Raw genomic sequence first — 57,671 nt, 5'->3', positions numbered from 1 at the left:
ACAGCAGATCACCTCGACGCCGCGCTGCCGGGCCCAGCGGATCGCCGCCAGCTCCGGCGAGAAGTCGGCGAACGGGTAGAAGCCCATCGGCCCGTCCGCGCCGTGGCTGCCGACCACGGCCAGCGGTGCCCGGGCGGCCGGGTCGGACAGGTACGGCAACCAGTGCTGGAAGTCCGCCGGCAGCTCGACGGCGACCACCTCGGCCCCGGCGGCGTCCAGCAGGGCGGGGACCACCGACGCCAGGGCGGGGCTGTGGTGCCGCACCCCGATCAGGTAGGGCCGCGCCGAGGCGGCGAGGGCGTCGACCACGGCGCGCGGGTCGGCGGCCGACAGGTCGGTCGCGGCCGGGCCGCCTGCCGGCGGGTCGAGCACGGCCGGTGCGCCGGCCGGGCCGGCGGGTTCGCGGGACGGTGGCGTCACCGCAGGCTCGCCCGCAGGTCCCAGAGCCGACGCCACATCGCCGAGCCGTCCTCGGCGCGGCGGCGGACCGGGCCGTCCCAGTAGCCGAGCAGCCGGGCGTGGTCGTTCTCGTCGTCCTTGCGGACCACCCCCAGCAGGTGCCCGGGGACCAGGTCGAGCGGGTCACCGCCGGGCAGGTACGCGGCGGCCAGCCCGAGCGACGCCGCCACCTGCACCGCCTCGGCGGTGGACATCACGGTGCCGGGCCGCTCCACGTCCCAGCCCTCGCCCGACCGGCCGGTGCGCAGGTCCCGGAACACCGTGATCAGGGCGTCGAGCACCGCGTCGTCCACCGTGTACGGTGCTCCGGCGCGCTCGACGGCGGCGGTGGCCTGCCGGCGGACCAGGTCGGTCTCGGTGCCCGCGTCGGCGATCGGGTGGACCGTCTCGAAGTTGAACCGGCGCTTGAGGGCCGAGGACATCTCCGACACGCCCCGGTCGCGCAGGTTGGCGGTGGCGATCACGGTGAACCCGGGCGTCGCACGGATCAGGCCGTCCCCGGTGCCGGACAGCTCCGGCACGTTCATCCGCCGGTCGGACAGGATGGACACCAGGGCGTCCTGCACCTCGGGCAGGCAGCGGGTGACCTCCTCGATCCGGGCCACCCGGCCGGTGCGCATCGCGGTCAGCACCGGCGAGTCGACCAGGGCCTGGGGGGTGGGGCCCTGGGCGAGCAGCAGCGCGTAGTTCCAGCCGTACCGGAAGGCGTCCTCGGTGGTGCCGGCGGTGCCCTGCACGGTCAGGGCGCTGGTGCCGCAGATGGCGGCGGCCAGCAGCTCCGAGAGCATCGACTTGGCGGTGCCGGGCTCGCCGACGAGCAGCAGGCCCCGCTCGCCGGCCAGGGTGACCACGCACCGCTCGACCAGGCTGCGCTCGCCGACGAACTTCGGCGCGATGGTCATGCTCGCCGGCAGCTCCACGCCGCCGGGGTGGCTACGCCGGTCGGCCGGCAGCGACAGCGCCTCGCCGTCGCTGCCCCGGATGAAGGTGACCACCGCGCGCGGGGTCAGCGCCCAGCCCGGCGGCCGGGCCCCGTCGTCGTACGCGGCCAGGAAGGCCAGCTCGTCGGCGTACCGCTGCTCGGCGGAGAGCACCTGGGCGGCGGCGTTGTCCGGCGCCGCGGTGGGGCGGACGTGTTCCGTCACGGTCACGGGGTTCCTCGATCTCTCACTGGTGTCGGACGTGCAGGAGGTCGGTGGTGGGGCCGGCGGCCCCACCACCGACGCGGGGATCAGCGCGGGGCGCGGGTGGCCGGGGCGTCGAGGCGGGGCGGGTCGCCGTCGCACGACCGCCGCCAGGCCCGCCGGTACAGGTCGGCGACCGGCTCGCCGGGCACGGTGACGCCGAGCGCGGCCGTGCCGTCGGGGGCCAGGTCGAACAGGGTGGCCTTCCAGCCCTCGATGGGGGCCTGCCCGCCGCCGCGGGCCAGCCACGGGCCGGGCAGGAACAGCGACCGACCGGCCCGGGGCCGGCTGGCGGCGACGACCAGGTCGGTGCCGGCCAGCTCGGCGCGGGCGGCCTTGAGCCGGGCCGGCTTCCAGCCGGTCCACGTCGCCGTGTTGCGGTCGGTCGGGTCCGGCATGGCCAGCAGCATCAGGTACACCGCCGCCGCGTCGGCGCCCAGGCCGTGCGCCGTGACCACCTCGCCGACGAGGTCGGGCACGGACCGGGTCGGGTCCTGCGGCCACCACGTCCCGTCGGCGGCCCGCTCGCCGCCGGCCGGGTCGCCGGGGTCGGCGAGCAGCGCCGCGAACCGCGGGTCGCGGACGAGCCGCAGGGCCACCTCCATCGGGTACGGCCGGGCCGCGTCGTAGCGCAGCGTCGGCAGGTACGGGTCCGTCCCGTCGGCGTCGAGCAGGTCCGGCCGCAGCGCGGGCGAGGGCTGGTCGTCGTGGGTGGCCAGCACGATCGCGCCGTAGCGTTCCCAGCCCTTCCCGGTCTCCGACGGGGTGCCCGCCACCTGGCGGAAGTTGGGCAGGGAGACGTACCGGTCGAGGTCGAGCAGCAGCTCCGGGTTGGCCAGCCGGTCCCGGATCGCGGCCAGGGCGGCCGGCAGCGCGGCCCGGCACGCGTCGCCGGCCGGCGTGTGGTGGGCGACCCAGGCGGTCAGGGCGACCGTCGAGGTCAGCACCGCGCCGGTGAAGCCGGTGGCCCGCTCGTCGACCGGCCGGGCCCGGTCGCCGCTGATTCGGAAGGCCAGGTCGGTGCTCAGCTCGACCGACCGGGCCGGGTCGAGCAGCGCCGGCAACGCCTGGGCGGGGCTCCAGGCCGCACGGACCGCGCGCACCGCCGCGGCGAGCAGGTGCTCGGGCACCACGACCCGGCGGCCGAGGGCGGCGTTCCAGACCGCTGCCGCCGCGTCGACGTCCGGCCCGTCGGTCCACAGCCGGGCCGGGTCGGCGGGCAGCAGGGCCGCGACCACGGCCCGGCGCAGCGGCGCGGCGGCCTCGTTGAGCACGCCGAAGGCCAGCTTGACCTCGGCGACCTGCCGGATGCCGAGCGCCCGGCGTGCCTCGACCGGCACGGGGGTCGCCGAGTCCGCGTGCGGCAGGCCGGCCAGCACCAGCTTCGCGGCGGTGGGGGTGACGCCGGTCAGCTCGGCGAAGCGCTCGGCCGCCTCCGGCCGCCACGGCAGCGGGCCGCGCGCGGCCCACTCGGTGCGGAAGCGGGCCAGCCAGCCGGCCGGCCGGGCGTCGCCGACCGGGGTCGAGGCGTCCACCGTGTACGGCTCGGGCACGGCGAACACGCCGGCCGGGTCGTGGTACAGCGCGTCGAGGTGGTAGCCGGTGCGGGTGCCGCTGGCGGCGTGGACGGCGAGGAACGCCCCGTCGGGCAGCGGCAGGATGCCCGGCCGGGGATGCCGGCGCTTGCCCTGCGCGTCGTTCAGGTCGTCGTCGAGCAGGTGCAGCCGCAGCCGACGCCACCGGGCGGGTTCGGTGGCGGTGGTCAGGTCGAGCCGGTCGAGTTCCGTGAGCAGGGCGGCCAGGTCCTCCCGCTGCTCGTCTGGGGTGACCGCCGCGACGGCCCGGTAGGCGACGGCCGCGACGCTGTCGAGCACCGGCCACCAGTGCAGGGCGCCGGGCAGCACCGGCCCGTCGATGTGCAGGCGCACCCCGGGGTCGACGCCGCCGGTGGCGGAGCGCTGGGCGTCCAGCGCCTGGAACTGGGTGAAGGCGTGGGCCAGGTCGGCCTCCCCGTAGGCCGTGCCGCGCAGCCCGTCGAGCGCCGCGCTGAGCCGCCGGTCCGTGGGGCCGGCGGCGGTGGCCACCGGGGCCTGCGCCGGCGCGGAGAGCGCCCGGGTGAGCCGCCCGGTCGCCGCGTCCAGGTCGGTGCGGACGCGGGCGGCCATCCGCAGCACCCCGGCGACCCCGGCGAGCAGGGCGTCGTGGCTGATCGCCGGCACCGCCGACCGGATCAGCGCGACCAGCGGGTCAGGGGCGGTGGTGGCCGGCCCGCCGGCCCGTGCCGGGGCGGTCGCGCCGGGGCGGCTGGCCGCCGCCTGCGTCGCCGCCGCGTCGGCCAGCTGGGCGCGTCGTTCGTCGACGGCGGCGGCGAGCAGACCGGCGACGGCGTCCCGGTCGATCCGGCGCAGGGCGGTGGAGCCGGCCGGGTCCCGGGGCAGCAGATTGCCGAGGAAGTCCGGGCCGGGCAGCGGCACCGCGCCGGGGGTGTAGTCCTGGCCGGACACCCCGGCCACGGCCGACGCGACGCCGTCCGGGTCGAGCAGGGCGAGGTTGCCGAGCACGGCGCGGGGCCGCTCGTCGCCGGGCAGCACCAGCGCGGCGACCGGTTCCTGTCCCGCCGGCACGGTGACGGCGCGGCCGGCCAGGTCCTCGCCGCGCACGGAGCCGTCGGGCCGGGTGACGACCCGCCAGCCGAGCAGGCCGTCCACCGGCGCGGCGGCCGGGGTGGCCTGCGGCGACAGGGCGGACCGCAGCCAGCTCGTCCGCTCCGTGAGGCGCTCCCCGGCGGGCAGGTCGGCCAGGAACCGGGGCAGGCTGCGCCGGCCGTGGGCGCCGCTGGCCGGGTCGTGCTCGCGCCAGCCGTGGTCGCCGTCGTCGTCCCTGCGGTAGACCCAGTGGGTGGTGCCGTCGGTGATGACCGGCAGCTCGTCGGGGACGGCGGTGTCCCCGGCGTGCAGCACGCCGCCGCCGGTGGTCCGCCCGCCGCCGGCCAGGGGCAGGGTGATCGTGTTGCGTCGCGGCTGGCTGCCGCGGGTGCGGCCCTGGAGGGGCTGCGGCTCGTCGGGGGCCGTGTGCCAGTAGCCGCGCAGGTTGTAGTCGAGCTCCTGGGAGCGCCAGAAGACCAGCAGGCGGCCGTCGACGTAGTGGTAGCCGGGCTCGCCCCACCGGTCACGGGCGGGGATGCGCAGGTCGTGGCGGAGCACGATGCCCTCGGCGCCGATGACGCGGACGGTGGTGGGGCCGCCAAGGATCACGTAGGGCCAGGCTTCCTGCCGGGTCGTCTCGACCCGGTGGTCGCCGCCGGTCACCTCCTGCCAGGCCGTCTCCCACTCCGGCCAGCCCAGCTCGTCGAAGATGCCGCCGCGCAGGCTGGCGGCGACCTGCTCGGCGAGGTCGACGCCAAGGGCCCACCCGAGGTCGCCACCAGGGCCGGCGTCGGGCCCGTCGGCGTCGTCGGTGACCAGTCGCAGCGCCTCGGCCGGGAGCCCGCCCAGCCAGCCCACCGACTCCCGCAGGTACGGCAGCCCGGCGGTGAACCGGTCGCGGACGCGGCCCCGCAGCCAGTCGGCCAGCAGCGGCCGCAGGCCCGGCGTGTCGGCCAGCCGGCGCAGCGTCTCCGACTCGTTGTCGAGCCGGGCCAGCCCTCGGCGCAGGGGCTCGGTGAACCGGTCGTCGCCGGCCAGCGCGCGCAGGTCCCGTTCTCCCCCGGTCCTGGCCCACTGCGCCAGGTCCAGGGTCTCGCGCTGCCGCGGCGCGGCAACCGGCAGGTCGAGGGCGAGCAGCAGGTCGAGCAGGTCCAGGTCCTCGCCGATGGCGAGGGTCTCGCCGCTGTCGGCCAGCTCGGCGCGCAACCGGTCGGCCATCCGTTCGACCAGCGGATACAGCGCCGGAAGCCGGGGGGGCCGGTAGCCGGAGGTGGCCCGGTCGAGGAAGCGGCGCAGCCACCCGGCGGCACCGTCGCGGGGGCGGGCCGCGTCCGGCACGTCGGGGTTCCACAGCCCGGCGAGGGCGCCGGTCTCGGTCAGCAGGGCCAGCCAGGAGACCAGGTCGTCCCGGTCGGTGGGCATCAGGTCGAGCAGGTTGGCGCGCACCGCCGGCTCCCGGCCGGCCAGCGCCGCCACCGCGGGCAGGTGCGCCCGCCACCAGCCGGCCGGCGCCCCGGCGACGGCGGGCAGCCGGAGCAGCTCGGTCAGGTAGGCGGCCACCCGGTCGGCGGCGCCGGCGTCGGCCTTGCCGGCGGCCCGGGCCAGCCGGTTGACCGCGGTGGCCGACTGGGTGGACGGCACCACGCCGGTGGTGGCGGCCCGCAGCGCCAGCCGGCAGAACCGGTCCAGGGCCTCGCCGGGCGGCAACTGGGCGGACAGCTCCCGCGCGTAGCCGGCCAGCGCGGCGCCGGACACCACCTTGGCGGACGCGAACTCCAGGTAGACCTCGTCGAGCCGGTTCAGGTCGATGGGCAGGCCGTGCTGCGCCTCCGCCCGGCGCGCCTTGTTGAACAGCTGCGTCGCGTAGGTGTCCTGCCCGACGGCCAGGAACACCCGCGCCGCCTGCTCGAAGAACGTCGGCAGCACGTGCGGCAGCGTACGGGCGAACCGCTCGGCGACGGCCAGGTGCCCGTCCAGGGCGACCTTGGGCCGGGACCGGGCCTGCCGGGCGAGCTTGCGCAGCTCGGGCACCACCGCCAGGACGTGCCGGCCGTCGGCCGGGTGGTGGACCAGCACCCACTCGGGGAACGCCAACGGACGGCGGGGTCCGAGCCCGACGACGGCCGGCTCGGCGGCCGGGGCGAGGCCGAGGAAGCCCACGGCGGCGTCCTCGCCCTCGCCGAGGGCGGCGTCGACCAGCCGTACGACCGGCCGGTCACCGAGGACCGGGTGCCCGTAGCTGCGGGCGGTCAGCGGCACCGCGACGTCGCCGGCCCCGGCGGCGCCGGTCGGCAGCACCGCCCCGGCGGCCAGCAGGCTCTCCGCCGACGGCGGGGCCGTGGTGGTGGTCGCGGTGGTGGTGGTCGCGGTCATGCCGTCCTCCCCGTGGTGGTCGCGGCGCCGGACAGGGCCGTGGCCATGCGCATCCCCTCCGACCAGGCGACCGGCCCGACCTCGGCCAGCCGCAGGGTCGGCCCGTCCACGACCGTCCAGGACAGGCCGCCCAGCGTCGCCTCGGAGTCCCAGTAGTCCTCGTCGAAGCCCAGGGCGGCCTCGACCGTGTGGCCGCCCTCCCAGACGCGGCACCTGACCTGCGAGCCGGAGACCCGGAAGCCGAACGTGGCGGCCCGGACGGCCAAGCGGTTGGGCACCTTCGTGCCCCGGAAGTCGGTGACGGTGGTGTCCCGGTCGGTCAGGGTCGCGGGCCGGGACCAGGTGCCCCGGTGCAGTTGCTCGACGCGCTGGGTGATGTCGAGTTCGTCGGCGAACTCGCGCAGGTCGGCCAGGGCGGGCAGGTGCGCCGGGTGGGGCAGCCGGGCAGTGGTCGGCGACAGCCGGACGGTCTCCCCGTCGAGGTCGACCATCCGCAGGTCGCCGCCGTCGGTGACGTCGCGCAGGAAGCCCGGCGCGGCCGGGTCGTCGCCGAGCACCACGAGGTCGCGCAGCGCGTCCCGCCAGGCCGGGTCCGGCCAGACCCGGGCCAGCAGCGCGGTCGGCACCGGCAGCGAGGACACCACCCAGGCGTCGACCCGGGCCAGGCACTCGGCGGCGTGCCGGTCCAGCCACTGGGCGAGCTGCCGCAGCCGGTCGACCTCCGGGTCGTCCCGCAACGCCTTGGGGAGGGTTTTCAGTGGACGCCCGGTGGCCCGTGGGCCGGCCGACCGGGCCGCCACCTTTCCGTCCACGAGGGAGATCTCGTACGAGTCTCCCACCGCTAGCCAGCCCATCAGGAACACCCTCCGCAATGGCGAAATCACCAGATTCCCCAAGGAATCCGTCATGATCGACGACGCACGGAGGCTAACAGTAGCGACCGACAAGATCGCTGGGGTCGGTCAGGGAGCGGTGCCGGACCAGGCCCGGGCGACGCCGGGAGCGGTTGTTGCGCCGGCCAGCCGGGCGAACGCGCCACCGGCGGCCAGCAGCACCCCAGGCGGCCCGCACTCCACCAGCCGGCCCCCGTCGAGGACCAGCACCAGGTCGGCGTCGGCGACCGTGGAGAGCCGGTGCGCGATCACCACCCGGGTCATGGGCAGCGCGCGCAGGCCGGCCTCGACCGCCGCCTCGGTCACCGTGTCCAGCGCGCTCGTCGCCTCGTCCAGGATCAGCAGGGCGGGTTCGGCCAGCAGGGCCCGGGCGAGCGCGACCCGCTGCCGTTGCCCGCCGGACAGGCCGGCCCCGCCGTCACCGAGGCGGGTCTGCAACCCCATCGGTAGGGCCGCCACGTCGTCGTGCAGCGCGGCCAGCCGGATCGCGCGGGCGATCGCCGCGTCGGAGGCGTCGGGCCGGGACAGGGTCAGCGCCTCGCGCAGGGTGCCCGCGCCGACGTACGTCTCCTGCAACACCACGCCGATCTGCCGGCGCACCGAGGCCAGCTCCAGCGTGGTCAGGTCGACGCCGTCGAACCGGATCTGGCCCTCCGTCGGCGCGTACAGCCCGGTCAGCAGGCCGACCAGGGTGCTCTTGCCGCTGCCCGAGCCGCCGACCACGGCGACCTTCTCCCCCGGCCGGAACACGGCGGTCACCCCCCGCAGCGCCCAGGGGGAGCGCCGGTCGTACCGGAAGCCCACCCCGGTGAGGGTGACCAGGCCGATCAGCGCGGGCGCGGGCCGCCCCGGGGCGGGCTGTTCGACGGGTGCCTGGGCGATGTCGGCCAGCCGGTCCACCGTGGGCGTCAGCAGCGTGAACGACGGCAGCCGCTGCGCCAGCGCCACCGCCGGGGTGATCGCGGCGACCGCGAGCGCGGCCAGCCCGGCCGCCCGCCCGGGTGAGTCGGCCAGCCGGGCCGCCACCAGGAGCATGAGCACCGGGCTGGCCACCGACCACGCGGCGAGCAGCGCCTCCCCGGCCGCCGAGAGCCGGGCCAGCCGGTACGCCGCGTCGACGCCCCGGTCGAACGACTCCTGCCACCGCCGCAGCACCCGCCGCTGCGCCCCGGCGACCCGGATCGCCGCCATGCCCTGCAGCGCGTCGGTCAGCCGGGCCGCCTCCTCGCCCGAGGCCAGCAGTTCCTCCCGTTGCAGGGCGCTGGCGCGGCTGCCGATCCACGCCGCCGTGCCGACCTGCACGGCGATGACGCCGGCGGCCACCAGGCCCAGCAGCGGGGCCAGCACGGCCACCACGGTCAGGTAGCCGACGACCAGCAGCGCGTCGAGCGCCGTGGCCACCAGCGACGACGCCAGCAGGTCCCGCACGGAGCCGACCGCGCGCACCCGGTCGATCAGGTCGCCGGCCGAGCGGCGCTGGAAGTACCGGTAGACCACCTCGAACAGCCGGGTCACCGTGTCGATGCCGAGCCGGGTGCCGATGCGGCGTTGCAGGGCGGTCACGGCCAGGCCCCGCGCCAGCGACAGCGTGCCGGTGACCGCCGCGAGCGTGGCGACGGCGGCGAGCCACGACGCCTGCGGGGGCGTCGCGGCGTCGATGATGGCCGCCGTCGCCCACGGCACGGCCAGCCCCGCCACGGTGATCAGCAGCGACGCCGCCGCCAGCACGGCGAGCAGCCCGGTGTGCCGGCGGAGCACCGGCGCGAGCAGCTGGCGCACCGGCCCTGGGGAGGGGGTGACCGGCGGCGCGGGGCCGGCGGGCTCGGCCAGCAGCACCACCCCGGTCGAGCCGGCGCAGAACTGGGCGGGCGTCAGCCGCCGCCGCCCGACGGCCGGGTCGACGACGTCGACGCCGCGCCGGCCGACGCCTTCCACCACCACGTAGTGGTCGCCGTTCCAGTGCGCCACCAGGGGCAGCGGCAGCTCCCGCAGACGGGTCGCGTCCTGCCGCAGGGCCGGCAGCGCGATCGCCCGGCAGCGCAGCCCGAACTCGTGCGCCGCGTCCCGCAGGTCGCGCAGGCTCAGCCCGTCGCGGCCGACGTCGAGGTGGGCCCGCAGCCTCGCCACGGGCACCGTCCGGCCCGACGCGGCCAACAGCATGGCCAGCGCGCTGGGGCCGCAGTCGGTGGCGGCGACCTGGAGCACCACGGGCACCCGCCGCCGGCCGGTCACCGCGGTCGCGCCGTCCGGTCCCGGGGCAGCCAGAACCACTCGACGTCCGTGGCCGCCCGCCGGTCGGCCAGCCACCCGTCGAACACGGCCCGCTCGACCAGCGGCCGGACGGCGTCGTCCAGTTCTGCGGGCTCCCGGGCCACCACGACGGCCGTCACCGGCGTGCCGGCGACGACGGTCGGCACCGGCCCGCAGGCGGCGCGCACCTCCGGGGCCGCCGCGGTGGCGACCGTCCGCAGCACCCCGGCGGCCCGGCCGGCGCGCACCGCCCCGGCCACCGCCGCGAGGGCCGCCTCCGGTTCGGCGGGCAGCGCCGCGTCGGCGGCCCAGGCGACGACGAGGGTGTCGAAGTCCGACCGGTGCCGGGCGAACCAGGCCGGCAGCCGGTCGGCCACCACCCGCTCGCGCAGCCGGGCGACCGCCACCGTGTGGGCGACCAGGTCGGCGAAGTCCGCGGCGGACAACCCCCGCTCCGCCAGCCACCGCGCGGTCGACGCCGGGTCGAGCAGGCCCTTCGCCCGGCGGTACGCGTCGGCCGCCGCCTGCAGCTCGTCGTCGGTGACCTCCACGGGGTGCAGTTCCAGCTCGGCGGCGAGCACGCCGGTGTCGACCAGCCGGGCGAGCACGTCGTGGTCGTACCAGAGGAAGTCGAGCGCGGCCAGGGCCTCCCCCACCAGCAGCGTCCGGGTGCCGACCCGGACGAGGTGGTGTTCGGAGTGCCGGATCGCCCCGCGCAGCGGCCACGGCAGCGCCGGGGCCGGGCTGTACGCGACGGAGACCGTGCCGGCGGGCTCGCGCAGCAGCACGTCGAAGGAGACCGAGCCGTCGCTGCTCTCCTCGTCCCGCACGAGCGCGGGATCGGCCTGCGGCCAGCGGTGTCGCAGGGACGCGAGCCGGTGCTGCCCGTCGCGCAGGCTGGCCCGCGAGCGGGTCAGCTCCCGCGCCAGGGTGAGGGCCTCGTCGAGCAGGGCCGGGTCCAGGGTGCTCATGCGGCGGCTCCGGTGGTGGACGCGACCCCGGTCAGCAGGTCGACCACGGCTGCCGTGATGGGCAGCCCGGTCTCCTCCTCGACCCACAGGTACTGGCCGCTGGGATTGATCTCGATGTACACGTACCGGCCGTCGGGGGTGACGATCAGGTCCAGGGCGCCGTAGCACAGGCCGAGCGCGCGGGTCAGCGCCACGCAGCGCGCCGCCACGTCGGCGGGCAGGTCGTACGGGCTCAGTGGGGTGTTGCGGCCGTCCTGTCGCCGCCAGTCGTGGCGGGCGTGGTTGGAGCGCTGCGAGTCGATGGCCGCGGTGAACACCCGGTCGCCGACGACGGTGACCCGCAGCTCCACCTGCTTGGGCACGCGGGCCTGGGCGATGAACGGGCAGTGCCGTACCCCGTCGACGTGCCCAATGTCGCGGTGGGTGACGGGCTCGGTGAAGCGCATCAGCTCGTTGCCGATGTCGGTCAGGCCGACCTGCTTGGCGATCAGCCGGCCGCCGGTGTGGCCGAACAGGTCGAGCACGGCGGCCGGGTCGTTGCCGACGACGGTGGCCGGCACGTCGAAGCCGAGGCGCACCGCGAGCTGGAGCTGGCGGACCTTCTGCTGGGCCCGCAGGACCACCGGGCGGGGCGCGGGCAGGGTCGGCACCTCGGCGAGGGTCTCCCAGACGTCGCCGACGAACTGCCGGCTCTCCTCGGCCACGTACCGCGCGTACGGGTCGCCGAGGTGGGCGGGGGCGACCGGGTTGCCGGGGCGGCGGAACCAGACGGCCGTCACCGCGTCGAGGTCGACGACCTGCCGGGCGGCGGGGTCCGCGCCGGGGTCGGACGGGTCGGGGTGGCGCACGAGGGTACGGGTCAGCCGCCCGTCGCGGACGGCGACCGACAGCGACGCGCGGGCCGGCACGTCGGCCGGGTCGAAGCGGACCCAGGGCTCGCCGCGGCGGCGCAGCTCCGCCTCGGCCGCGTCGGCGTGCACGTCGTCGGGGGCGGTCAGGATGAGGATCATGGAGGCTCCGGACGAGGTCGCCGCCGGAGGGCCGGCGGGTGGCAAGCAGTGTCTGCCGGCGGGGGCCGGGGGGACACCGGGGAAATCCCGGGCTTGGACCCCGGTTCTACGCTCACCGGCGTGTCTACCGAGATCGTGGCCGAGCGTCTCCTGTCGGCGGCCGACAGCGCCGACCCGGACCGGGCCGCCCGCCTGGCCTTCCGGGCGTTCGTCGCGCTGTCCCGCACCGCCGACAGCCACCAGATGCTGCCGTTCCTGGCCCGCGCGCGGAAGGCACACGACGCGGTCCGCTCGCCACGGACGGAGCTGATCTACTGCACGCTCGCGGGCACCGCGGCGACCCGGGCCGGCCTCGCCGACGGGCCGGACTACCTCGACAAGGCCCTGCGGATCTTCGACCAGAACGCCTTCGGCGACGATCCGGTGCTGGTCGAGTGCGCGCTGACGGCCGCGCTGACCCTGATGCGCCCGCAGGAGGCGCGGCGCTTCGCCCCGCTCGTCGCCGCCCTCGACCTGGCACCGCTGGACCGGGCCCGGCTGCTCGCGCTGATCGGCGCCGGTGACGCGTGGGCCGGCAACCTGGTCCGGGGGCAGGCCGAGCTGCGGGAGGCGGTGCGCCTCGCCGCGCTCTGCGACAGCCTGGACGTGCAGGCCGAGGCGACCTCGTGGCTGGCCAAGTGCGACGCGCTGCGGGGCGACCTGGACGAGGCGGCGGACCATCTCGACCAGGCCCGGGAGCTGGCCGCGCGGGTCGGTTCGGCCTGGGTCGCCCGGCATCTGCCCGAGTGCACGGTCGCGCTGGCGTTCGCGCGCGGCGACCACGACGCGTGGGTGGGGCTGCTCGAACTCGTGGTGGCCACGGACGCCGGCGTGACCGCCGGCCTGCAACACGAGCACCGCTGGGAGCTGGCGACCCACCACGCCCTGGCCGGCCGGCCCGGGCTGGCCGCCACCCTGCTCGCCGACGTCGCCGACCCGCCCGCCTCCTGGCCGGGAGGCCCGGTGCTGCCGGCGTGGCGGGCCTGGATCCTCGATCCGGACTCGCCGGCGACCGCGGCGGCGCTCACGGCCGCGCTCGGGAGGCTGACCCGCCCCATCGAGCGGCTGCTGGCGGCCCGCGTCGCCTGGCTGCTCGGCGCGCACCACGGCCGCTCCGGGCGGCGCGGCGAGGCGGCCCGGCTGCTGGAGCAGGCGTCCGCCGGCTACGCCCGCGCCGGTGCCGCCGGCCTGCTCGCCCTGGTCCTCAAGGACCTGCGGCTGCTCGGCGGCCGGCCGCCCACCACCGGGCCCGGCGGCGCGGATCCGGCCGCCACGGACCCGCCGCCGGCGCCGGCGTTCCCGGTCGCGGCGGGTCGGCCGGCACTGACCGACGCCGAGGCCCGGGTCGCCGCCGCGATCGCCGACGGGCTCAGCAACCGGGAGGCGGCGCAGCGCCTGTTCGTCTCGGTCAAGACGATCGAGTTCCACCTGGGCAACATCTTCCGCAAGCTCGGGGTGCGCAACCGCACCGAGCTGGCCGCCCGCCGGGCGCGGACCGGCTGAGCCCGGGCCGGCACGACGGGGCCCGGTCGGGTCTCCCGGGCCCCGTCGGCGGGTCAGCGGTAGCCGGCGGCCACCACGTTGGCCTGCACCGCGTTCTCCGTCGCGTCGGACGGGTAGCCGGCGACCATCGCCCCCTCGTAGAAGGTGCCGGCGCTCAGGTTCGCGCCGCCGTCGGGCTTGCAGCAGTCCCCGCCGCTGCCCAGGATGATGGCCCCCTGCTTCTTCATCGGGCTGTAGCCCGGCGGGAGCGCGCCGTCCCAGAGCGTGTAGAGGCCGCCCGACTGGGCGTTGCTGCCCTTGATCGCGAAGCGGCTCGTGCCGTTGTTCTTCAGCGTCGCGGTGACGAACTTGCTGGTGAACGCCCGCTGGTTGGGGTTCCAGGAGCTGCTCCCGCCGGGGAACAGCCCCCATTCGAGGTCCGCCTGCACCCACGGGCCGGTGCCGGAGCAGCCGCCGAACCAGCACTGGGTGCCGAAGTTGATGGCGTCCATCGCCCCGGCGGCGTCGGCCTTCCTCGTCGTCTCGCTGTTGCCGTAGTCGAAGCAGCAGCCGTTGTTGACGTGGGTGCCGCTGGTCACCATGTACATGCCCTCGGGCGCGGCGCCGGTCGGCACTCCGGTCAGGTGGCCGTCGCGCCAGTAGCTGTTTCCGGGGTTGATGTAGAGCGAGTACGCCTTCGCGCCGCCCACCGTGAGCGACTCCGAGGTCGCGACCGCAGGCTTGCTCTGCGGCGAGCCGGGCACCACGCTCGACCCCTGGTACCACAGGTCGTTGCCGCGCCCGGACTGGTCGTAGACGACGGTGATCACGCAGGTCGTGCCGGCGCAGAACGAGTCCTGCGTCGCCGCGTTGGCGGTGCCGCCCGCGCCCGACAGGCCGATGTTGCGGGTCGTGTTGTCCGACGAGCGCCGCACCTGGTAGAGGTTGCCGTTGTACGCCGCGTAGAGCGCCCGGGTCGTGCTGTGCGCCGCCACGCACGGGGTGCCGCCGGAGGCGTAGAGGTCGCAGGGCCGCCCTCCGGTCGGCGGCGGGCTGGTCGTCGGCGGGGTCGTCGGCGGGGCGGTCGGCGACGTCCACTGCTGGTTGGCGCCGCCGTTGCACGCCCAGAGGATGAGCTTCGTGCCGTTGGCCGTGCCGGCGCCGTTGGCGTCCAGGCAGAGCCCGGACTGCACCCCGGTGACGGTGCCGTTGGCGTTGACGTTCCACTGCTGGTTGGCCTGGCCGTTGCAGTCCCAGATGATGGCCGCCGTGCCGTTGGCGGTGCCCTGGCCGGAGGCGTCGAGACACTTGTTGCCGTACACCGTGAGTTGCCGGCCTGACGTCCAGGTCCAGGTCTGGTTGGCGCCGCCCTGGCAGTCCCACAGTTGGGTCTGGGTGCCGTTGGCCGTGCTGGAGTTGGGGACCTCGAGGCAGCGGCCGGACTGGACGCCGACGACCGGGGCGCTCTGCCCCGGCTCGATGGCGGCCACCGCCGACGCCGCCTCGGCGGCCGGGAACAGGGCGGCGGGCGCGGCGGCGCCGACGACGAGGAGGCCGAGCAGCGCGCCGGCGAGGACTCCGAGGCGGCGCGGGCGACGCCGCCTCGGTACGGGTTCGCGGGCCGGTCCTGGCCCGCTGGGGGACGGAGTTCGCACGGGGTCACTCCTTCTGTCGGTGGTGGGGGGAAGGCGGGACGGCTACCGGCCCCAGATCCGCCACGTCTGGTTCAGCGGGCTGCTCTGGCCGACCGGTTTGCAGGTCCACTGCAGGATCCGCGCCTGGGCTGCGGTGGAGACCCCGTTGACGTCGACGCACTTGCCGCTGTGCCGGGCGACGAGCTGGTAGTCGTGGGAGTCGTTGCCGGCGTAGGTCACCCTGCGGAGGGTGAACTGCTGGCTGGGACTGTTCTGGCAGGTCCACTGCTGCACGGCCGCGCCGTCGGCGGTGGACGCCCCGCTGACGTCGAGGCACTTGCCGCTGCCCTGGTTGACCACGGTGTAGGTGTTGGCCACGCCGTCGACCGGGCGGAAGTTCCACAGCTGCTGGTCCCCGCCCTCGCAGTAGTACTGCTGCTGGGGGTTGCCGTCGGCGGCGCCCAGCCCCGTGTTGTCCAGGCACTGCTGGGAGTGCTGGGCCACCGCCACCGACTGGAAGCCGGCGTCCGAGGGCGGCAGCAGGGTGACGGTGTAGGTGTCGGTCTGGTTGCCGTACGGCAGGGTCACGGCGATGTTGTTGTTGGCCACGTTGACCACGCTGTTCGAGACCGTGACCGGCCCCTGCACCGCGCCGCCGCCGTTGTGGGGGATGCGCTGCGTGAGGACGCGCACCTGGTTGTTCTGCACGATGCCGCTGGTGGTGTCCAGCCGTTGCAGGTTGACGGTCAGGTTGCCGGTGGTGCGCCCGCCGCCGACGAGGACCTTCGCCGCGCCGGTGGCCTTGGTGGCGTACGCGTCGTAGGACTGGCTGGCGGTCACCGAGACGGCCTGCCCGGTCTGCGAGGCGTAGTAGCGGTAGGCCCACCACTCGCCCTTGGGCTGGTGCTGGCCGGCCGAGTTGCGGACCAGCAGGTTGCCGAGGTCGTTGTGCAGGTTGCCGCCGCCGGCCCAGTTGGCCCGCAGGCCGTCCGCGCGGGCCCGTTCCAGGCGCGCGATGTACCAGGCGCCGTCGGCCGGGTTCTGCTCGTCGGTCGCGCCGTACTCGTTGATCTGGTACGGCCGGGGGTGGGCGATGCCGCGCGGGTCGAGGGTGGCGTTGGCGGCGGCGACGTTGGCGACCGGGTCGCCCGGCAGCGAGTGCCAGCTGACGATGTCCGGCACGGTGTTGGTCGAGCGGACGAAGTCCAGGTACTGGTTCCAGAAGGCGTGGTTGGTCGACGGCACGCAGGCGCAGCTCGGCCCGACGATGAGCTGGTTGGGGAACTCCGAGCGCAGGCGCTGGTAGGTGCGCCGCCACAGTTCGAGGTACTGGGAGATCGGGCGGTTCCAGAAGATGGTGATGTTGGGTTCGTTCCAGATGTCCCACTGCACGGTCAGCCCGGCCGCCCGGACGTCGCCGATGAGCCGGGTGAGGAAGTTGTCGTAGTCGGTCCAGTTGCCGTTGTCGCCGGGGAAGCGGGAGATGCCGGCGCCGTCGGCGCCCCACAGGTCGTGCGGCAGGATGATGAACTGGCCGCCGAGGGCGGCGGTGCGGCGGGCCTGGGCGAGGGTGGAGTTCCAGCGGCGGTCGTAGTTGCCGCCGACCCAGCCGCTGCCGGGCAGTTGCGCGCCGCCGGCGCGCATGTACTGGAACTTGACGTCGCGGTAGAAGTGGTCGGCCGGTCCGCTGGCGTTCTCGGTCATGCCGTAGATCCAGCCGGACGCCCGGTAGGTCGGCGTGCCGGTGGTCGTGGCGAAGTTGACGGTGATCGACTCGTCGGCGGCCCGGGCGGGGGATCCGGCGACGGTCACGGCTGCGGTGGCGGCGAGCAGGCCGACCACGAGGCGGGCGACGAGCGCACGGGCTCCTCCTGGCCTGCGGCGGGACGGGGTTTTCACGGGCGGCTCCTTGGTGGGGCGTGGGGACGCACTCCGGAGGGCAGCGCTTGCGAACCGATTCGCAGGGATCGTAGGACCGGACGTCGATTGATGTCAATGAAGTGACAAGGCGGTGACGACGTGGTTTCCCACCTGGTAGATCCGTCGCGCCCGGCGACCCTTGACCGCCAGCCATAGACGGACATATGTTCGTCCGAACCGGTTCGTCGAATCGGTTCGCCGACTGCGAAGCGTTCAGAGAAAGGGCACTCGCCGCCCATGACCGTCGCCCCGTCCGGCCCGGAGTTCCCCATCCAGGACATCCCGTTCAGCTACCGCGGATCCTGGCTCGACGTCTCCCCGGTGATCGCCGAGAAGACGTACGCCGACGACCTGCACCTGGTCTCGCACCAGACCGGGCTGCACGCCGTGCTGCGCCTGACCCCCGCCGGGTCCGACACCACGGTCGTCGCCACCCCCACGCTGCTGACCTGGCGCGACGGCACCGGCCGGATCGAGGCCGGCTACGCCGGGCCGGACACCCTGCGGCTGCGGGGCCGGGGGCTCGGGCTGCGGATCGCCGCGGCGGCGGCCACCCTCACCCCGTTCAGCGGCACCTACCTCTACCTCGACCCGCTCGACGGCTCGCATGTGTTCACCTCGTACGAGACCGGTCGCCGCTACCGGGTCACCGTGCTCTCCGGCGCGCTGCGGCGGACTGCGGGCGCCGAGGCGCTCGGCACCGCCGACCGGTTCCTCGACCTCCCCGGCGACCAGCCGTGGGAGGTGGCGATCGAGGAGTACGAGACCGCCCGCCCGCCGTACGCCGCACCCGTCGACTTCGACCGGCTGTGCCGCGACCGCAGCGCCGAGTTCGCCGCCTTCGTCGACGCGGTCGCGCCGTGGCGCGGCGCGGACACCCCGGCCGCCGACCTGGCCGCGTACGTGCTGTGGTCGGCCACCGTCGCCCCCGCGGGCTTCGTCACCCGGCCCGCCGTCCTGATGTCCAAGCACTGGATGGACAAGGTGTGGAGCTGGGACCACTGCTTCAACGCCATCGCCCTGGCTGCCGGCGAGCCGGAGCTGGCCTGGCACCAGTTCCAGCTGCCCTTCGACCACCAGGACGCGGCCGGGGCCCTGCCCGACTCGGTCACCCACTCCGAGGTCCTGCACAACTACGTCAAGCCGCCCATCCACGGCTGGGCCCTGCGGCACCTGCGCCGCCGCCTGTCCGCGCCGCCGGACCGGGCGGCGCTGGCTCAGACGTACGACCGGCTGGCCCGCTGGACCGGGTTCTGGCTGGACGCGCGCCGGGCCCCCGGCCAGGACCTGCCCCACTACCAGCACGGCAACGACAGCGGCTGGGACAACGCCACCACCTTCGACGGCGGCCGGGTCCTGCAGACCGCCGACCTCGCGGCGTTCCTGGTGTCGCAGCTGCGCTGCCTGGCCGACCTCGCCACCGAGCTGGGCGAGCCCGCCGGTCGCTGGTCCGCCGAGGCCGACCGGATCCGCGCGGCCATGCTGCGGGACCTGTGGGACGGCGGGCGCTTCACCGCCCGCGATCCGCGGACGGGGCGACGGCGGGCGAGCCGCAGCCTGCTCGACCTGATGCCCGTCACGCTCGGCGCGGACCTGCCCGCCCCGGTCGCCGCCGCGCTGGCCCGGGGCGTCGAGGCCCACCTGACCACGCACGGGCTGGCCACCGAGCCGCCGGACTCGGCCGACTACCTGGCCGACGGCTACTGGCGCGGCCCCATCTGGGCCCCCTCCACGGTGCTGGTCGAGGACGGGCTGCGCCGGGCCGGGCACACCGCGCTCGCCGACGAGGTCAGCCGGCGCTTCCTCGCCCTGTGCGAGAAGTCCGGCTTCGCGGAGAACTTCGACGCCGAGACCGGCGCCGGGCTGCGGGACCGCGCGTACACCTGGACCGCCAGCGGCTATCTCCTCCTCGCCGCCGCCCAGGAGCAGCGGCGGGCCACCGGCGGGTAGCCGGCCCGGTCAGCGCGGCCGGGCCGGGCCGGTGCTGGACCGCAGCGAGACAGGCGGGCTGTAGAGGCGGTGGCGCGGCACGGCGTCGGGCGCGGCGATGATCTCCAGCAGCAACGCCACCGCCTCGGTGCCCATGTCGACCATCGGCACGTCGGCGGCCGTCAGCGGCGGGGAGAAGTCCTCGGCCCAGTGCTGGGCGGCGACCCCGGTGACGGAGAAGTCCCCCGGCACGGCCAGCCCGGCGCCGGCCAGGGCGCGCTGCACGCCGGGCAGCGCGGCCTCGTTGATGGTGGCCATCGCGGTGAGCTGCGGGTACGTCGCGAGCAACTGCTCCACGCACGCCTCGCCGGAGGCGGCGTCGTCGCCGCAGCAGACGTCGACGCCGACCAGGCCCCGCTCCGCCACCGCCGCCCGGAAGCCGGCCAGCGCCCGGTGGCTGGGCCCGTAGCCGGAGGCCACCAGTTCGGCGGAACGGTTCACCAGGGCCACGTGCCGGTGCCCCAGGTCGGCCAGGTGGTGCACGCACCGGGCGATCAGCCCGGCGTAGTCGACGTCGATCCAGCTCATGCCGTGCGGCTCGGCCGTCCGGCCGATCGTGACGAACGGCAGGCCCACCTTGGCCAGCCGGGTCACCCGGTCGTCGGCCAGCCGGATCTCCATCAGGACCACGCCGTCGACCCGCCTCCCGGCGACGATCCGCTCGAACGAGCGGTCGTGGTCGCCGCCGGACGGGGACAGCAGCACGTCCAGGTCGTGCCGGGCCGCCGCCTCGACGACGCTGGCGACGAAGCCCAGCTGCATGTCGGTCAGCCGCTGGCTGGCCGGGGGGATCACCAGCCCGAGGGTGCGGGTGCGCCCCTCCTTCAGCGCGCGGGCGCTGGCGTTGGGCCGGTAGTCCAGCTCGTCGATGACCGCCTGGATCCGCTGTCGGGTCGCCTCCGACACGGTCCGCTTCCCGCTCAGCACGTACGACACGGTGCTGCGGGACACCCCCGCCCGCCGGGCGATCTCCCCGATGTTCATCACACCGCCCTCGACTCGACGCCCGCCCCGGCGCGGGGGACGGGCCATGCTCCGCGCCGAAGCATAGCCCTCCCCGTTCCCGGGCCGGGCCGCGACAGTGGCCGGGCCGTCACGCCGGGTGCCCGGCCGGACGGCCGGGCGGGCGAGGCGTGCCGGCCCGTCGGGAACCGGCTACCGGACGCGCTGGGCGGGCAGCGGGAAGGTGACGCCGGTCAGCTCCTCGGAGACCGTCCACAGGCGACGGGCGACCCCGCCGTCCCGGGCGGCCTTCGACCGGCCGACGAGCTTCGGCGCACCGCGCCCCTCGAGGAAGCCGCCCGGACCGGCGTAGCTGCCGCCCGGCACGTCGGCCACCGCCGCGTAGAGCGTGGGCAGCGCGCCGTCCTCGTCGCTCTGCGCCAACCGGTTGGTCACCGCCGTCTGGAGCCGGTGCAGCAGGGAGCGGTCGTGGTCGAGGTGGCCGAGCAGGTTCGTGGCCGCGAGGCCGGGGTGGGCCGCGGTCGCGCGCACCGGCGAGCCGGCCTCGGTGAGGCGGCGCTGCAGCTCCGCGGTGAACAGCAGGTTGGCGAGCTTCGACTGCGCGTACGCGGAGAACGCCCGGTAGGGGCGGCGCTCCCAGTTGAGGTCGTCGAAGTCGATCGCCCCCGCCCGGTGCCCGCCGGAGGAGACGGTGACCACCCGCCCGCGGATCCGCGGCAGCAGCAGGTTGGTGAGCGCGAAGTGCCCAAGGTGGTTGGTGCCGAACTGGAGCTCGAAGCCGTCGGCGGTGCGGCCGAGCGGCGGGATCATCACGCCGGCGTTGTTGATCAGCACGTCGATCGGCTCGGTGACGCTCTCGGCGAACGCGCGGACCGAGGCGAGGTCGGCGAGGTCGAGCCGGCGTACGTCGACGTCGCCGGTCATGGTCGCGGCGGCGGCGCCGCCCTTGGCGGGGTCGCGGACGGCGAGTACGACGCGGGCGCCCTTGGCCGCGAGCGCGCGGGCGGCGGCGCGGCCGATGCCGCTGTTCGCGCCGGTGACGACGACGGTACGGCCGGTCATGGCGGGGATCTGGGCGGTCGTGAATGTTGTCATGGGAAACAATGTATGCGCTGACAACAATGTTGGCAATGACGACATCGTCGGCTACCATGGCCCGGTGCCCGCGTACCACCATGGGAACCTCCGCCCGACGTTGCTCGCCGCCGCCGAGCGCAGTCTGCGCCAGCACGGCGCGGAGCAGCTCTCGCTGCGCGAGCTGGCCCGCGCGGTCGGCGTCAGTCACGCCGCGCCGCGCCGGCACTTCCCCGACCGTCAGGCGCTGCTCGACGCGCTGGCCGAGGCCGGGTTCGCCCGGCTGGACGCGGAGCTCCGCGCGGCGCTCGCCGCCGCCGGGGACGACTTCGGGCCGCGCCTGCACGCCATGGCGGCGGCCTACCTGCGGTTCGCCACCGAGGACGCCGCGCTGCTGGAGCTGATGTTCACCAGCAAGCACCGCCCGGGCGCCGATCATCTCGTCGCGGCCGCCGCCGCGCCGGTCGGGCTGATGCACGATCTGATCGTGCAGGGGCAGGCGCAGGGCGTGCTGGAGGCCGGCGACCCGGAGCGCGTGGGCATCGTGCTGTTCGCGACGTTGCAGGGCATCGCCATGCTGGTCAACGGCAAACTGGTGGCGCCGGAGCTGCTCGACGGGATCGCGCAGACCGCCGTCGACCAGTTCATCCGGGGATCGCGACGCCGTTAGCCCGCGGCCGGCCCGGACGTGCGGCGCGCAGGTCCGGCGACGGCCGGCCCTGCGCGCCGGTTGCTCAGCTCCGCAGGCTCCACTGCTGGTTGGCGCCGCCGTTGCACGCCCAGAGGATGAGCTTCGTTCCGTTGGCCGTGCCGGCGCCGTTGGCGTCCAGGCAGAGCCCGGACTGCACCCCGGTGATCGTGCCGTTGGCGTTGACGTTCCACTGCTGGTTGCCCTGGCCGTTGCAGTCCCAGATCACGACCTGGGTGCCGTTGCTGGTGCCCTGCCCGGAGGCGTCCAGGCACTTGCTGCCGTAGACCATGAGCTGCCGGCTGGCGGTCTGCGTCCACCGCTGGTTGGCCGCGCCGCCGCAGTCCCAGAGCTGGGCCTGGGCGCCGTTGGTCGTGCTGGAGCCGGTGACCTCGGCGCACCGGCCCGACTGCACCCCGACGATCTGCGCACCCTGCGGCAAGGGGTTGGTGCCGCCCTGCGGACCGGCGTTCGCCATCACGGTCTGCGCACCCGAGGGCCAGTTGTTGTTGCTGACGACCGTGTTGTTGTTGACGACGTTGCCCCGGTCGCCGTTGGTCACGTTGGTGCTGTTGTTGGTCGACCAGTTGTTGGTGACGGTGAAGTTGCCCATGTTCTCGGCGTACCAGTAGTTGGCGGTGGCCCAGGTGCCGGTGCTGGAGAACACGTTGGTGCGGGCGGTGTAGTAACGGGACCCCTCATCGAAGTAGAGCCCGAACCAGCCGTTGGTGCGCAGGCAGTAGTTCTCGTTGATGGTCGCGCCCGGGTTCGCCGACAGGGTGTAGATGCACCCGCCGTCGGTCATCTGCTGCATGACGTCGTGCACGTAGTTGCCGATGACCTGGTTGTTGGAGGCGGTGGTGGCCGTCGTGTAGCGCGGCTGGTAGTTGTACAGCCCGCGGTTGGCGTAGTGGTCGCTGCCACCGGCGTCGTTGGCGCCCCAGCCGTAGCCGACCGACAGGCCGGTGTACGGCATGTTGTAGACCTCGTTGTGGGAGACCAGCGAGGTGCTGACGTAGGTGGTCAGGATCGACACGACGCCCCGGTACTCCAGGCCCAGGTCGTGCACCCGGTTGTTGCTGATGGTGACGTTCCGGTTGACCATCCGCTGGTCGGCGGGGTGGTGGGCGTCGGCGCGCACGCCGCCGACCACGATGCCGCCGGCCGAGTTGCGGGCGATCTCGGAGCGGGTGACGGTGATGTTGCTGGTGCCGAGGCCGACCCCGCTAGCGTGGGCGTTGGCGTCGTTGCCGATGCCGATGGCGGTCTGCCCGAGGTTGACGAACTGGGAGTCGCTGAAGGTGATGGTGTTCGCGGCGGACACCTGCACGGCGGCGGGCATCTGGTTCCAGTGCGGACGGGTGGCCTCGAACTGCGGGCAGCCCTCCTGGCAGGAGGTCAGGGCGTCGGCCGGGCGGGCCCAGGTGCCGGTGATGTGGGCGCCGGTCTGCTGGTCGGCGAAGCCGTTGCTGCTGCTGGGGCCGAGCCAGCTGGTGCCGGTGAAGGTGATCCCGCTGAACGAGATGTGGTGCGCGGGGGCGTCGTAGGTGCCACCGACGTTCACCAGGGACTGCAGCTGCGGCAGCTCGACGCTGACGCTGCTCATGCTCTGCCCGGCCAGCGGGATGTAGTTGAGCTGCCCGCTGCCCGGGTTGAGGTACCACTCCCCCGGCGTGTCGAGGAACTCGTACGCGTTGGCCAGGTAGAACGGGCCGGCCCGGTGCGGCTTGGAGAGGGTGTCGAAGCCGAACGTGTTGTTGTTCCAGGCCGGCTGCTGCATGGTCAGGAAGTTGCCGCTGATGCTCTGCACCGGGGAGTACCGGTCGGTGAACGAGCCGACGCTCTCCACCTCGACCCGGTTCTGGTTGCCCAGGTTGTTGAGGTAGTTGAGCGCGCTGTTGCTGAACCGCAGGCCGGTGGTGGTGAAGGTGAAGTCGGCCCGGTTCACGGCGGTGCGCGCACGGGTGGCGACGGCGCCGTTGACGTAGAGCTGCCGGCTGTCGAGCCCGGCGGGGACGCTGGCCCGCCAGATGTTCCTGCCCGAGTCGACCAGCGACCAGCCGGTGACCGCCCGGGCGCCGCTCACGACGGGGCGGGCGGACGCGGCGGCCCGCCACGTCACGGTGTAGCCGTTGGTGCCGGAGTCCGCGGCGGTCATCCGCAGCGGCGCGGTGAGCCGGTACACGCCGTCGGCCAGCTCGACGACGATGTCGCCGGACATCGACGCGGTGCGGGAGCGGACGGCGTTCTGCGCCTCGGTCAGGGAACACGGCTGGCTGGCCGAGCACGCGGTGCCGCTGCCGGCGGGGGACGCGTAGAGGGTGGTGGTGGCCGCGAGGGCGGGTGTCGCCGCGGCGAACACGGCGGCCGCGGCGGCGAGCGTCGCCGCGGCGACGCCGGCCAGCACCGGCCGACGCCTGCTGGGGGATGACGGGACGGGCACGGGCGGGACTCCTATCGGTGGGGTGGCGGCCGGGGTCAGGGCCGGACGGCGGGCGAGGCGCCGTCGTGGGTGTGTGCGGGCGCGCCGGGCCGGACGGTGGCGTGCGGTCGCGCCGTGGCGTGGGCGTGGTCGGCCACCGCCAGCAGGCGTCGCCCGGCCCGTTCCGGCCGGACGTTGGGGCCGTCGGCGGCCGGGGCCTGCGGGGGGCGGTGGGGCGGGCGGATCTTCTCCTCGGCGACCGTGACGCCCAGGCCCGGCGAGTCGCCGAGGACGAACGCGCCGTCGGAGACGTGCAGGTCGAGGCTGACCCCGACCGGGGCGTGCAGGTCCTGCAGCTCGCTGACCAGGTGGTTCGGCACCGACGTGGCGGCGTGCAGCAGCCCGATGGGGCTGTTGCCGATCGGGCTGACCGGCAGGTCGAAGGCGTGCGCCAGGGCCGACACCCGCAGGAAGTGGGTGACGCCCCACACCGCGGCCGCCTGGACGACGTCGACCGCCGCGGCGGCGAGCAGCGGACGGTACTGTTCGAGGCCGGTGAGGTTCTCGCCGGTCGCGACCGAGGCGCGGATGCCCTGGCCGACGGCGGCGAGGCCCTCGGCGTCCCACCGGCGCACGGGCTCCTCGATCCAGACGAGGTCCAGGGTGCGTTCGAGCTCGCAGACGTGCCGGACGGCCTGCTTGCGGGTCCACGCCTCGTTCACGTCGAGCATCAGGCCGGGCCGCTGCCCGTGCGCGGCGTCGGTCAACACGTCCCGCACCAGGTGCAGGCGGTCGCGGTCCCGCTCGATGTCGAGGCCGCCCTTGAGCTTGGCGGCCCGCAGGCCGTGCCGGGCGTAGCCCTCGTACGCCGCGACCAGTTCGTCGTCGCCGAGCCCGATGTCCAGACCGGACGCGTAGGCGGGGACCCGCCGGTCGCGTCCGCCCAGCAGCCGCCAGAGCGGTTGCCCGGCCGCCTGCGCCTTGATGTCCCACAGGGCGGTGTCGAGCGCGCCGATGGTCCCGAACACCGAGCCGGCGTGGCCCGCCTTGAACGTCTGCCGCAGCATCCGGTCGTACAGGCTGGTCACGGCGCGGGGATCCTCGCCGTGCAGCGCGGCGAAGATGTTCTCGATGTCCCCGTGCGGGCCGAGGCCGACGCCGGTGATGCCCTCGTCGGTCTCCACCAGGACGATCGGCACGGCGGTGACGCCGTCGGCGAAGACGCCGTTGGCGTCCCCGACGGGGCGTCCCCATTCCTGGCTGGTCGTGAGGGTCCGGTATCCGGTGATCCGCATGTCAGCCCTTCGTGGAGCCGGCGGCGACGCCGTCGGCGATCTGACGCTGGAGGAAGAGGTAGACCACCAGGACGGGGATCGCGGCGATCAGCACCCCGGAGGCGAAGGTGGGAATGTCGGCGGAGTACTGCCCGCGCAGCGAGGTCACCCCGACCATGAGGGTGCGGTGCTCGGCCGAGGGCATCAGCAGCAGCGCGATCAGCACGTCGTTCCAGCAGAACAGGGCGTTGAGGATGCCGACCGACAGCAGCGCCGGGGCGCCCAGGGGCAGCATGATCCGCCGGTAGACGCCGTAGACGCTGTTGCCGTCGATGCGGGCCGCGTCGACGATCTCCGTCGGGATGGTCCGGTAGTAGCTGGTCATCAGGAAGATCGTGAAGGGGAGGAACTGCGCGACGTAGGCGAGGACGAGCCCGGGATAGGTGTCGACGAGCCCGGCGTCGGCCATGATCCGGTTCAGCGGCACCATGATCACCTGGAACGGGACGAAGAGCGCCGCGAGGCAGCCCAGGAACAGCACCGACGAGCCCCGGAAGCGCAGTTGGCTCAGCGCGAAGCCGGCCATGGAGCCGAACAGCAGCAGCAGGACCACCGCGGCGGTCACCGTGCCGACCGAGTTGGCCAGGTAACGGCCCATGTCGACGGTGTTCCACGCGGTGGCGATGTTCTCCCAGCGCAGGGCGTCGGCCAGCGAGAAGCGGTCGAGGACGTACTCGCGGCGGGTCTTCATCGCCACGTTGGCGGTGAAGACCAGCGGATAGATCGTCGCCAGCGCCAGGAGGGCCATCGGGAGGGCGAGCAGCCACCTGCTCGGCCGGACGCGGGACATCACGCCTCCCTCACCCCCCGCCGGAGCAGGCTGATCTGCAGCAGCCCCACCACGAGCATGACGCCGAACAGCACCGTCGAGGCGGCCGAGGCGAGCGCCGGCCGGTTCATCTGTCCCTGCTGGATCCAGATGTAGTACTCGGGCAGGTAGGTCGAGCCCTCCGGGCCGCCGCTGGTCATCACGTAGAGCAGGCCGAACATGGAGGTCAGCATCCCGATCATGGTGGTCACGAAGACGAACTGGATGGTGCGGGAGAGGCTGGGGACGATCACGTGCCGGATGGTCTGGGGCAGCGACGCGCCGTCCACCCGGGCGGCGTCCAGCAGCGTGGCGTCCAAAGTGGCGAACCCGGCGAGGAACACCACCAGCGCCATGCCGAAGGTCGCCCAGACGTGCACCCCGACCACCACGAACATCGCCACGTCGGGGTCGCCGAGCCAGTCCGTGGGCCCGATGCCGACGCCGCCGAGCACGGTGTTGAGCGGGCCGTCGAAGGCGAGCAGGAGGTTGAAGATGGCGCCGACGATGACCGGGGAGAGCACCGCCGGGAAGAAGTAGACGCTGCGGTAGAAGCGGTGCCCCGGCACGCGCAGGTAGATGAAGGTCGCGAGCAGGCCGGGAATCGCCACCGCCACCGGCAGCAGCAGCACGAGCAGCCCGACGTTGCGCAGCGCGCCCCGGAACAGCGGGTCGGCCAGCAGCTCCCGGTAGTTGTCGAGACCGACCATCAGCCCGTCGCGGTCGCCGTCCCCGGTGAAGGAGAAGTTGACCCCGAGCAGCAGCGGCCACAGCCGCAGCAGCACGATGATCAGCACGGCCGGGGCCAGCAGGACGTAGGGGGCGAGGCGTTCGCTCCGCCGGGCGCTGGTGTCGCGCCCGGTCGGTCCGCCCGGCCACCACCGGACGGACCGACGTCAACGGCTTTCCACTCGGCACGGGTCAACCGGCCTGGTCCGAGGCCGCCAACTGCCGCACGGCCTCGTCGACGGTGATCGAACCGCTCAGCAGCTTCTGGGAGACCCGGCCCATCAGGTCCAGGGTGCGCGAGGAGAGGGCCACGTGCAGGGCGGGCTTGCCGCTGGCGAGGTCGGTGACGATCGTGGTCACGGCCGGGCCGCCCTTCGACACGTCGATCGTCGTGTCGGCGGCGATGGCGCCCGCCTGCTCGTGGAAGGCCGTCAGGGCGTCGGTCGAGGTCAACGACCGCACCAGGTCGGCGGCCAGCTTCGGGTCCCTGGTCCACTTGGCGACCCCGTACCCGATGCCGCCGTCGAACGGCAGGCTCGGGGTGGCCCCGGGGACGACCACCGGTGCGCGCATCACGCCGATCTTGTCGGCCGGGAGGAACTCGCCGAAGTCCTTCCAGTGCCCGATGTCCGACATCAGGCCGATGACGTGGGAGGCCTTGGCGGACTGGAAGATCGCGAAGGCGTCGTTGAACATCGCCGTCGAGTTCGGCCCGTCGCTGTTGAGCTTCGCGTCCTGGGTCTCCTTCCACAGCGCGAAGATCCGCTTGACGTGGGGCGAGGTCCAGTCCCGCTTGCCGGCGATCCAGGCGTCGTACTCCTGCGGGGTGAGCACGCCCGATCCGAAGGCCGAGAGGAAGAACTGGATGCCGATGCCCTCCTTGTTGCCGAGGGCGAAGCACTTCGTGCCGGTCTGCTTCGTGATGGCGGCGCAGTTGGCGACGAACTCGGGCCACGTGGCGGCCGGCTTCGCCGGGTCGAGGCCGGCCTTCTCGTAGAGCGCCCGGTTGTAGTAGATCGGGTGGCCCTGGAGGGTCACCGGGCCGGCGTAGGTCTTGCCGTCCTTGGTGAACGCGTCCCAGCCGGCCAGCCGCTGCCGGTCCTCGGCCACGTACTCGTCCAGCGGCAGGAGCGCGTCCGCCCGGTCGCGGATCTGTCCACCGCCGTTGAACAGGATGACGTCGGGCCCCTTGCCCGACTGGATCGCCGTGCCGAGCAGCGTGTAGTACTGGTCGTGGGGCTGGGCCACGAACTCGACGGTCACGCCGGGGTGCTTCCTGGCGAAGTCCGCCTTCGCCTTCTCGATGTACTGCGCGGCGGTGGCCTCGCCGGACTTCCAGTCCCAGACCACCAGTTTGGCGTCGGAGCCGCCGGGCGAGGAGCGCGTCCCCGAGGCGCTGCCGCAGCCACCCAGCACCAGTGCCGCGACGAGGATCGCTGGCCACACTGTTCGCTGCTTCATCGCTGCTCACCTTCGACTATGCGAGTGCCGGAGAGCCGGCCGTCGATGCAAGAATTGACGAGAAGGTAACTCGTATGACGTATGACGTCAACACTGGGGCGTAGAATTTCCCGACGGCGCACGACCGCCGCCCGCGGGGGCACTGGAGGGGACATGACGGCAGCACAGGAGACCACCCCGAGCACCTCGGGCCCCTCGGCGTGGGCGCGGCGACCCGCCAACCTCGCCACGGCGGTCACCGCGGAACTGGTGGAGCGCATCGTCCGGGGGGTGCACCCCCCGGGGACTCCCCTGCCTCCCGAGCCGGCGCTGTGCGGGGCGTTCTCCGTGAGCCGAACGGTCGTCCGGGAGGCGGTGAAGATCCTCCAGGAGAAGGGGCTGGTGCAGGTCCGCCAGGGCAGCGGCACCATCGTCACCCCGCCGTCGACGTGGGACATGCTCGACGAACTCGTCCTCGCGGCGACCATCGCCGAGGACGACAGCCTGGCGATCCTCGACGACCTGGTCGTCACCCGCCGGGTGCTGGAGTCCGACATGGCCAACGTCGCCGCCCGCCTGGCCGACCAGGAAACCGTCGACCGGCTGCGCGCCCTGGTCGACCGGATGGACGAGCTGGTCGACGACCACGTCACGTACCACGAGCACGACCGCGCGTTCCACGACGTGATCATGCAGGCGTCGGGGAACCGCATCGCCCGTGGCGTGGTGCGGGCCCTGGAGAGCCAGGTCGTGAACACCGCCCGGTACATGGGTCGCACCAAGCGCGCGCTCTGCGTGGCGTCCAACCGGGGGCACCGGCGCATCTACGAACGCATCGCGGCCCACGACCCCGACGGCGCCGCCCAGGCCATGTTCACCCACATCACCGAGGCGTGGCTCGTCCGCCGCAGCGGGCCGGACACCGCACGGCTGGTGCGCTGACGGGCGCGCCGCTCCCGGGAGGGACCACCCTGGGGCGGCCCCTCCCGGACAGGCTCGGGCAGCGGTCAGCTCCGCGTCCACTTCTGGCTGTTGCCGCCGGTGCAGGTCGAGATGACCACCTGCGTGCCGTTGGCGGTGCCGCCGCCGGTCGGGGACAGGCACAGCCCGGACTGCACCCCGGTGATCGTGCCGTCGGTGTTGAGGTTCCACTGCTGGTTGGTGCCGCCGGTGCAGTCCCAGATGATCACCCTGGTGCCCGACGAGGTTCCCGCGCCCTCGGCGTCGAGGCACTTCGTGCCGTACACCTGGAGCTGCTTGCCGGCGGTCTGCGTCCACTGCTGGTTGGGCCCGCCGTTGCAGTCCCACAGCGTCAGCTGGGTGCCGTTCGTCTGCGACTGCGACGGGACGTCCAGGCACCGGCCGGCGTTGGCGTTGCGCAGCGAGACCTGCGTGCCGCCGCCCACGCCCGGGACGACGCTGAGGTTGTCGAACTGGGCGGTCTGGCCCTGGCTGGTGCCGAAGCCGACCAGGCCCGCGCCGAAGGACGAGTCGGTGGCCGTGCCCACGGTGACCCCGTCGACGGTGGCGGTGATGGTGCTGCCGGAGAAGCCCAGGGCGAGGCTGTGCCAGCGGTTGGTGCCGAGCGCGGCGACGGTGCCGCTGCGCAGGGTGGTGAGCTGGTTGCTGGTGTTGTTGCGCAGGATCGACCAGGCGCCGGCGTCGGTGACCCGCAGGAAGTACGCGTTCTGGGCGCTGACCGGGTCCAGGTTCTGGCTGCCGACCCGGCCCTCCAGCTGGACGTAGCCGGCCTTCTCCAGCAGCACGTCGGCCGAGACCGTGTAGTTGTTCCAGTTCAGGTTGCCGCCGTACGTGCTGGGGTCGGCCAGGGTCTTCCAGGTGATCGGCGCCATCGGCGACGACTGGCGCAGGCACATGCCGGCACGGCCGCCGCCGCAGGCGGCGGTCTCGAACGCGCCCTGGTTGTCCTGGAGGTACCGGGCCAGCTTGCCGGCGGGGTAGCTGTCGAAGTTGTCGCTGTAGGGCAGGCTCAGCTGGCCCTGCGGGGGGCTGCTCGCCGTGCCCTTGCCGCCGCCGGTCGTGGTGGTGATCGTGTAGAGGTGACCGGGCTGCACGGTCAGCGAGTAGTTCCCGCCGGACGGGGTGATGTCGGTGCCGCGGACGAAGTGGTCGGCGGTGTTGGTGGAGTTCAGGTTGGTCGACCAGACGCGCACGGAGCCGGTGGAGAGCCCGCCGGTGACGCTGAGGTTCAGCGTCTGCGCGGCGGTCGCGTCCATGGTCTCGACGACCGTGGTGTAGTCGGTGTTGTTCGGCGACTTCAGCGACACGTAGCTGCCGTTGTTGCGCACGCCGCCGATGAAGCCGCTGGACGAGTCGAGATACTTCCAGCCCGGGGCGGTGAACTGGGTGGTGTGGGCGAGCGTCCAGGAGTTCTTGCCGACGGCGTACCAGCCGGACCAGGGCTGGTTGGCCAGCATCAGCCCGACGGTGGCCCAGGGGATGTTCGTGGTGGTCGCGCCGATCAGGTTCCAGTTGATGTACGCGGTCATCTTCCCGTCGATGTACCCCCGGTTGATGCCGCGCGCCAGTGGCTTGGCGCCGTCGTTGTAGTCCTGCGAGCCGCCCTCGCTGTTCCACAGGGTCTCGCCGGTGGCGGTGGCGTTGGCCGACACGGTGCAGGTGGTCTGCGCGGCCAGGTAGCCGCACGGGTAGTGGCCGCCGATGACGTCGATCGCGTTGCGCAGCGCCGCGTTGTTGACGGCCACGTTGGCCGGGTTCCAGCTGCCCGGGTAGTCGTCGCCGAAGATGAGCTTCACGCCGGCGTAGCCGTTGTTGTTGAGCGCGGTACGCAGGTTGATGGTCCAGTTGGCGTCGTACAACCGCTCGTTCTGGGCGGCGGTGAGGTAGTCGATGGTCAGGTTGTGCTGCTTGGCGCAGCCCAGCCAGGACAGGTGGTAGTCGATCGAGTCCTGGGACATGAAGGTGCCGTTGCCGATCCAGCCCGGCGCGCCCCAGGCCAGCCCGACGAGCGTGATGTTCGGGTTGCGGAGCTTGGCCTGCTCCATGATCCACCACTCGTAGCCGCGGTTGCAGTCGAGGTCGCCGCGGAAGTGGGAGTGGCTCGGCTCGGACCCGCTGGTGGAGTTGGTGTCGCCGCCGATCTCCACCTTGAGGATCTGCAACGAGGCGCCGTAGTTGGGCTTGAAGAGGTAGTCGAGGATCTGGCCGCGCTGGGGCTCCGGGTAGTCGATCAGCAGCCGGCTGTTGCCGCCGCCGCCGCTGACCGCGCCGAGGCCGTCGAACGTCTTGCCGCCCGACGCCCCGTTGATCGTGATCGAGGTGGCGGCCTGGGCCGGCGCGGCGAGCCCGCCCACCGCACCGCCGACGGCCAGCAGAGCGCCGACGACCAGGAGCGCGAGGGTCGATGGGCGGCGGAGTAGCCGCCTGGTTCCTGACATGGGTCGGGGCCTCCCCGGGAACATGGCCCGGCCTTGCCACCCCGCTGGGACCGGCCCACGTGTGGTGGTGGTGCGGTGCGGCATCAGGGAGGATCCGGTCGCGCCTATCCATAGACGAACTTCGACTTATCAGTCGTCATACGTTATAGCTGTCGCGGCGGCGCGGGTCAACCCACCCCGGCTAGGCGTCCGCCGCCCCGACGGCGAGCACCCGGCGCAGCCACGCCTCGGAGGTGTTGACGTGCATCAGCGCGCTGGCCTGGGCGAGCAACTGGTCGCGCGCCCGCAGCGCGAGGTAGATCGCGTGATGCTCGTCGATCGTCTGGTGCGCCGAGTTGCCCTCGATCAACCCGCGCCACACCCGCGCCCGCACCGTACGGCTGGACAGCCCGTCCAGCAGCGAGGTGAGGGTCTCGTTGCCGGTCGCGGCGACGACGGTGTGGTGGAAGGCGGTGTCGAACCGGATCAGCTTCTCGGCGTCGTCGGCCGCCGCCCGCATCTCCTCCAGGATCCGGCTCAGCTCGTCGAGGTCCGCGTCGGTCATCCGCAGCGCCGCCAGGCCGGTCGCCACCGGCTCCAGCATCCGGCGCACCTCCATCACCTCCAGCAGGGTGTCGTCGCGGAGCAACTCCACCGCGACACCCAGGCCCTCCAGCAGCAGCCGGGGGGCGAGGCTGGTGACGTACGTCCCGTCGCCCCGCCGCACGTCGAGCACCCGGGCCGACTCGAGCACCTTCACCGCCTCCCGCACCCCGCTGCGCGACAGCCCCATCTGCGCGGCCAGCTGCGGCTCCGGTGGCAGCCGCGCGCCCGGCGGCAGCTCGCCGCTCTGGATCATGCTCCGGATCTTCGCGATCGCGTCGTCGGTCAGTGCCACCCCGGCCCCCTCAGCACCCGCCGCCATGCGCCGACGGCATGGGACCCGGCGCCCACGCCCAGTGGGTGCCGGCAGCACCCCACTATAGGAGACGTCACATGTTTGCCACCCGGCGCGAGCACGGCGGGCGACGCGCCACGCCGGTGCCGCGCCGGGAGCACGACGAGACCCCGGGGCGGCGGACCGTGCGTCCGCCGCCCCGGAGCCGGGGTACGCCTGCCGCCGTCCGGCGGTCAGCTGGCGGTGCAGGTGGGGGTCTGGGTGGGCGCGGTGCCGTTGCCCTGGAACCCGAACTCCGTCACCTGACCGGCGGCGAGCTGACCGTTGTAGTCGACGTTGGCGAACCGCACCGTCCCCGAACTACCACTGGCCGTCGCCGACCACGTACCCGTGACACTCGTGCCACCCGGCAACGTCACACTCACGTTCCAACCCCGGGTACCACCAGAACCCGCGGTCACCTTCACCGTCGCCACGAAACCACCCGTCCACGAATTCGCCGACACCGTCGCCGAACAACCCGCCCCACCCGGCGGCGGAGTCGTCGGGGGCGGGGTCGTCGGGGGCGGAGTGGTCGGCGGCGGCGTGGTCGGCGGCGGGGTCGTGGGGGGCGGCGTGGTGGGGCTGGCCGCGTCGAAGCCGAGGAAGCGGATGGCCTGCGCGGTGTCGAAGGGGATGGAGTGGCCGTACCCCTGGAAGCTGATCGCCTCGACCGGCGCCGTGCCGCCGGTGCCGCCGTAGCGGGTACGGGTGGCGCTGGTCTGCGGGTAGTCGGTGTAGGCCGGCGTCTGGGACACGCCGAGCACGTTGGTCCACTGCTTGATCTGCTCGCCGAAGTTGACGTAGCTCAGCGTGGTGTCCGTGGTGCCGTGCCAGATCTGCATGCGGGGGCGCTTGCCGGTGTAGCCGGGGTAGGCGTTGCGCACCAGGTCGCCCCACTGCTGCGGGGTCTTGACGATCCGCCCGCCGGAGCACTCGCTGTTCCACTCCGAGCCGTTCGTGGTGGCGAAACAGCCGAACGGCACGCCGGAGGAGCTCACCCCGGCGTGGAACACGTCCGGGTAGAGGCCGGCCATCACGTTGGTCATCATGGCGCCGGACGAGAACCCGATGACCCCGATGCGGCTCGCGTCGACCGAATAGCGGGCCCGGACGTAGTCGATCATGGACTTGAGGCCGACCGGGTCGCTGCCGCCGTCACGCCGCAGGGCCTGCGGGGAGGAGACGTCCCAGCACTTGCTGCTGCGGGTCACCGACGGGTAGATCACGATGTAGCCGTAGCGGTCGGCCATGGAGCTGAGCTGGTAGCCGGTGTGCAGCGCCGGGCCACTGCCGGTGCAGTAGTGCAGGGCCAGCAGCAGCGCGGGCCGGGCCGCCACCCGGTCCGGCACGTACAGGTGCATCTGGAGGTTGGTCGGGTTGGTGCCGAAGTTGGTGACCTGGGTGAGCGTCGCGGCCGACGCCGGGGTGGCGGCGGTGATCACGGCCGTCGTCGTCGCCAGGGCCGTCGCCAGCGCGGCCGCCAGCAGGGCGATCCTTCGTTTCATCGGCGGTTCCTTCGTGGTGGTGGGTGCGGCGGCAGGGCAGGGCCTGGCCTGGTCGGGCCGGGCACCGGTCTCCGGGCCGGCCCGACCAGGGGCGTCGGCCCGACCCGGAGCACCCCGGGTCGGGCCGACGGAGGATCAGCTGGCGGTGCAGGTGGGGGTCTGGGTGGGCGCGGTGCCGTTGCCCTGGAACCCGAACTCCGTCACCTGACCGGCGGCGAGCTGACCGTTGTAGTCGACGTTGGCGAACCGCACCGTCCCCGAACTACCACTGGCCGTCGCCGACCACGTACCCGTGACACTCGTGCCACCCGGCAACGTCACACTCACGTTCCAACCCCGGGTACCACCAGAACCCGCGGTCACCTTCACCGTCGCCACGAAACCACCCGTCCACGAATTCGCCGACACCGTCGCCGAACAACCCGCCCCACCCGGCGGCGGAGTCGTCGGGTTCGGCGGGGTGGTGGTGGGGTTCGGCGGGGTGGTCGTCGGGTTGGGGATGCCGGTGCCCGCGTTGAGGGCGTTGAGGACGGAGTCGTACGCCGGCTTCTTGTTGCCGTTGCAGTCGAACAGCAGGGCGTTGTCGGACCCGCGCCACGAGTCGCAGTCCCGCACGCCCCACACCGTGATGCCGGTGCAGCGCGACACGTTCATGCAGGCCCGGGTCACCGCGCCGAAGATGTTGGCCTGGTTGCCGCCGGTCATGACGTCCAGCTCGGTGATCTGCACGTCGACGCCGAGGTCGGCGAAGCGCTGGAGGTTGGCCTGGTAGTCGCTGGCCAGGGTGGTGCCCAGGTGGGACTGGAACCCGACGCAGTCGATCGGCACGCCCCGGGACTTGAAGTCGCGCACCATGTTGTAGATGCCGGTCGACTTCGCGTTGACACCGTCGGTGTTGTAGTCGTTGTAGCAGAGCTTCGCGCCGGGGTCGGCGGCCCGCGCGGCGCGGAACGCCGCCTCGATCCAGTCGTTGCCGGTGCGCTGCAGGTTGGAGTCACGCCGCCCGCCGCTGCCGCCGTCGGCGAACGCCTCGTTCACCACGTCCCAGGCGTAGATCTGCCCCTTGAAGTGGGTGGCGACCTGGGTGACGTGGTTGATCATCGCGCTGCGCAGGGCGCTGCCGGACATGTTCTGCGCCCAGCCCGGCTCCTGCTGGTGCCAGAGCAGGGCGTGGCCACGCACGCTCATTCCGTTGGCCCGGGCGTGGCTGACGAGGCGGTCGCCGCCGCTGTAGTTGAACACCCCCTGCTGCGGCTCGGTGGCGTCCCACTTCATCTCGTTCTCGGCCACGACGCTGTTGAACTCGCGGTTGAGAATCGTCGTGTACGTGCTGTTGGAGAGCTTGCCCGTGGCGACCGCGGCGCCGAAGTAGCGGCCCTTCTCGGCAGCGGCGGCCCGCAGGGTCGTGCCGGCGCTGGCGGCGGGGGCCATCGTCACCAGTACGCCGGCGGTGAGTGCGCCGGTGACCGCGAGGGTCACCGTCGTCAGGAGGACTCTCTTGCGTCTCATGTCGATTCCTTCTCCGGGTGGATTGCAGCGGTGGTGGTGCGCCCGGATGCGCTTCGCAGAGGAGATCCGGGCGGATGATCCTGGAGGGTCACTGTTGCCGCACGAGGCCCGTCCCGCCGTCGCCGGCGGCGCTGTGGGGGTGCTGACACGACGCCCGCATGCCCTGTCGGGAAGTCGCGATCCCGAGGTGCGACCAGCAGGCCCGCCCGGTGGGCCATCGACGCTGGCTATCCTCGGCATCGACTGTGAACGATAACAAGGTCGTTCGTCAAGTCCTGCCGAATCGCACCGGTTCGGGCCGCCACTCGGGGCAGCCGAACTGCCCGCGCCGGGTCGGGTCGCCGGTCGCCACGCCGACGCCGCCGGCCGCCGCGCAGTAGGATCCGGCCGTGGTCGGTCGTCGGCGCCGCGTCCTCCGCCGGGCCCTGGCGGCCGGGCTCCTGGTCGTCGCCGCCGCGCTACCCGCCGCGGCACCGGCGTCCCCCGTCACGTCCACGACGCTCACGGTGCTCCAGCTGAACCTCTGCAACAGCGGCCGGGCCGGCTGCTACACCGGCCGGGCGGTGCCCCGGGCCGCCGAGGTGATCCGCGCCGAGGCACCGCAGCTGGTGTCCCTGAACGAGATCTGCCAGGGCGACGTGCCCGAACTCGGGCGGATGTTCGCGCGGGTCCACCGCGGTGGCACGGTGGTGGCGGAGTTCAGGGCCGCCGGCGACCGCCCGAGCCGCGGCGTCACCCGGTGTCGCGACGGCCAGCCGTACGGCATCGGCCTGCTGGTCCGGCTGCCCGTGCCGCACCGGGGACACACGGTGCACAGCGGGATCTACCCGGTGCAGGACCTCGCGGACCCGGAGCTGCGGGCCTGGCTCTGCGTGCACGTCCCCGACGTCGTCAACGCCTGCACCACGCACCTGGCGGCGTTCAGCGCCAGCACGGCGCTCGCCCAGTGCCGCCACCTGTTCGACGCGGTCGTGCCGGCGGTCCTCGGCCGCGCCGGGCACGCGCCGACCGTCCTGGGCGGCGACCTGAACCTCCGCGCCGGCGGCTCACCCGACCTGCGGTCGTGCGTGCCGCCGGACCGTTCCCGGGTCGACGACGGCGCCGTGCAGCAGATCGTCGCCACGGCGGGCGTCACCGTCGGCGCCGGCCGGTCGGTGGACATGCGCGACGCCACCGACCACCCGGGACTGCTGGCCACGCTCACGATCGAGCACGGCCGGCCGCCCCCGCTCAGGAGACCGCGGCCCTGACCAGCTCGACGACCTTCCGCTCGACGGCGGGGCTCCACGCCCGCAGCGCGTACGCCACCGGCCACAGGTCCCCGTCGTCGAGGTTGGCCGCGTCCTGGAAGCCGAGGGTCGAGTAGCGGTAGTTGAACTTGCCCGAGTCCTGGAAGAAGACGACGATCTTGCCGTCCGCGTTGGCGTAGGCGGGCATCCCGTACCAGGTCTTGGGCGACAGCTGCGGGGCGGCGGCGGTCACCGCCACGTGCACGCGCTCGGCGAGCGCGCGGTCCTCCGGCGCCATCTGCGCGATCCGGTCGAGGACCGCCTGAATCCCGTCGGCCTTCTTGGCGCCCTTCCTGCCCTCGGCGCGCAGCTCGGCGGCGCGCTCCTTCATCGCGGCACGCTCCTCGGGGGTGAAGCCGTCGGACGCGGTCGTGGAATCCGTGGAGGACATGCGGGGGCTCCCTTGCGCCGTTGCGGGCCGGCGGAGTACCGGCTACCTGGCAAAAGGCTAGGCCGGACGGCGTGACCGTGCTTCTCGATTCCTGATCTCCTCCGCCTGGCGGGCGGGACGCCCCCGCCGCGCGTCCCCGCGACGGCGGTGAGGTCACGGCGCGGGCGGGGCGACGCATTCGCCGGCGAGGAGGTCGGCGGTGGTGTGGGCGGCGATGCCGGGCTGCGCGCCGTCGGCGAACCGCGCGACGACCGCCCGGACGTGCCGCTCGGCGGGTGCGGCGAGGCCGTCGTAGACCGCCGCGAACAACTCCCGGGCCCGCTGCCTGGGCCACCCCGTCGGCAGCAGTTCCAGGGGCAACTGCGGATCGAGGACGGGAAAGCGCCGGTAGGTGTCCATGACCTCGGTGCGCGCCCGCACCGCCGCCGCGCCGTCGATCCGTCCGGACCGCACCCGGGGCAGCAACGGGGTCCACCGCCGCAGGAACGCCTGGTAGTGCCGGCTGATCACGTCGATGTCCCAGGCGTCGACGGGAGCCCGGTGGCCGAGCGCGTCGAGCGCGGCCTGCCGACCACGGAACACCGTGACGGCGCCGGGGGTGAGCTCGGCGAGGTGCGCCCGCGCCTTCGGCGTCAGGTCGTGCGGCGAGATCCACAACCCGTCGTACAGCGGCGCGTAGCCGAGCCAGCGGAGCTGGCCGCGCAGGGCCCGCCGCTGCGCGCTGCGCTCCTGCGGCAGCGAGAAGGCCACGATCGTCCAGCGCCCGTCCCACGGCACCGCCGCGGCGGTGGAGGCCACGATCCAGTTCCCTCCGGCGGCCAGGTTCGCGGCGGCGAGAGGGCTCAGCCGGTAGGCGCTGCGCCGGCCCTGGCGACTGCCCTCCAACACGCCCCGGCGGGCCAGCCGGCTGATCGCGGTCCGCGCGCCGGCCGTGGACACCCCGGCCTCGGCGAGCAGCGCGACGATCGCGGCGGACGGGAGCGCGGCCCGGGCCCGCAGGGTGTAGTCCGCCAGCAGGGTCACCGCGACCCCCTGGGGCGAGTTGCCGGCCTGCCTCCGGGGCAGCCGCAGCGGGCGCCCGTCGTCCGGATAGATCTCCTCGATGCTGAACGGGCTTGCCACAGGCGCTCCGGGCTCGAAGTCTCGGGGACAACCCACGACTGTAGACGGATCTCCCGACGGGCCGGCTCGCCGTGCCGGGCGCCGTCGGTGCGGCAGAGCGACCCGGCGGGCCCGCCGCGGCCGGGTCGACGACCCACGATGATCGAGCCATCTCGATTGACACTTGTGTGCCCCGGGGGAACACTAACTGCTACGCGATGCCCTACGGAGCCGGGCGGGCGAGCACACGCAGTGGGCGACACGCATCCCACGGGGCCGGGCGACCCCGACCGGGAGGCGTGGCCCGACCCAGCCCGCACACCCGCACACCCGCACAGGTGACCGAAGGAGTCGTCCCCGTGAGAATCAGAAGGAAACTGCTGCTCGGCCTGGCCACGACCCTGGTGGCGGCCGGCCTGGTGGCGCCGACATTCCAGCCCGCGTACGCGGCGTCGCTGGTCGAGGTGACCAGCTTCGGCAACAACCCGGGCCGGATGCGCATGCACGTCTACGTGCCGGACAACCGCCCGGCCCACCCGGCGACGGTGATCGCCATGCACGGCTGCGGCGGCTCGGGCCCCGCCTTCTATTCCGGCAGCGAGTTCGCTTCCCTCGCCGACCGGTACGGGTTCATCGTGATCTACCCGACCGCGACCCAGCAGGCCGGCTTCGGCAACTGCTTCGACACCTGGTCGGACGCCGCCAAGCGCCACGACGGCGGCAGCGACCCGGTGTCGCTCGTGTCGATGGTCCGCTACGCGCAGCAGCAGTACGGCGCCGACCCCGAGCGGGTCTACGCCACCGGCAGCTCGTCCGGCGGCATGATGACCAACCACATGCTGGCCGTCTACCCCGAGGTGTTCAAGGCCGGCGCCGCGTTCATGGGAGTGCCCTACAACTGCTTCGCCGGCGCGGCGGACTACCCGCCCGGCAGCAGCCAGTGCACCGGCGGCAGCATGAACCGGACCCCGCAGCAGTGGGGCGACGCGGTCCGCCAGCAGGCGTACCCCGGCTACTCCGGCCCGCGCCCGCGGGTGCAGGTGTGGCACGGCACCGCCGACACGCTCGTGCCGTACAGCCTGCTCCAGGAGTCGATCGAGCAGTGGACGAACGTGTTCGGCCTCAGCCAGACCCCCACGTCCAGCGACACCCCGCAGGCCGGCTGGAACCGCCGCCGCTACGCCGACGGCAGCGGCACCGTCCAGGTCGAGGCGTACAGCATCCAGGGCGCCGGGCACAGCCTTCCCGCCGGCGGCATGGCCGCGGCCGCCATCGCGTTCTTCGGCCTGACCAGCACGCCGAGCCCGACCACCACGCCCAGCCCCACCGTGACGCCCACCCCCACCACGACCCCCAGCCCGACCCCGCCCCCCACCACGCCACCGGCTTCCGGCGCCTGTCGCGTGACCGTCGCCGTCAACGCCTGGAACACCGGGCTGACCGCGAACCTCACCATCACCAACACCGGCGCCAGTGCCGTCAACGGCTGGTCCCTGGTGTTCGGTCTGCCCGCCGGGCAGACCATCACCTCCGGCTGGAACGCCACCTACTCCCCCACCTCCGGGCAGGTGACGGCCAGGAACCTCGCCTACAACGCGGCCATCCCCGCCAACGGATCGATCGACATCGGCTTCCAGGTCACCCACGGCGGCAACGCCGCCAAGCCGACCTCGTTCGCCCTCAACGGCGCGTCCTGCACGGTCGCCTGACAAGGCCGCGCTCCGGGGAGGCGTGCCCCGGCATGTCTCCCCGGAGCACCGGCGGGTGTCACCACCGCCCAGGCGAACGAACCGGCGGGCCGCGCCCGCCCCCTGTGCCATCTCCATCATATGGGCCGGTCAAGCCGCCCGAATCGTCCGGGATGCCGATCTTCTGTCCCCGGCCGACGCATAGTGTCGACCCGTCCGCGCCGGCCGCGCGCGCCGTGAGGCGCGGGCCGCAGCCGCCGCGCGCCTGTCGACCCGACACGCGCACGCCGAGGCGCCCGGCCAGGGCCGCGCGGGGCGACGCACGCAGGAATCGGGGGGCACCGTGTCGGAAGCAGCACACCAGATCGCCGTCGAGCAGCAGGTGGTCGACCGGGTGTACGCGCGCCTGGAGGTCATGCGCGAGCAGACGAGGCAGTTGAGCGCGGAGGGACACCGCCGCGCCGGCTCCGGGCCGGTCACCGGCCTGGTCGAGCGGGACGCCATGGTCCTGGGCGCCGCCGCCAGGCTCGCAGAGCTCGACGGCCAGGAGGAGGGCATCGTCTTCGGCCGGCTGGACTTCGACGACGGTTACACCTACCGCATCGGCCGGCTCGGCGTCCGCGACGAGGACCGGGAGCCGCTCGTCGTGGACTGGCGCGCGCCCGCCGCCGCGCCGTTCTACCGCGCCACCCCGGGCGAGCCGCTCGGGGTGGCACGACGCCGCGTCATCACCTGCGCGGGTGACCGGGTCGTCGGCCTCGACGACGAGGTCCTCACCACGCGGGACGTCGACGGCGTGGTCGGCGAAGGAGCCCTGCTCACGTCGCTGACCCGGGCGCGCGGCGAACACATGCGCGACATCGTCGCGACGATCCAACGCGAGCAGGACGAGGCGATCCGCGCCCCCGCACACGGCGTCACGCTGATCACCGGCGGGCCGGGCACCGGCAAGACGCAGGTGGCCCTGCACCGCGCGGCCTACCTGCTCTACACCGACCGGGGCAGGTTCACCGACGGGCGGGTGCTGGTGGTCGGACCGTCGACGGTGTTCACGGAGTACATCGGCAAGGTGCTGCCCGGGCTCGGCGAGGACAGCGTCCACCTGCGCGCGATCGGTGAGCTGTTCGACGGCGTCGTCGCCACCCGGCGGGATCCCGCCGCCGTGGCCCGGTCCAAGGGCGACCTGAAGATGGTGCGGGTGCTGGCCGACCTGGCCTGGGACACCCCGCCCCACGCGCCGGAGCACCTGCGCGGCCTCACCGCCGACGACCTGGCGAAGGCCCGCGTCGAGATCCGGCGCAGGTGCGAGGCCAGGGGCGTCACCGTCAACGGTGCGCGGGCCGAGGCCGCGCGGGTGCTCGCCGAACTGCTGGACGGCGGGGAAGCGCCGGAGGCCTTCCTGAACGCGTGGTGGCCGCCGCTGACCCCGCAGGACGTCCTGCCCGCGCAGGACGGGCAGTGGTCGGTCGACGACGTCCCGCTGCTCGACGAGCTGGCCGAGATCCTGGGCAGGCTGCCGGAGCCGACCCGGGCCAAGCCGGAGTGGCAGCTCCGTGAGCTGCGCAGCGGCGCCCGCCTCGCGGAGACCTTCGTGCTGAGCTGGAGCCTCAACGACGGCTGGCAGCTCTTCGCGCCCGGCCTGGCCACGCCGATGGCGTCGTCCGGCCAGTCCATCGACCACAACGGCTACTGGTCGGCGCAGCGGTGGGCCGCCGCCATCATCCTGCGCGAGGGCCACCAGGTGGTGAGCTGGGTCGACGGCTTCGACCCGTACGGCGAGGAGGGCTACGTGCCGGTGCTGGCCGAGCCGTTGCCGGTGGCCGAGACCGAGGAACCCGTCGCCGACGCCTACCTGCACGTCATCCTCGACGAGGCGCAGGACCTGTCGCCGATGGAGTGCCGGATGATCGCCCGCCGCGCCGCGCACGCCTCGATGACCATCGTGGGCGACCTCGGCCAGGCCACCCACCCGCTGGCCGCCGACTCCTGGCCGGAGCTGGTGCGGCGGCTGGGCAAGCGCGAGGCCAGGACCCTCGACCTGCCCACCGGCTACCGGGTGCCGCAGGTCATCGCCGACTTCGCCGCCCGCGCCCTCGCGCCGGGGATCCCGCCCACCCGGTCCTTCCGGCCCGGCGGCAGCCTGGAGATCCGACAGGTCGACGACCTGGCCGAGGCCGTCGCCCGCGAGACGGGCACCGTCATCGCCCCCGACCACCTGGCCGCCGCCCTGGGCGCCGTGCCGGTCAGCCAGGTCAAGGGCCTCGAGTACGACCGCGTGGTGCTGGTGGAGCCGGCCGACATCGTCGCCGCCGAGCCCCGCGGGATGAACCGCCTCTACGTCGCCCTCACCCGGGCCGTCGCGGAGCTGGTCGTCCTGCACACCAGGCCGCTGCCGGAGAACCTCACCGTCGGCGGGCCGCAGGCTGGCTGACCCGACCCGCCCGGCGCTCAGAAGACGGACATGAACTCGATCGGCCCCATCCTGGCCGACGCGAGGCGGCGGACCGACTCCGCCCCGTCCCGCACGGCCGCCACGAACAGCTCCTCCAACCGCCCGGCGTCGCCCTCGGCGAACACCGCCGGGTCGACGTGCACCTGCCGCAGCTCGCCCAGCCCGGACAGGGTCACCGTCACCAGTCCCCCGCCGGCCCGGCCCGTCACCGACGTGCGGCCCAGCTCCTCCTGGGCGCTGGCCATCCGCTGCCGCAGCCGCTCGGCGCGGTCCAGCACGGCCCTGACCTCAGCTTGCACGCTCGCCTCCTGCGGGTTGCCGGGTGATCTGTTCCGCCGCCGCGGCCCGGCTCAGCCGGGGGCCCTGCGGCAGCACCGCCAGCAGCTGGCGGGGAAAGGGGACGGGCGGTCGCCCGCCGAGTTGGAGCGCCGCCACCGCCTGCGCGTCGGCGAGCGGGAACGCGACGCCGCCGTCGGAGATCAGCGACATCCCGGGCGCGGGGCCCGTCCCGTCGCCCGGGACGGCGACGACGAGCATGCCGGAGGCGGGTCCCGCGTGCACGAAGCCCCGCCCCCGGGCGTCGACCGCGGCCTGCTCGCGCGGGGCCAGGACGACCGTGCTGGCGTACGTGCTGGCCGAGGTGGGCTGCTGCCGCAGGCACAGCACCCGGCCGCCCGGGTCCTGCCACCCGGCCGCCGACAGGTCGGGCAGCCGGGACAGCAGCGAGCGGTCCGCCGACCTGGGCGCCTCGGCCAGCGCGGCGGTGTCCAGCTCGATCGCGGCCCCGGCCGGCCCTGCCTCCAGGAACAGGGCCTCGGTGCGGTTCACCGGGGCGAGGCCGTCGCCGCGCAGCACGAAGTAGCGCCGCTCGCCGGAGGCCAGCTCCTGCCGGTACAGGGTGCCGATCGGGCGGCTGCGCCCGCCGACCTGCGGGCCCGCCGCGCCGGCCCCCGCGATGGTGGCCGCCCGCAGCGCCGGGCCGTCCGGGAGCCAGTCGAGCCACCGCTGCGGCGCCCGGACCGGGCGGGCGTCGAGGGCGCCGAGCGCGACCGGGACCGCGTCGTCGAGCACCCGGTGCTTCGCGCCGGCGTGGATCAGGAACCGCGCCCCGTCCGGCCCCCGCACCAGCAGGAACCGCCCGGCGGGCAGCGGCTCGGCGACGGCGCGCGGGTCGAGGTTGACGCCGAGGGACTCGCCGGGGGCGTCGACGACCGAGCCGGGCAGGCAGGCCAGCCACGGACCGGTGGTCAGCTCGGCCGGCGACGGCACGAGCTGCGGGGCGTCCGCGATCCCCAGGGCCGGGCCGCGCGGGACGTCCCGCAGCGAGTTGCGGGAGATCAGCTTGACCTTCGCCTGGCCGCCCTGCAGCAGCATCGCCGACGCCAGGTTCGGGGTGGGGTGCAGCACCCCGTCGAGATAGACGTACCGCGTGCCGGACTCCTTCTCGACGAGGATCGCGCCCTTCTCCCGGAAGGCCGCGCTGCCGCCCGGGACGATCCAGCCGTAGACGCCGAACCCGGCCGCGACGAGCACCGCGACCAGGATGCCGAAGCCGAGACCGGTCAGGGCCCGCCGGGCCGGGAAGACCGCCGTGCCGGGGTCGCCGAGCACGAGGGCGCAGCTGAGCCGGTCCATCATGAACTGGTACGCGTGGACGTGGTCCCGCTGGGTCTGCATCCCCGCCCCTAACCGAACAGGCCCCGGGCCCAGGCGTAGACGCCCAGGACGTGCGCCAGCAACGGAAGCACCGCCAGCCCGGTCGTGACGTCGAAGAACGTCGCCAGGTACTCCCAGATCGGCAGCATCCGGCGCGGCCACGGCCGGATCGCCGCGAGCACCAGCGCCACGACGAGGCAGGCCAGGGCGACGAGCAGGCCCAGCCGTGCCCCCGGCGTCGCCCGCGCGGCGAACGTCGTGACCACCAGCAGGAATCCGGATCCTCCGGCGGCCACCAGAGCCACCCGCTGCCACAGGCCCGTGAACGTGCGGGCCCGCAGCAGGACCGCGCTGGCCAGGACCGTCACGAGGGTCCAGCCGACCCAGCCCGGCGTCGCCATGACGAACAGGAAGAGCACCGGCAGCAGCAGCGCCGCGACCACCATCGTCACGGTCAGGTAGGTGTCGGCCAGGTAGGTGCGGTCCCGGACCTCGTCCGACGGCGCGGGCTCGATGTCGACGGTCATGTCGGCACCCGTCTTGGGCAGCTGCGGCCCCCGCAGCCCGGACATCCGGATCGCCGCCCTGGGTGCCAGCACCACGGCGACGACCACCGCCGTGGCCGCCACCGCCGCGGCCCGCTCGGCGCTCATGCCCATCGTGGCGTGCAGCGAGATCACGCAGACCACGACCAGCGCGGCGACGATCACCACGAGGAACGGCGCGAGCGGCAGCGCCGGGGCGACCGTACGCTGGGCGACGATCAACAGCACGGCCACGGCGGTGGCGGCCACCGCGGCGGCGCTGCCGGCCTCCGCCGTGACCGCGATCCGCTCCGGCGCGCCGTCGACGGCCGCGGCGGCGGCCAGGGCCGCGAAGGCCGCGGACGCCACGGCGAACACCAGCGACAGCGCCGGGTCGGCCAGCCGTCGGGCGATCCGCAACGCGGCGGCGCCGCAGGCGACGGCCAGCACGGCGGTGCCGGCCACCTGGGCCGGCAGCGGCCCGCGCGCCGCCGACGCGTACCCGAGCAGGCCGAGCGCCACGGCGGCGAGCGCGAGGAAGAGCCGGCGGCGGTGGTGCGGCTGCCAGCGGTCCGCGCGGCGGTTGACGCTGGTGGCGATGCCGTCGGCCAGGTCGTCGAAGTCCAGCTCCGGCAGCGGGTCCTCGGCCGGGCGCAGCACGAGTTCCTCGCCCTCCAGCCAGTCGAGGCTCTCCGGCGTGCCGGCCAGGTCGAACGGGGCCTCGCCGACCCGCTGCAACACCCACCCGGCCGCGCCGTCCGCGTCGGTGGCTGGGCCCGCCGTCGCCGTGTGTCGCAGCAGGATCGGCAGCAGCGTCGCGACCGGGGTGCCCGACGGCACGGCCAGGTCCACCTTCCGCCGCGGGCCGGTCACGCTGATCCGGCAGAGGTCGTTGTCCAGTGTGGTGTTCACGTCATCTCCCGGTGGTCACGAAGCCGGTCTGGACCAGGCGTACGCCGCGCCGGGTCACCAGTTGGGCGCGGCCGGCCGGCAACTGTCGCGGCGTGGCCTCGCCGAGGAACCTGCCCTCCTCCTTGGGGTAGGAGAACAGCAGGGCGGGGCTGCCGAGCTCCCACAGCCGGCGGATGACCGGGTCCATCATCGCCCGCATCGCCCCGGACGTGCTCCGGGCGACGATCAGGTGCAGGCCGATGTAGGCGCCCTGGGCCAGCAGCGGCAGCAGCGGGTCGAGGGTCGAGCCGGCGCCGACGCCCCTGGTCATCAGGTCGTAGTCGTCGACGACGACGAACAGCTCCGGGCCCTGCCACCAGTCCCGGCGGCGCATCCGCTCCGACGAGACGTCCGGGCCGGGGATACGGCGGCTCATCGACACCGCCGCCTGGCCCGCCAGCTCGAACAGCCTGTCGCCGGTGAGGCCGGTGCCGACCTGGTAGTCGGCCGGCAGGGCGGTGTCCAGGTCCCGCCGGGTGTCGCCCAGCACGACCTTCGCCTCGTCCGGGCCGTAGCGGCGGCGGACCGCGTCCAGCACCAGGCGCAGCGCGTTGGACTTCCCGGTCTCGGCGTCGCCGAACACCAGCAGGTGCGGGGTGGTCAGGAAGTCGTGCCACACCGGGGCGAGGCGCTGTTCGTCGCGGCCCACGCACACCCTGAACTCGGGCTCCGGCGGCGGCAGCTGGGCGACGGGCAGCCGGGTGGGCAGCAGCCGCACCTCGGGGGCGAGGCGACCCGGCCAGAACACCCGGATCTCCTCGGTCACCGCCTTGGTGGCCTCCGCCAGGTCGTCGACCGCCGAGCTGCCGTCCATCCGGGGCAGTGCGGTCAGGAAGTGCAGGCCGTCCGCGGTGATGCCGCGCCCCGGCTGGTTCGGCACGGTGGCCGCCTTGCGCGAGCCCACCTCCGACTCCATCGAGTCGCCGAGACGCAGCTCGACCTTCGTGCCCAGCAGGTCCCGCAGCCAGGTCCGCAGCTCCGACCAGCGGGTCGCGGTGACGACGAGGTGGATGCCGAACGACAGGCCACGGGAGGCCAGCTCGCCGATCCGCTGCTCCAGGTCGGGGTAGTCCTGCTTCACCGTGTACCAGCCGTCGACGACGAGGAACACGTGCCCGAACGGGTCGTCGATCGCGCCCGCCGCCCGCTGCGCCAGGTAGGTGGCGACCGAGTCGATTCCCCGCTCGACGAACTCGGCCTCCCGCCGCTCCAGGACCTGCCGGACCTCCTCGACGGTGCGGACCACCCGGTCGCGTTCCAGCCGGGTCGCGACGGAGCCGACGTGCGGCAGCCCGGCCACCGCCGCCAGGCCGCCGCCGCTGAAGTCGAGGCCGTAGACCTGCACCTCCTCGGGGGTGTGGGTCACCGCCAGCGACAGGATCAGGGTGCGCAGCAGGGTCGACTTGCCGCTCTGCGGCGCACCGGCGACGCCGACGTGCCCGTCGGCCCCGGACAGGTCCGCGACGAACAGCTCGCGGAGCTGGTCCTGCGGCCGGTCGACGATCCCGACCGGCACCCGCAGGCGTCCGCGCAGCGCCGGGTCCCCGACGGTCGCGCCCCGCGCCGGGTCCGGGACGACGCTGGGCAGCAGCGTGTCCAGGCTGGGCGGGTCGGACAGCGGCGGCAGCCACACCTGGCGGGCCGGCGGGCCCGACCCCGCCAGCCGGCCGACGAGGACGTCGACGAGGCTGGGGCCGGTGGCCTCCTCGTCGGCTCCCGCCCCGTCCGCCGGGTCGGCCGACGGGGCGTCCGCCCGCGCCGGGTCGTGCCGGACGCGGGCCTGCCGGGTGCCGAACAGGACCACGTCGGCGGGCTCCCGGGCCTGCCGGCCGGGCTCGTCCACGACCGGGCGCCCGCCGGTGTACGGGCCGGACACGTACGCCGACTTGAACCGGACCAGGTTGCTGGTGTCGACCTTCAGGTAGCCGTTGCCCGGCTCGGACGGCAGCTCGTAGGCGGAGCCGACGCCGATGACGGCGCGGGACTCCATGGTGGAGAACGTCCGCAGGGCCAGCCGGTAGGACAGGTGCCCCTCGACCCGGTTGATCCGGCCCTCGTCGAGCCGCTGCGAGGCGAGCAGCAGGTGGACGCCGAGACTGCGGCCCAACCGGCCGATGGAGACGAAGAGGTCCATGAACTCGCTCTTGCTGGACAGCAGCTCGCTGAACTCGTCGACGACGACCAGCAGCACCGGGAACGGCACGAGCGGGGCGCCGGCCGCGCGGGCCTTCTCGTAGTCGAACAGCGACGCGTGGCCGCTGGCCCGCAGCACCTCCTGCCGCCGCGTCAGCTCACCGTTGAGCGCGTCCTGCATCCGGTCGACCAGGGGCAGCTCGTCGGCCAGGTTGGTGATGACGGCCGAGGTGTGCGGCAGCCGCTCCATGCCGAGGAACGTCGCCCCGCCCTTGAAGTCCACCAGGACGAGGTTGAGGATCTCGGAGGAGTGGGTGGCGGCGAGCGCGCAGACCAGGGTACGCAGCAGCTCGCTCTTGCCCGAGCCGGTGGCGCCGATGAGGAGCCCGTGCGGGCCCATCCCGCCCTGGGCGGACTCCTTCAGGTCGAGCTCGATGACCTCGCCGTCGGCGGTGACCCCGATCGGCACGGTGAGCCGGGAGCGTTGCGGCTGCCGGCCGCGCCACGACGCCTGCACGTCGAAGGTGTGCGCGTCGCGGATGCCGAGCAGGGTGGTCAGGTCGAAGCTCGACTCCAGGGGCTTCTCGACCGCTTCGAGGGTGCCGCTGGTCCGCTTCGGCGCGATGACGCGGGCCAGCGCCTCGGCCGGCACCACGCCGAGACCGTCGCGCTCGGCCGACCGCGTCTCGTCACCGGCGGGGAAGGCGACCTCGGTGTCCCGCACGTCGAGCCGCAACACCCTCGGCCCGCCGGGCAGGGCCCCGGTCAGGTCGAGCAGCACGACGTTGCGCAGCCCCGCGCCGTACAGGCGGGAGCTGTCCGGAAGCCGCGCCAGGTACGCCAGGATGACGACGAACGGCTCCGCCGAGCTGGGCCGGGCCGACTGGTCGTGGTCGCCGCGGTCGACCACCTCCTGCCCGAGCAGGTCCATCAGCTCGTCGTGGCCGGCGGCGAAGAGCCGCGCCGGGCCGGCGGCGTCGTGGGCGGTGGGGTGCGCGTTGTGCGGCAGCCACTTGATCCAGTCCCATTCGGCGCGGTGCTCCTCGGCGGCCAGCACCGCGATCCGCAGCTCGTCGGGGGCGTGGAACGTGGCCAGCTGGGCGAGCATCGCCCGCGCCAGTTCGGCCGCCGGGCCGCCCTCGCCCTCGAACTCGATGCTGGTGAAGCTGCGCAGACCGACGGCGATCGGCACGCCCGACACCGTGCGGTACGCCTCGGAGAAGCGGCGCAGGGAGATCGACGAGAGGGGTTCGAGATCCTCGATCGGCTTGGTGGTCGGGGGCAGGAACCGCATCATCGCGTTCTGCCGGCCCAGGCCGATCCGCACCCTGCCGAAGTCGTCGTGGCTCGGCCGGCGTTCCCAGAGGCGGCTGCTCATCGCCACCGACCAGAGCGTGTCCGGCTGGGGGTTGTCCCACAGCACGGCCTGCCGGTGCTGGTTGGCGGCCTTGCGGGCCTGCCGGCGGAGCTGGGTGACGTAGCGCAGGAAGTCCCGCCGTTCACCGCGCATCTTGCGCTTGCGGTCGGCGGCGGCCCGGCCGATCTGGACCAGCCCCATGAACAGCATCCCGGCGGCCATCGCGCCGCCCATGACGTACAGGATGGGGGTGCGGTTGAACAGGCCGAACATCATCATCATGCCGCCCATGCCCAGGCCCATCGGGACCATCATGGCGAACGACCGGAAGTCCAGCGGGGCCTCCTCGGCCATCAGCGGGGGCTCCTGGAGCTCGACCTCCCCGTCCGGGGCCTCCGGTCCGGCGGCACGCGGCGGCCGCTTGACGGTGATCGTGTTCACGTGCACCCTCCTCGGGTCCGGCTGCTCATCCGCCGCCCCAGGCGTCGTCCTCCCGCAGCAGCGTGACCGCGTACCGCGTGTCCTTCCCGGCGTCGTTCGCCGGCTCCTCGCCCATGGGGTCGTCGGCGACGTCGGCCGGGCCGGCGGCGGGCCGGCGTCCGGCGCGGGCGCGCCCGGCCGCTCTGCGCTCCTCCGCCTCCGCCTCGGCCCGGGCCCGCCGCTCCGCCTCGGCCCGGGCGCGCAGCTCGGCCCGTTCCGCCGCGGTGTAGTCCGGCCCGCCGCAGCGGGGCGGCTGTTCCTCGGCGAGGGGCGTGCCCCGCCGGTCCCACCGCCAGGTGCGGACCGGTTCCGGCCGGCTACGCATCCGTCCCCCGGTCCGCCCGGTCCGGGTCGGCGGCCGGCAGGTCCGCGCCGGCCAGCCACCACCGTTCGCCCGGCGCGTCCCAGGCGCTGGTGTCCTCGGGCTCGCCGGTCGGGCGTACCACCGGCACCCGGTCCGGAGCCGGCGCGTCGTCGGCGGCCCAGCTCGTCGGGGCCTCGATCAGCAGCTCGGCGGCCTCGGGCCGCTCGGCCTTCTCGCGTTCTCCGGGCCCGGGCACCGAACCGACCGGTGCGGCCGCCCACCCCGGCCGCACCGGCGCGGCGGGGCCGCCCGGTGGGTCGACGCCGCGCTCCGGGCCGGGCACACGTTCCGGGCCGGGCACACGCTGCGGCTCGGGGTCACCCTGCGGGCCGGCGGCACGCTTCGCGCCGGGCGTGCCCTGCGGCTCGGGGGCACGCTGCGGGCCGGCGGCCCGCGACGGCACGGGCAGCGGCAGCGGCACCGGCAGGTCCTGGTGCCAGCCCGGTTCGGGGTCGAGCAGTTCGGCGGCGTCCGGCCGCTCCGATGCGGCACGCCCGTCGGGATCGGCCGGTGCGGCCGGCGGCGCCACCACCGGCGGCAGGCCGGATCCACCGGGCGGCGCGCCCTGCGGGGCGTCCGGCGCGTCGACGCCGTCCGGCACCGGAGGCTGCCACGTCTGCGGCTCGCCCTCGACCAGTCCGGAGGCGTCCGGACGGTCGGGCGCGCCGCCCCCCGCGCCACCGGGCGCACCCGACGGCGGCGGCAGGAACGGGGGCACGCCGCCGGTCCCCGCCGGGGCGGGCGGCAGCGGGGACGCGCCGAGCCCGCTGCCCCCGGCCTCCGTGCCGCCCGGCGAGTGCGGCACGTCGACGCCGCCCGAGAGCGGCGGGTCCCAGGTCTGCCGCTCCCCCTCGACCAGACCGGACGCGTCCGGACGGTCGGGCGCACCGCCCCCCGCGCCACCGGGCGCACCCGACGGCGGCGGCAGGAACGGGGGTGCCCCGGAGGTGCCGTCCGGCCTGCCGCCACCGGTCGCGTCGGGCGGATCCACGCCGCCGAGCACCGGCGGGGCGAGCCCACCGGGCCCGTCCACGCCGGGCGGGTCGACCGTCGGCGGAGCGTCGACGCCCGGTGCCTCGAACCCCGGGAGCCCGCCGCCGTTCTGGCCGTCCGGCACCCCGCCGCTGCGGGGCGGTGGCGTGCCGGTCGGTGCCGACGGCGTACCGCCGGGCCGGTCCACGCGCGGCGGGGGCGTGGTCACCGGCGGCGTGCCGCCGGGCGGTCGCGGGGAGCCGACCGGCAGGGGCGTCGGCGGCCTCGTCACCACCGGAGGGGACGTCACCACCGGAGGGGACGTCACCGGCGGCCGCGTCGTCACCGGGGGCGTCACGACCGGGGCCGTCACCGTCGGCTTCGGCGGCGGCGTCACCACCGGGGACCTCGACGGCGGCCTCGTCACCGGCGGCGTCACCACGGGCGCGGAGGTCGACAACGGCGGCCTCGTCACCGGCGGCGTCGCCACCGGGGGGACCGTCGCCGAGGGTCGCGGCGTCACCGGCGGAGTCACCACCGGGGCCGTCAACGACGGCTTCGGCGGCGGCGGCGTGACCGTCGGCGGCTTGGCGGTGGTCGTCGGCGGCTTGGTCGAGGTGGGAGGCGGCGTGCCGGTCGGCGGCTTCGTGGGCGAGGGTTTCGGGGGCGGCGGCTTCGTGGTCGTCGTCGGCGGCGGCTTCGTCGTGGTGGTGGGCGGTGGCTTCGTGGTCGTCGTCGGCGGCTTGGTGGTGGTGGCCGGCGGCGTCGTCGTGGGCCTGGTCGTGGTCGTCGGCGGTGTCGTCTGGAAGTTCTGGCTCGGGGTCGGTGGGACCACCCGGCCGTACGTGAGCTGGTACTGACCGGCGAGCGTGTCCACCACCTCGAACATCTGGGCGGTCATCGGCTTGACGTACTCGGTCGAGCTGATCGCGACGAGCCCGGTGTCGGTTACCCCCGCGCCGTTCGCCTTGGCGATCTCCGCCCAGCCGACGTCGATCGTCTCCATGGCGTTCTGCGCCCAGGCGAGGTAGTTGGCGCTGTTCCAGAGCTGGTCGGGAACCGATCCGGTGCCCCCGCTGCCGCCCCCGCCGGCGATCCGTTCGGCGTTGGCCCCGAGGTAGTCGGCGAACAACTGCATCTTGGCGAGGAACGCCTCGGCGGCCACTCCCGCCCACGCCCGGTCCTCGCCCGCGATCGCGTGCGCCTGGTCGTAGATGAACGACTCCAGCCAGGACAGCAGCTCGTACGCGTACTGGAAGGCGCCGTAGGCGTCGGCGAGGGACTGCGCGTCGACGATGCCGCTGGCGATCGCCGTCTTCTCCGCCCCGGAGATGGCGGTGGCCGACACCCCGACGACCGATGCCTTCAGCTTCTTCCACTGCGGCGGGTCGCTGTTGGCCCAGTCGACGTAGTCGTTGAGATCCTTGGCGGTGGCCGCCGTGCTGCCGAAGACGGCGTCCGGATCGATGTTCGGCCGCTTCCAGTCGGCATCGGGGTCGGAGTTGTTGTCCGCCACGGTTCATCCTCGATCCATCTGAAGTACGACCGGCTGGCTACGGCCGGCTCTTCCCTACGGCTGGTCGGTGGTGCCCTCGTCGTCGCCGTCGCCACCGGTCGAGCCGCCCGGCACGCCCGAACTGTTGTTGCCGTAGTCCTTGAACATGCCGATCTTGGACCAGGTGTCCCGCATGGCGTTGTCGAACCTGGCGGCGGTCAGCTTGTTGAGGTCCTCGGCGCTCTCGTATTCCCGCAGCATGGCGCGCAGGTTCCTGGCGAGGCCGACGAGTGCCTGGTCGACCGCGTTGAGGAAGCCGATGGTGTCGCCCTTGAGGCCGTAGTTGGTGGTGGAGCCGCTGGGTCCGGTGATCACCTCCCGCAGGGCGACGGCGTGCCCGAAGGTGCCCGGTTTGATGTCCAGCACCGACAGTTTCCGCACCGCCTGGGTGAGTGACCCGTCCTCGGTGATGCTCTCGATCTGTCGGCAGAAGTATTCGATGGCCGCCGAACTGATGACGACCTCGCCCCGGTCGCCCGACCTTCCGTACACGCCCGTCGGCGGCTCGAAGTCGATGGGCGGCTTGTCCGTGTAGTGGCGCTCCGGGTCGTAGTCGCCGGGGTCGGGGGCCGGATTCTCGACGAGCTTCTCCCACTTGTCCTGCGGGAGGATGTGGTCCCGGTAGTAGATCCAGATGTTGGTCTCGTACTGGGTGTACTCGTTGTCCATGAAGTTGTCTGCGGCGTCCTCCCGCATACGCACCACGGTGTCGAACGCCCAGCCAGGATAGTGATCGCCGTCGAATCGGTCGAGCAGCCTCAGGCTCTTGATGGCTTCGTCGTTCGGCGTGCTGTAGTCGACCATCTGACCTCCAGAACACGATGACCAGGAATGGTGCCGATCGGGTGGGCGTCGAGGCCGCCGTCACGCGGCAGCCCCGACGCGCGGTCACCCGCCCCGGACGTCGTTCCAGATCTTCGCCGCGTTCTGTTCGGTGGTGCCGTAGTTGTCCGCGATGCTGAGCAGCGTCTGCCGCGCCGAATCCAGCGCGACCGTCATCTGGGCGGCCGCCGCGTTCCAGGCCGCCTTCGACACCTGGTACTGCTCCTGCGCCGCGCCGGTCCATTCGGCGAGCGTCCGCTCGACGCTGCCCTCCATCTCGGCCAGCGCGGAGGTGATACGCCCGTTGATCCCGTTCATGTCGGTCAGCGTGGCGTCGGCCTGGGTGAAACTGAAACGGTAGTTCGACATCGGTCAGATCCTTTCTCGACGGTTCGGTCAGAAGCCCGGCAGCGCCTGTGCGAAGGACGCCGCCGTGGAGGACGCCTCGTCCTCGGCGGCCGAGTAGGACCGGGTGTTGACACCCATGGTCTCCATGATGGTCAGCAGCTCGTTGATCACCTTCTGGAACGCGTTCTCCCAGGCGTCCATGGCCGCGTTGAACTGAGCCGACGCCTCACCGGTCCAGGACGCCTGCAGCATTCCCATCTGGTCGTTGACGTTGCGCAGGTGAGTGGTGAACTCCTCTGCCCGGCTGGCGAACTCCTGGGCCGCCTGCTGCATGCCCGGTTCGTTGGTCTGCACCACTGGCATCGTCACAGCGAATCTCCTCCGAACGGTCGTTCCGCGATGACGCCGCGCGGTCCGCGATCCGGTTCCGCCGGCGTCGGCGACAGTTTTGCCAATCGACCCGCCCGTCGGGAGGCTTCCGCCGACGGGACTGCCCGTTCGACGCCCCGGATTGCCTCCCGGTGCCTTGTCGGCACACTCGGGAAGATCCGCTGCCTGTTCCGCCCTGATCGGTCGTCGGCGCCTTGGCCACGGCCGCCGCCGGTCCTGTACTGGGGGCCGCGTCCGGCGAAGGAGGAGCGCGTGGAGTTCAGCGAGCGCATCGAAAGCCTGTTCCAGCGGTACCAGCAGCAACGCGACGGCCTCGGCGCCCTGCGGCGGCGGATGCGGTCGATCGCCGTCACCCGCACGTCGCCGCGGCGCGAGGTGTCCGTGACCGTGGGGCACAACGGCGTCGTCTCGGACATCTCCTTCCCCACCAACGCCTACCGCCGGCTCGCGCCGGCCGAGCTGCGCACCCTGCTCATGCAGACCATCGGGGAGGCGAGGGAGGAGGCCCAGTCGCAGGCCGCGGCGGTCATCGCGCCCCTGCTGCCGGACGGGCTGAACGCCCGGGACCTGATCAGCGGCGACGTGGACACCGACACGCTGCTGCCGCCGCAGCCACGAATGGTCAACAGCGTCCGGCAGCAGCTGGGGCTGGGGCGGGTGTCGGGATGAGCGGCGACCTCTTCGTCGACCCGGAGGGCCTGGGCCGCCTCGGGGACCAGTACCGCGGCCGGGCGGACGCGTTCCGCCAGCTCCAGGCGTACATCGAGGCCCTGCGCCACACGTACGGGACCAGTTGGGGCACCGACGACCTGGGCCAGCAGTTCGCCGAGAAGTTCGTCGCCGGGCTGCTCGCGCTGGAGAACATCGTCGGCGCGGCGGCCGACACGCTCGACTACACGGCCGACGGCCTGACCGTCTCCGGCACGACCTTCCGGGGCGCCGACGACGATGCGTACGGCGCCGGCCGCAAACTCGGGACCGTCCTCGGGAACCTCCGCCCGAACTCCGGCACCAACCCCGCCACGGACAACCGCCGCTACGAGAAGCTACGGCCGGCGCTGCTGCGTACCGTGCCGGACCGACTGGAGCCGGAACGGCTGAGGCCAGGGCTGGTCCTCACCGTGCCGGCGGGCACGCTCAGCTCCTCGGTCCTCGCCCCGGCCCTGCCGCCGGACGCCGAGGTCATGGTCGGCGGCGTGCCGGTGGGCGACCACCAGCAGGTGGTGTACTTCCGGGAGGTCGCGCCGGGCACCGTGCGGGTGGACACCAACCACTACCGCGCGATCACCCCCCTGCCGCCCGGGACGGACGTGCGGCTGGGCGGCACACCGTTCGAAGTGAAGGACGGCTACCAGCTGTTTCTGGTGGAACGCGCGCCGGCCGACGATCCGCCCGCCGGGCCCACGTACGTCGACTACCACCCCGACGGCACGTCCGAGCCGTACGGCACGGCTCAGGGATAGCGCCCGATGCCCGACCTGCACATCTCGACCGACCCGGAATGGCAGTGGGTCTACGACGCCATCCTCTACGGCGTCGGCGAGGAATACCCGGAGGCGGACCCGACCGCCCTGCGCCAGATGGGTGACGAGCTGCTCGCCTTCACCAACACCCTCAACGAGGAGGTGGCCGGGACCGCCGGCCTCGCGGGCAACATGCCCGCGCTCCTGAGCGGCGACGCGGCGCAGGCGTTCGAGCACTTCGCGCAGAGCCTCACCACGAACGTGCCGGTCGCCGGCGACATCTCCACCGCCCTCGGGCAGAGCGCCTACGACTTCGCCCTCGACGCGGAGCAGACGCAGTACAACATCGCCATCGCGATGTTCACCACGCTGTGGGACGTCTTCCTGGCCCTGTCCGGCGGAGCGAGCGCCTTCATGGTGCCGGCCCTGATCCGGACCGGCAGCGAGATCGTCAGCACCCTGATCGCGCAGTTGCGCAGCCGCATCCTGCAACGCATCGCCAACCTGACGTTCGACGCCATCGGCGAGGGTTTCGAGGAGCTGTGGCAGGGCCTGGCCGCCCAGGGCCTGCAGATGGCCGAGGGCAACCGGGACAAGATCGACGGCAACGACGTGCTGCTGGACTTCCTCGCCGGCATGCTGATCGGGGCGACGGCGAGCGGCGTGATGCAGGCCGGCGCCAAGTGGTTCCCCAAGGTCGGCACCCACCGGTACGGCCAGGAGATCTTCGCCGCAGCCGGCGAGCTCCTCGGCGAGACCTTCCTCTGGGGGATCCTCGGCGGCGACTTCAACCCGGGTGCCACGGTGACCTCGTCCGTCATCACCGGCTTCACCCAGCAGTGGGCCGAGGACCTCGGCCAGCACGTCCGCCCCGGGCCGCAGTCCGGGCCCGGCGGCCACGGCCAGGGCGGAGACGGCATCGGGGACCCGGCCGGCCTGGACGGCCCGAAGACCGACCGGTCCGGCCCCGGGCAGGACCCGTGGCGGCCGGGCGACGACTCCCCGGCAGGGCAGTCCGGCGCGGACGGGCCGGGCGGCGACCCGCCCCCGTACGAGCAGCCGCTCCCGTACGACGACGTGACCGGGGGCCCGCTGCCGGTGACGGACGGTGGGCTGCCCGGGGGACAGGGGCGCGAGCCCGGCGCGCAGCGCCCCGGCCCGCCGACGAACATCGACGACGAGCCGGAGCCGCGCTCGACCACGGGCGGCTCGACGGACCCCACCGGCCGGCGCGAACCCCCGCCCGTGACCCGGGACCCCGTCGCCGAGGCCGGGCCCCGGACCCGCGACGAGACGCCGCCGACCCGCGACGGCGCGCCTGGCGACCCCGCGCCCTTGGACCCCGCGCCTGTCACCGGCCCGCCCGCCACCCACGAGTCCGTCACCCGCCCGCCCACCGGCCCGGGCGACCTGCCCGCCGGCGGGGACGCGCCGCCGCTGGACCCGCCCACCGACGGGGACACGCCGCCCGTCGACCCGCCCACCGACGGGGAGACGCCGCCCGTCGACCGGGACGGCCCCTCCCGCGGTCCCGAGCACGCGCCGCAGCAGCCCGGTGAGCAGCCGTCCACCCTCGACCCCGGGCGCGCCGACCCTGGCGAGACGCCGTCCCCGTTGGGCGACACACCCGGTCCGGCCGACCCGGAACACCGTGTCGGCGACCCGGAGCACCGCCCTGCCGGCCCCGAGAACCGTCTCGACGGCCCGGAGCACCGCTCCCCGGGCCCGGAGAGCCACTTCGGCGACCCGGAGAGCCGACCCGGCGACCCGGAGGCGCGCCCGCACGGCCCCGGCGGCCACCTGCCCCCGCCCGTGGACACCGGTCTGCGGGGCGGCCCGCTCCCCCAGGACGCCGAGGGCGTCACCGCCGGGCCCACCGGCACCCCGCGCGGTCTCGACGGCCCGGCTCCCCTCGGCGGCCCGCCCGTGCCGACGGGCCCGGCCGACGAACGGCCCGACCAGCGCCGGGCAGGTGGGGGACCAGCTCAGCGCCGCGCAGGTCGACGAGCTGCTGGATGACGGCCACCTGCGCGAGCTGATGACGGCCTTCTACAACGCCGCCTACGTCCACCACGC

41 protein-coding genes (1 of these 41 running past the window's edge) are annotated in these 57,671 nt (G+C 74.1%); 10 read left to right on the top strand and 31 right to left on the bottom strand.

Annotation, left to right across the window (positions count from 1 at the left end; translation table 11 throughout):
• From LPA42_RS24975 to LPA42_RS24945, 7 genes are all read right to left on the bottom strand, one after another.
• Positions 1–420, bottom strand: the 5' portion of a protein-coding gene (locus LPA42_RS24975; protein ID WP_228986905.1) for a DUF5682 family protein. 3,243 nt of this gene lie to the left of the window's left edge; 420 of the gene's 3,663 nt are visible here — the first part of the coding sequence; its start codon is at positions 418–420; its stop codon lies beyond the left edge, outside the window.
• Positions 417–1,610, bottom strand: a complete 1,194-nt coding sequence (locus LPA42_RS24970; protein WP_096761633.1) for an AAA family ATPase — start codon at positions 1,608–1,610, stop codon at positions 417–419. The genes LPA42_RS24975 and LPA42_RS24970 overlap by 4 nt, the downstream gene beginning before the upstream one ends.
• An 80-nt stretch (positions 1,611–1,690) precedes the next feature.
• Complete coding sequence (locus LPA42_RS24965) at positions 1,691–6,661, bottom strand: hypothetical protein (RefSeq protein ID WP_077937412.1); 4,971 nt, start codon at positions 6,659–6,661, stop codon at positions 1,691–1,693.
• A complete protein-coding gene (locus LPA42_RS24960; protein WP_077937411.1) occupies positions 6,658–7,515 on the bottom strand; it encodes a DUF4132 domain-containing protein in 858 nt (285 codons plus the stop codon). Before LPA42_RS24960 ends, LPA42_RS24965 begins: the two co-directional genes overlap by 4 nt.
• Positions 7,516–7,623: 108 nt before the next feature.
• Positions 7,624–9,825, bottom strand: coding sequence for a peptidase domain-containing ABC transporter (locus LPA42_RS24955; protein ID WP_158229407.1), 2,202 nt, complete (start codon positions 9,823–9,825; stop codon positions 7,624–7,626).
• On the bottom strand, positions 9,783–10,775 hold the full coding sequence (locus tag LPA42_RS24950; RefSeq protein WP_077937409.1) for a TIGR04500 family putative peptide maturation system protein: 993 nt from the start codon (positions 10,773–10,775) through the stop codon (positions 9,783–9,785). Before LPA42_RS24950 ends, LPA42_RS24955 begins: the two co-directional genes overlap by 43 nt.
• A complete protein-coding gene (locus tag LPA42_RS24945; protein ID WP_077937408.1) occupies positions 10,772–11,785 on the bottom strand; it encodes a RimK family alpha-L-glutamate ligase in 1,014 nt (337 codons plus the stop codon). The genes LPA42_RS24950 and LPA42_RS24945 overlap by 4 nt, the downstream gene beginning before the upstream one ends.
• 120 nt (positions 11,786–11,905) lie before the next feature.
• Here LPA42_RS24945 and LPA42_RS24940 point away from each other — a divergent pair, with 120 nt between their 5' ends.
• Positions 11,906–13,327: a helix-turn-helix transcriptional regulator gene (locus LPA42_RS24940; RefSeq protein WP_144082620.1), complete on the top strand. Its 1,422-nt coding sequence runs from the start codon at positions 11,906–11,908 to the stop codon at positions 13,325–13,327.
• A gap of 53 nt (positions 13,328–13,380) precedes the next feature.
• Here the strand turns inward: LPA42_RS24940 and LPA42_RS24935 are convergent, their stop codons facing one another.
• The gene (locus LPA42_RS24935; RefSeq protein WP_198956528.1) at positions 13,381–14,961 is read right to left on the bottom strand and encodes an arabinofuranosidase catalytic domain-containing protein; all 1,581 of its coding nucleotides are present in this window, start codon (positions 14,959–14,961) and stop codon (positions 13,381–13,383) included.
• 42 nt (positions 14,962–15,003) lie between these two features.
• A complete protein-coding gene (locus tag LPA42_RS24930) occupies positions 15,004–16,839 on the bottom strand; it encodes an RICIN domain-containing protein (protein ID WP_077937406.1) in 1,836 nt (611 codons plus the stop codon).
• A 258-nt stretch (positions 16,840–17,097) separates the two neighbouring features.
• On the opposite strand from LPA42_RS24930, the gene LPA42_RS24925 reads away from it, so the two are divergent.
• Positions 17,098–18,810, top strand: a complete 1,713-nt coding sequence (locus LPA42_RS24925; protein ID WP_077937405.1) for an amylo-alpha-1,6-glucosidase — start codon at positions 17,098–17,100, stop codon at positions 18,808–18,810.
• A gap of 9 nt (positions 18,811–18,819) precedes the next feature.
• On the opposite strand, the gene LPA42_RS24920 is transcribed toward LPA42_RS24925, so the two are convergent.
• Positions 18,820–19,833 carry a LacI family DNA-binding transcriptional regulator gene (locus LPA42_RS24920; RefSeq protein WP_077937404.1) on the bottom strand — a complete coding sequence of 338 codons (1,014 nt, stop codon included), beginning with the start codon at positions 19,831–19,833 and terminating at the stop codon, positions 18,820–18,822.
• 171 nt (positions 19,834–20,004) lie between these two features.
• On the bottom strand, positions 20,005–20,907 hold the full coding sequence (locus tag LPA42_RS24915) for an oxidoreductase (RefSeq protein WP_077937403.1): 903 nt from the start codon (positions 20,905–20,907) through the stop codon (positions 20,005–20,007).
• A 64-nt stretch (positions 20,908–20,971) separates the two neighbouring features.
• Between LPA42_RS24915 and LPA42_RS24910 the strand changes: the two genes are divergently transcribed.
• Positions 20,972–21,556 carry a TetR/AcrR family transcriptional regulator gene (locus tag LPA42_RS24910; RefSeq protein WP_228986904.1) on the top strand — a complete coding sequence of 195 codons (585 nt, stop codon included), beginning with the start codon at positions 20,972–20,974 and terminating at the stop codon, positions 21,554–21,556.
• Between the two features lie 64 nt (positions 21,557–21,620).
• Here LPA42_RS24910 and LPA42_RS24905 read toward each other — a convergent pair whose 3' ends face one another.
• The 5 genes from LPA42_RS24905 to LPA42_RS24885 all read right to left on the bottom strand — a co-directional run bounded on the left by LPA42_RS24905 (position 21,621) and on the right by LPA42_RS24885 (position 28,328).
• Positions 21,621–24,017 (bottom strand): ricin-type beta-trefoil lectin domain protein, encoded by a 2,397-nt coding sequence (locus LPA42_RS24905; RefSeq protein ID WP_077937401.1) that lies wholly within the window; start codon positions 24,015–24,017, stop codon positions 21,621–21,623.
• Positions 24,018–24,052: 35 nt separating this feature from the next.
• Positions 24,053–25,291, bottom strand: a complete 1,239-nt coding sequence (locus tag LPA42_RS24900; RefSeq protein WP_228986903.1) for a mandelate racemase/muconate lactonizing enzyme family protein — start codon at positions 25,289–25,291, stop codon at positions 24,053–24,055.
• Position 25,292: 1 nt separating this feature from the next.
• The gene (locus LPA42_RS24895; RefSeq protein ID WP_077937397.1) at positions 25,293–26,120 is read right to left on the bottom strand and encodes a carbohydrate ABC transporter permease; all 828 of its coding nucleotides are present in this window, start codon (positions 26,118–26,120) and stop codon (positions 25,293–25,295) included.
• Complete coding sequence (locus tag LPA42_RS24890) at positions 26,120–26,935, bottom strand: carbohydrate ABC transporter permease (protein WP_228986902.1); 816 nt, start codon at positions 26,933–26,935, stop codon at positions 26,120–26,122. The genes LPA42_RS24895 and LPA42_RS24890 overlap by 1 nt, the downstream gene beginning before the upstream one ends.
• Before the next feature lie 124 nt (positions 26,936–27,059).
• Positions 27,060–28,328 (bottom strand): ABC transporter substrate-binding protein, encoded by a 1,269-nt coding sequence (locus LPA42_RS24885; RefSeq protein ID WP_077937395.1) that lies wholly within the window; start codon positions 28,326–28,328, stop codon positions 27,060–27,062.
• A 153-nt stretch (positions 28,329–28,481) separates the two neighbouring features.
• Here LPA42_RS24885 and LPA42_RS24880 point away from each other — a divergent pair, with 153 nt between their 5' ends.
• Positions 28,482–29,249 (top strand): FadR/GntR family transcriptional regulator, encoded by a 768-nt coding sequence (locus tag LPA42_RS24880; RefSeq protein WP_077937394.1) that lies wholly within the window; start codon positions 28,482–28,484, stop codon positions 29,247–29,249.
• A 65-nt stretch (positions 29,250–29,314) separates the two neighbouring features.
• On the opposite strand, the gene LPA42_RS24875 is transcribed toward LPA42_RS24880, so the two are convergent.
• The 4 genes from LPA42_RS24875 to LPA42_RS24860 form a co-directional block, all read right to left on the bottom strand.
• On the bottom strand, positions 29,315–31,726 hold the full coding sequence (locus tag LPA42_RS24875) for a ricin-type beta-trefoil lectin domain protein (protein ID WP_228986901.1): 2,412 nt from the start codon (positions 31,724–31,726) through the stop codon (positions 29,315–29,317).
• Between the two features lie 181 nt (positions 31,727–31,907).
• Positions 31,908–32,603 carry a FadR/GntR family transcriptional regulator gene (locus tag LPA42_RS24870; RefSeq protein WP_077937392.1) on the bottom strand — a complete coding sequence of 232 codons (696 nt, stop codon included), beginning with the start codon at positions 32,601–32,603 and terminating at the stop codon, positions 31,908–31,910.
• 233 nt (positions 32,604–32,836) lie between these two features.
• Positions 32,837–34,150, bottom strand: a complete 1,314-nt coding sequence (locus tag LPA42_RS24865; protein ID WP_228986900.1) for a PHB depolymerase family esterase — start codon at positions 34,148–34,150, stop codon at positions 32,837–32,839.
• A 135-nt stretch (positions 34,151–34,285) separates the two neighbouring features.
• Positions 34,286–35,659, bottom strand: a complete 1,374-nt coding sequence (locus tag LPA42_RS24860) for an endo-1,4-beta-xylanase (protein WP_077937391.1) — start codon at positions 35,657–35,659, stop codon at positions 34,286–34,288.
• Positions 35,660–36,048: 389 nt separating this feature from the next.
• On the opposite strand from LPA42_RS24860, the gene LPA42_RS24855 reads away from it, so the two are divergent.
• The gene (locus LPA42_RS24855; RefSeq protein ID WP_198956527.1) at positions 36,049–36,909 is read left to right on the top strand and encodes an endonuclease/exonuclease/phosphatase family protein; all 861 of its coding nucleotides are present in this window, start codon (positions 36,049–36,051) and stop codon (positions 36,907–36,909) included.
• Here the strand turns inward: LPA42_RS24855 and LPA42_RS24850 are convergent.
• Positions 36,890–37,339, bottom strand: a complete 450-nt coding sequence (locus LPA42_RS24850) for an iron chaperone (protein ID WP_077937390.1) — start codon at positions 37,337–37,339, stop codon at positions 36,890–36,892. The genes LPA42_RS24855 and LPA42_RS24850 overlap by 20 nt on opposite strands.
• 153 nt (positions 37,340–37,492) lie before the next feature.
• Positions 37,493–38,461: a PaaX family transcriptional regulator C-terminal domain-containing protein gene (locus tag LPA42_RS24845; protein ID WP_077937389.1), complete on the bottom strand. Its 969-nt coding sequence runs from the start codon at positions 38,459–38,461 to the stop codon at positions 37,493–37,495.
• Positions 38,462–38,799: 338 nt separating this feature from the next.
• Between LPA42_RS24845 and LPA42_RS24840 the strand changes: the two genes are divergently transcribed.
• Both LPA42_RS24840 and LPA42_RS24835 read left to right on the top strand, forming a co-directional pair.
• On the top strand, positions 38,800–40,149 hold the full coding sequence (locus LPA42_RS24840; protein ID WP_228986899.1) for a PHB depolymerase family esterase: 1,350 nt from the start codon (positions 38,800–38,802) through the stop codon (positions 40,147–40,149).
• Between the two features lie 322 nt (positions 40,150–40,471).
• Positions 40,472–42,559, top strand: a complete 2,088-nt coding sequence (locus LPA42_RS24835) for a UvrD-helicase domain-containing protein (RefSeq protein ID WP_077937387.1) — start codon at positions 40,472–40,474, stop codon at positions 42,557–42,559.
• Positions 42,560–42,576: 17 nt separating this feature from the next.
• On the opposite strand, the gene LPA42_RS24830 is transcribed toward LPA42_RS24835, so the two are convergent.
• The 9 genes from LPA42_RS24830 to LPA42_RS24790 form a co-directional block, all read right to left on the bottom strand.
• On the bottom strand, positions 42,577–42,879 hold the full coding sequence (locus tag LPA42_RS24830; RefSeq protein ID WP_144082617.1) for a YbaB/EbfC family nucleoid-associated protein: 303 nt from the start codon (positions 42,877–42,879) through the stop codon (positions 42,577–42,579).
• Positions 42,869–44,257 (bottom strand): type VII secretion protein EccB, encoded by a 1,389-nt coding sequence (gene eccB, locus LPA42_RS24825; RefSeq protein ID WP_077937385.1) that lies wholly within the window; start codon positions 44,255–44,257, stop codon positions 42,869–42,871. Before eccB ends, LPA42_RS24830 begins: the two co-directional genes overlap by 11 nt.
• 8 nt (positions 44,258–44,265) lie before the next feature.
• Positions 44,266–45,672 carry a type VII secretion integral membrane protein EccD gene (gene eccD / locus LPA42_RS24820; RefSeq protein ID WP_077937384.1) on the bottom strand — a complete coding sequence of 469 codons (1,407 nt, stop codon included), beginning with the start codon at positions 45,670–45,672 and terminating at the stop codon, positions 44,266–44,268.
• A gap of 1 nt (position 45,673) precedes the next feature.
• Positions 45,674–49,642, bottom strand: a complete 3,969-nt coding sequence (gene eccCa, locus LPA42_RS24815) for a type VII secretion protein EccCa (protein WP_077937383.1) — start codon at positions 49,640–49,642, stop codon at positions 45,674–45,676.
• A gap of 25 nt (positions 49,643–49,667) precedes the next feature.
• Positions 49,668–50,006 carry a hypothetical protein gene (locus LPA42_RS24810; RefSeq protein ID WP_077937382.1) on the bottom strand — a complete coding sequence of 113 codons (339 nt, stop codon included), beginning with the start codon at positions 50,004–50,006 and terminating at the stop codon, positions 49,668–49,670.
• The gene (locus LPA42_RS24805) at positions 49,999–52,533 is read right to left on the bottom strand and encodes a hypothetical protein (RefSeq protein WP_144082616.1); all 2,535 of its coding nucleotides are present in this window, start codon (positions 52,531–52,533) and stop codon (positions 49,999–50,001) included. The genes LPA42_RS24810 and LPA42_RS24805 overlap by 8 nt, the downstream gene beginning before the upstream one ends.
• Before the next feature lie 54 nt (positions 52,534–52,587).
• Complete coding sequence (locus LPA42_RS24800) at positions 52,588–53,376, bottom strand: hypothetical protein (protein ID WP_077937379.1); 789 nt, start codon at positions 53,374–53,376, stop codon at positions 52,588–52,590.
• 84 nt (positions 53,377–53,460) lie between these two features.
• Positions 53,461–53,763, bottom strand: coding sequence for a WXG100 family type VII secretion target (locus LPA42_RS24795; protein ID WP_074478818.1), 303 nt, complete (start codon positions 53,761–53,763; stop codon positions 53,461–53,463).
• A 27-nt stretch (positions 53,764–53,790) separates the two neighbouring features.
• Positions 53,791–54,111 (bottom strand): WXG100 family type VII secretion target, encoded by a 321-nt coding sequence (locus LPA42_RS24790; protein ID WP_074478817.1) that lies wholly within the window; start codon positions 54,109–54,111, stop codon positions 53,791–53,793.
• Between the two features lie 273 nt (positions 54,112–54,384).
• Between LPA42_RS24790 and LPA42_RS24785 the strand changes: the two genes are divergently transcribed.
• The 3 genes from LPA42_RS24785 to LPA42_RS24775 are packed head-to-tail and all read left to right on the top strand — an operon-like array spanning position 54,385 to position 57,614.
• Entirely contained in the window at positions 54,385–54,801 is a 417-nt protein-coding gene (locus LPA42_RS24785) for a YbaB/EbfC family nucleoid-associated protein (RefSeq protein ID WP_091281714.1), read from the top strand.
• Complete coding sequence (locus tag LPA42_RS24780; RefSeq protein ID WP_077937377.1) at positions 54,798–55,595, top strand: hypothetical protein; 798 nt, start codon at positions 54,798–54,800, stop codon at positions 55,593–55,595. Before LPA42_RS24785 ends, LPA42_RS24780 begins: the two co-directional genes overlap by 4 nt.
• 6 nt (positions 55,596–55,601) lie before the next feature.
• The gene (locus LPA42_RS24775; RefSeq protein WP_228986898.1) at positions 55,602–57,614 is read left to right on the top strand and encodes a WXG100 family type VII secretion target; all 2,013 of its coding nucleotides are present in this window, start codon (positions 55,602–55,604) and stop codon (positions 57,612–57,614) included.
• Positions 57,615–57,671: the final 57 nt, after the last annotated feature.

Source organism: Micromonospora sp. DH13 (assembly GCF_020873825.1).
Classification (GTDB): domain Bacteria; phylum Actinomycetota; class Actinomycetes; order Mycobacteriales; family Micromonosporaceae; genus Micromonospora; species Micromonospora haikouensis.
Note: the sequence above shows the minus strand (reverse complement) of the source record. Positions and strands in the feature narration are given on the sequence as shown.

Bases quoted from the DNA above. Each gene is read 5' to 3' on its own strand.
- LPA42_RS24965 (WP_077937412.1), bottom strand. From the start codon at position 6,661: ATGACCGCGACCACCACCACCGCGACCACCACCACGGCCCCGCCGTCG.
- LPA42_RS24960 (WP_077937411.1), bottom strand. From the start codon at position 7,515: ATGGGCTGGCTAGCGGTGGGAGACTCGTACGAGATCTCCCTCGTGGAC.
- LPA42_RS24950 (WP_077937409.1), bottom strand. From the start codon at position 10,775: ATGAGCACCCTGGACCCGGCCCTGCTCGACGAGGCCCTCACCCTGGCG.
- LPA42_RS24945 (WP_077937408.1), bottom strand. From the start codon at position 11,785: ATGATCCTCATCCTGACCGCCCCCGACGACGTGCACGCCGACGCGGCC.
- LPA42_RS24925 (WP_077937405.1), top strand. From the start codon at position 17,098: ATGACCGTCGCCCCGTCCGGCCCGGAGTTCCCCATCCAGGACATCCCG.
- LPA42_RS24920 (WP_077937404.1), bottom strand. From the start codon at position 19,833: ATGAACATCGGGGAGATCGCCCGGCGGGCGGGGGTGTCCCGCAGCACC.
- LPA42_RS24915 (WP_077937403.1), bottom strand. From the start codon at position 20,907: ATGACAACATTCACGACCGCCCAGATCCCCGCCATGACCGGCCGTACC.
- LPA42_RS24900 (WP_228986903.1), bottom strand. From the start codon at position 25,291: ATGCGGATCACCGGATACCGGACCCTCACGACCAGCCAGGAATGGGGA.
- LPA42_RS24895 (WP_077937397.1), bottom strand. From the start codon at position 26,120: ATGTCCCGCGTCCGGCCGAGCAGGTGGCTGCTCGCCCTCCCGATGGCC.
- LPA42_RS24885 (WP_077937395.1), bottom strand. From the start codon at position 28,328: ATGAAGCAGCGAACAGTGTGGCCAGCGATCCTCGTCGCGGCACTGGTG.
- LPA42_RS24880 (WP_077937394.1), top strand. From the start codon at position 28,482: ATGACGGCAGCACAGGAGACCACCCCGAGCACCTCGGGCCCCTCGGCG.
- LPA42_RS24875 (WP_228986901.1), bottom strand. From the start codon at position 31,726: ATGTCAGGAACCAGGCGGCTACTCCGCCGCCCATCGACCCTCGCGCTC.
- LPA42_RS24865 (WP_228986900.1), bottom strand. From the start codon at position 34,150: ATGAAACGAAGGATCGCCCTGCTGGCGGCCGCGCTGGCGACGGCCCTG.
- LPA42_RS24860 (WP_077937391.1), bottom strand. From the start codon at position 35,659: ATGAGACGCAAGAGAGTCCTCCTGACGACGGTGACCCTCGCGGTCACC.
- LPA42_RS24850 (WP_077937390.1), bottom strand. From the start codon at position 37,339: ATGTCCTCCACGGATTCCACGACCGCGTCCGACGGCTTCACCCCCGAG.
- eccB (WP_077937385.1), bottom strand. From the start codon at position 44,257: ATGCAGACCCAGCGGGACCACGTCCACGCGTACCAGTTCATGATGGAC.
- LPA42_RS24810 (WP_077937382.1), bottom strand. From the start codon at position 50,006: ATGCGTAGCCGGCCGGAACCGGTCCGCACCTGGCGGTGGGACCGGCGG.
- LPA42_RS24800 (WP_077937379.1), bottom strand. From the start codon at position 53,376: ATGGTCGACTACAGCACGCCGAACGACGAAGCCATCAAGAGCCTGAGG.
- LPA42_RS24795 (WP_074478818.1), bottom strand. From the start codon at position 53,763: ATGTCGAACTACCGTTTCAGTTTCACCCAGGCCGACGCCACGCTGACC.
- LPA42_RS24780 (WP_077937377.1), top strand. From the start codon at position 54,798: ATGAGCGGCGACCTCTTCGTCGACCCGGAGGGCCTGGGCCGCCTCGGG.
- LPA42_RS24775 (WP_228986898.1), top strand. From the start codon at position 55,602: ATGCCCGACCTGCACATCTCGACCGACCCGGAATGGCAGTGGGTCTAC.